Below are 57,671 nucleotides of genomic sequence, written 5' to 3'. Positions count from 1 at the left end.
GTTCTGCCAAAAATGATTTTGGGCACTAGATGCCACTAGTTATATTTCTTTTGACACATGGGAGAACTTTTCAACCAGATTCTTAGGTATTAAGCCACTTTATATTGATTTCTATCCCTGTTAGACTGAATCTGTTAAAAATATCCCTAGAGGTGATAAGAATGAAAAAGTTCTACCCACTATTCGTTTTATTACTGTTAGTCGGAACATTTGGACAAACTGTTGAGGCAAATTCACCAAAAGAGATTGCAACAGAAACGAAATTTAACGTTACGAAATTAGACGTCGATGAATATTTTCAGGATATCAATGGTACTTTTATTTTACGTGATGTCCAGAATGGAAAAACCTTTGTTTATAATAAAGAACGAGCCAACATGAAGCAAACCCCTGAATCCACATTTAAGGTCGCTAACGCACTAATTGGTTTGCAAACTGACGCCGTAAAGGATGAATATGATATTAAATACTGGGATGGTATTGATAGAGAGTTCGAATCTTGGAATCAAGACCACACCCTTGGTTCTGCAATGAGGGATTCAGTTATTTGGTATTACCAAGCAATGGCCCGTGATATCGGTGAACAACAAATGCAGGAGTGGCTAAAAAAAATATCATATGGCAATCAAAATATTAACGGAGGACTTGATCAATTTTGGCTAGACAGCTCCCTGAAAATCACGCCGATGGAACAAATGAGTTTTATGGAGAATTTATACATCGAAGACCTTCCTTTTGATAAACCAGTTATGAAAACAGTGAAGCGCATGATCATTCAGGAGGAAGGAGACTTTTATACCTTATACGGAAAGACTGGTACAAGACTTTCTGACTTAGGCTTAGGCTGGTTCGTAGGTTTTATTAAAACTGAGGATCGTGACTATGTATTTGTTACAAATCTAGAAGGTACTGGTTCTGAAGCGAAAACAATTACTTTAAATATTTTTAAAAAATATAACTTATTGACTGAATAAATAAAGCGGCACCAGAGGTTAATTTCTCTGGTGCCTAATAATTTGGAGGATTTTCACCTCTTTATGAACTTTTCTTCCAAGAAAGCTTTTGAATCGTACGGTAAGCTCTTCCATTAAAGTAAAAGAAGAAGGAAGTCGCTCCACCTAATTTAATTAAGCGTCTTGCTAGTTTATTAAGTTCTTTATGTGATGCTACCTTATCATCGGATAAATAAACACCCAATAAACCTCGATTGATGAGCTTATGGAAGTTTTCATGAGGAATACCTGTTAAGTGATGATCAGCCTTTTCAACAAAATGCTCTAACCTATTCATCATGACTGTCTCCGATGCATAATAGCTACAAAAATTCAGATCTCCACCAATTTTGTCTTCTTCTTGATCAATTAAATAATCAAGTAATATATGAAGGCCCTGTACGTATGGAAAATAGCTGTCCCTAATTTGAATAGCTTGTTTTTCCTCAAAACTTTCTTGAAAAGCATATGCTACTAAACAAAAAATCCCGAGAGTTGACCCAGTACACGCAGAAAACTCATACCACTCCATGTCAGGTAAGTTGGGCTTATGTCGTTCAAACCAATCCTCAAGCCTTGGTACGCGTTCTTCCTTTTTCACATGTTTATGAACCTGCAAATCACAATAATAACTAGACAGCTCTAGTAAATGACTTGAAATAATTGGGTAATTCTCTAAATCTGATAGCACATTTTGACACGTTTGAACAAGCCTATGTAAATAACCACCATCATCTTGATCTTCCCGAAATTGATAATATTCCTTACAGGGGGTCCCAACAGTAAGAGCATCCAACATTGATTGATGTAGCATGCGAAAATCTACTGGATCTAAAGAGGTACTTCGATCACATAAATTATCTAAATAATCACTTATTGTTTGATAAGCAACAATAAATTCGATACATTGTTGTTTATGTGGTCCAGAAATGATTGCTAAAATCCCGCCACCTTCACAATGAAACTCCTTTTTATTAATGCTGCTAACTGCTTGGCTTCTTAGCTCTTTATTAGGAATTTTTTCTGCTTGCTCTCTCCAGTGCTTTATATAAAAATGAACAATTGGAAAAACTTCTCTATATACTTTTGTCATTAACCTTATTGGATGCTGTGGAACTGTCAAAGGAGTTGTCACCTCTTGCATAAATTTTATATGTATAGTGGATGGCTGTTCAATTAAGTCTCTTCTAATTAACTATATCACTTTGCTTCAGAACAATGTGCGTCAAAAAAGCGCTGCGCTGCTTCAAATACTTGATCACGTTCTGGCTCACTAAAAATCTCGTGGTAAAAGCCTTTCCATTCCTTATATGATTTTTCCATCAAGTCAACCTTGTTAAACCATTCTTTAACAAGGGACTTATCAACGATTTTATCTTCTCCTCCTTGCATTAGCAACAAAGGAACGTCCTGAAATTTTTTCACTTGTTTTTGTGCTTCTTCCATTGCCTTTATTAATTCACGATACCATCTAACCGAAACCTTTGTCACATATAATGAATCATTCTCATCAGTATCTTGAACTGCTTTATTTCTAGTCGCCAATGCAACACTTAAGTTTGATTCAACTTTAAATGAAGGAGCAATGATATTTAGCCCCTTTGAGGCAAGTTCTAACGCTTTATTTGGTTTGTATACAATACCTAAACAAGGAGACGACAAGATCACAGCCTTTACATCATGATGTTTCTCTTGAAGTGCACGAATAACAATAAGCCCTCCCATGCTATGACCAAGTAAAAATAATGGCAATCCGAATTTTTTAGCTTCTTTGATCCAGGAATTAACCTCAATAATATATTCATCAAATGACTGAATATGTCCTCTTCTTCTTGTTGTTGTTCCTTGTCCCGGTAAATCCCCCATGACGACATGATATCCTGATAATTTCCACATTTCTACCAGCCATTTATACCTACCATGATGTTCTGCAGCTCCATGAACAATTACAATTACTCCCTTTGGCTGGTCAACCTCAGATTCCCATTTCCACATGATTGCTGCCTCTCCCTTCAAATACCATAAGGTCTAATAAATCTTTGATATAATAATAATGCTAAAATACATATTCTTTCCATAAGAAAGGGATGAAAAAAATGATTTATCCTTACAAAGACAAAATACCAAAAATAGCTGAATCAGCTTTTATTGCTGATTATGTAACCATTACTGGAGATGTGATAGTTGGTGATGAGACTAGTATCTGGTTTCAAACAGTTATCCGCGGAGATGTTGCGCCAACAATTATCGGGAACAAAGTTAATATTCAAGATCTTTGTTGCCTACACCAAAGTCCAAATAACCCACTAATACTAGAAGATGAAGTAACTGTTGGACATAGTGTGGTCCTACACAGTTCAATTATTCGTAAAAAGGCATTAATAGGTATGGGTTCAATTATTTTAGATCAAGCAGAAATTGGTGAGGGTGCATTTATTGGTGCAGGTAGTCTTGTTCCACCCGGAAAAAAAATCCCACCCAACTCCCTTGCCCTAGGTAGACCTGCAAAAGTGGTTAGAACCTTAAATTCTGATGATATAAAAGACATGGAACGTATTCGTCGTGAATATGTTGAAAAAGGGCAGTATTATAAATCATTACAACAAACAACATAGGCTAAGGTAAAAAAACTAAATAAAATGGAACATTAAGCCCAATGAAACGTAATTTATTAATAATTAGGAATCGGCATGCTGTCGATTCCCAAGCAATCCTATCTTATCTGGTATCATCCAGAAATATACTTCATTTGATCAATAATATTCCTCGAAAAAACTCACCTTATCAGTCTTACAATTATCTAATTCTTAACTAGTAGTAAAACCTCCACCATAATATTCGGGGAGAAGCAAAGAAGACAGATAAAAATACCTTCCCGTATAACAAGTCACGCTTTATATATACATTCTCTCTTTCCTCAACCGTACGAGCGATATTTTCTAGTTATAAACCGCTATGACACTATTCTATTTAATTTGTATAGAATACATTAAAAAATTGAAAACTTTGTGAAGGGAATTTTTACAATTTCTTATTATTAACTAAATATTTCTCACTTAAAATAATATAAAAGGAGTAAATAAAGGAGCGTTCTAAAAAATGAAAACAAAGCTTATAACTAACATGTATGATTTTGAATGCAAGTTGTTTCGAAGTGTGAATCGTCACTTCGATCAAAAGATCCTTAATTTTTATTTCCGTACTATTACACATCTTGGAGGGGCAATTGCAACAATTGTTATCAGTCTTATTCTTGTCATTTGCACAAGAGGTCTTATTCAAGCAACTAGCATAGCAAGTGCGTTTTCACTGCTCGTTAGTCATCTACCAGTAGCTCTTGTGAAAAGGCTGTATCCACGTAAGAGGCCGTACCTTGCTCTTTTAGAAACTAAGGTAGCTGCTAATCCTTTAGAGGATCATTCTTTTCCATCAGGTCATACTACAGCCATTTTTTCAGTCATCATTCCTTTTATTTTATTTATGCCACAGCTAGCACTCATCCTAATACCGCTTGCAATAAGTGTAGGATTTTCAAGAATGTATTTAGGTTTGCATTACCCATCAGATGTTTTAGCTGGATGCCTACTTGGAAGTTCTTCAGGATTTTTAAGCTATATCTTATTGAGTGAAGATTTTTACTCTAAGATAAGTATATTTTAAAAATATAGCACCTTTCATTTATTTGTAACTGGGGGGATTCGATGAGAATAGCTATTTTCACAGACACTTTTGCACCAGATGTTAACGGGGTAGCCCGTACATTAAAACGATTCACTGATCATCTTGAGTCAAACGGGTATGAATATAGAGTATTCGCACCTATAAGTACAAATGAAAATTTATTTTCCAGTCATATACATCGTTTTGCAAGTTTGCCATTTTTTTTATACCCTGAATGTAGATTAGCTTTACCAAACATGCTTCAAGTAAAGGCTGAGCTACAACGATTTAAGCCAGACCTTATTCATGTAGCAACACCTTTTAATATAGGACTATGCGGCTTGCATTATGCCAAGAAATTGAATATACCAATTGTAGGATCTTATCACACTGATTTTGATCAATACTTACAATATTATGATCTACAATTTCTCTCTAAGTTTTTATGGAAGTATATGCATTGGTTCCACAAACCACTTCGTAAAATATTTGTTCCTTCTAATGAAACGATGGAGCAATTAAAACGAAAGGGATTTTCAAATATACGTATTTGGGGAAGAGGCGTTGATTGTAGCCTATTTCATCCGAACTATTCAAATCAAAGAATACGTGAGCAGTATGGCATCAAAGAAAAATACATCCTCTCATACGTAGGGCGTCTTGCTCCTGAAAAGGATATTGAAACCCTTATGAAAATTTGTTTACATCTACCAGAAGAAATAAGAAATCAAATTCATTGGATAATCGTTGGTGATGGACCTTCTAAAGAAGAAATGGTAAAGGCAGCTCCTGAAAATATGACCTTTGCTGGTTTCTTAAATGGCGAAAGTCTTGCAGAAATTTATGCTAACTCTGACCTATTTATTTTCCCATCTCCTACAGAAACATTTGGAAATGTTGTTTTAGAGGCTTTAGCGACTGGTACACCTGTTATCGGAGCAAATTCGGGTGGAGTTAAAAATATTATTAACCAAGAAGTAACAGGCTATCTATGTGAGCCAAAAAATGTAGAGCAATTTAACCAAGCAATTATTCATCTATTAGAAAATCATGCATTACGTCAAAAAATGGGGGAAACTGCTCGTAAATATGCATTATCACAAACCTGGGATCAAATATTTGATGGTTTATTAAAGGAATATGAAGAATCACTCCTTGAGAATAATCATATTCGATATGCATAATGCAAGAATTCATTAGGTTTAACTGCTTTAGATGCAGCTAAACCTTTTTAATTGCTTGATTACATATCAAAAAGCAGTGAGATTTCAGTTAAGAAATCCACTGCTTAATTAGGATTTTTATTCTACCATATATTTTTTAAGTGAATTATTTAAGTTTTCACTTAATGCAATTAATTTTTCTGATGAATGATTAATGGTCACTACCGCATTCACTTGTTCATCAACAGACGCTGTTATCTCCTCAGTTGACGCTGCAGTTTCTTCTGCAACTGCAGATATATTTTGTATCGAATCTAAAATGATATAACTATGATCTGAAACAGTTTCAATTTCTTTATTTAGCTTTGATATTCCTTCAATAATTTTTGAGATAGATGAAGAAATTTCATTAAATTCATTTTCTGATGCTAAAACACTTTGATTTAAGCCACTTGAAATCTCTGTTGTTTGAGACATCACAAGCACGGTTGCTTCTGTTTCCTTTTCTATATTTTGAATCATCGTTTGGATTTGAGATGTAGCCTTATTTGTTTCTTCTGCAAGCTTTCTAACCTCTTCCGCTACGACGGCAAATCCTTTTCCATGTTCTCCAGCTCTTGCAGCTTCAATACTAGCATTTAAAGCCAATAGATTTGTCTGTTTTGAAATATTATCAATCGTTGTCACAATTCCGGAAATTTGATGGACACTTTGATAAAGGGTCGTTATTCCTAAACTGATTTGATCTAACATGTTAGCATTCTCTTTATTGGAAACTTGCAAGCCAATCATACTATCCTTACCTGCTTGAACAGCATTTACACAACCCTCTGTTAATTGGATTATAGCATTGCTTCCTTCTGTCATGTTGGTGAGATTTGCTTGTAAATCACTTGCTTTTTGGCTTGTGGATTCAATATCAGAAGCCTGTGAAACTGATCCTTTTGAAATTTCATTTAGGGCATTTCCAATTTCTTCACTAGTTGTTGTTGTTTGCTCTGATAAAGCTGAGAGCTCATATGATGAAGTGGAAATGGAATAACTTGTGTCCTTCAAATCATGAACTAAAGCTCGAAAGTCATCATTTATCTTATTTAATGATAGTGCAAGTAAACCGAATTCATCTTTTCCCTCTTTTAAAGGGTTTACAAACAAACGACCAGCTGAAATTTCAGATGAAGCAATCAGGATCTGATTTAATACTTTTAACTTTCTATGAATGAAAAAATAAAACACAGACAAGCAAACGATCGTAATAACAGCTGGTATTCCTAACAAACTCCAAAATAACCCTTGCGATTCTTGAATTTGTCCAAAAGTATTTTTCACAATAATATAGCTAAGAAGTCCAATCGTACTCGTAAGTACTACTGCTAAAATCGCAAGACAAATTTGAAATTTAACTGAAATCCTTTCATAAAACTTCATCTCTTTTTTCATTTTGTAGCCCCCACAGTTTTATGTCTTTACCTATTACATCGGATATGAGGGTACAAATGTTAACTTCTTTACTCATAAAAATCAAAATAAAATTAGTAAATGCAGAAAAATTAGTTAATAGGCCCTTTAGCCTTTTAACTAATTTTCGTTTATAGTTCAAATTCCCATTCTTCTTGCAAAAGCAAATAGAGAATAAATAACGTGTTTTCTACATTAAACACTTACCCAATATTTTACTAATGAGACAACAGGTGGATGTAAATTGTTTCAAACTATTTCAAATATCGATAAAATTCGTGTTTAATCTTACGACAAAAAGAGGTCCACCCCCTTATTGAACTTCAACTGAAGTCTCAATATGGTCATGAACCTCTCCTTTTTCAACATGAACTACTATCTTATATATACCAGTTTCTTCAAATTGATAGGAAGATGTGTACGTCCCTTTTGTCGATGCTTCTTCTGCATCAATATACTTATGTTGTTCTTCTCCATCCTTCCAAATTTCAAATCTCACCGTCGCATCTGGAAATGGTTGTTCACCCTCTTGAATTGTTGTTGATAACTGCTCCTCTTCATTTACCTTAAAATCAGATAATTCGTCTACAGTTATCGTTACACTACTATGATGGTGCCCCGCTTCTGTTTGTTCATGATGCTGGTGCTCATTCTCGCTTTCTTTTTCATCATTCTTTTCTGTAATCGTAGCTGTTGAGCCTTCTCCTACCTGAATATCTAATGATGGCATCGTATGATAACTTTCTACATTTGTATGTGCGGTTATTTTGAATGTACCATCTTCCTTAAATTGATAATTAATTCCATATGTACCTGTTTCAATAAGTTTTGCTTCAATTTTTTCTGAAACATCACCAAGTTTTATCTCAAACGTTACCTCTGCATCGTCCACTAGATCATCACCATAATATACTTTTGCAGAGATTGGTACTTCTTCGTTTTTATTAACATGTTTACTAGCAATTATTTCAACCTTTGGTGCTTTTACTTCCTCTTCAGAAGCGACTTGATGTTCTTGATGATTTGCTGATTCTTGACAGCCGCTTAAAACTAAAGAAAGGAAAATGAAGGAGCAAGTGATTATCCCTTGTTTCATATTGTATAACCTCCAAATCGTCACTCATACTATGATATAACATAACTATCATAATTAGATACGTTTTCTTTGATGCTTCAATATTTATTCACATATAGAAGAAAAAATATTCACTTATTAAGTCTTATACACTGATATAGAAAAGGGTCTGATGCAAAATACATCAGACCCTTTTCTTCTTTTATAAATTATTGATTTAACGCTTCTTTACTTAACGCTTCAGCTTTGTCTGTGCTTTCCCATGGAAGATCTAGATCATTACGACCGAAATGTCCATACGCAGCAGTTTGCTTATATATCGGACGACGTAGATTAAGCATTTTTATAATACCCGCTGGACGTAGATCAAAGTTGTTACGTACAACAGCTACTAAAACTTCTTCCGATACTTTTCCAGTTCCAAATGTATCAACTGAAATCGATACCGGTTGTGCAACACCAATTGCATATGCTAATTGAACTTCACATTTATCAGCTAATCCAGAAGCAACAATATTTTTCGCTACATAACGAGCAGCATAAGCGGCAGAACGGTCAACTTTTGTCGCATCCTTACCAGAGAATGCACCACCACCGTGACGTGCATAACCACCGTACGTATCAACGATAATTTTACGTCCAGTTAAACCAGCATCTCCTTGAGGTCCCCCAATGACGAAGCGACCTGTTGGATTAATGAAATACTTTGTATTTTCATCAATTAATTCTGCAGGGACAACTGGGTTAATAACATGCTCTTTTAGGTTACGCTGAATTTGTTCTAATGAAATTTCTGGGTGATGCTGAGTAGAAATAACGATCGTATCAATACGAACTGGTTTATCATTTTCATCATATTCTACCGTAACTTGTGTTTTACCGTCTGGACGTAAGTAAGGAAGTATATCCTCTTTACGTACTTCTGTTAAACGACGTGAAAGTTTGTGAGCTAATGAAATTGGAAGTGGCATTAATTCCTTTGTTTCATTACATGCAAATCCAAACATTAATCCTTGGTCTCCAGCACCGATTGCATCAATTTCTTCATCAGACATTAGGCCTTCACGAGCTTCAAGTGCTTGGTCAACACCCATAGCGATATCGGCTGATTGCTCATCAATTGAAGTAAGAACTGCACAAGTTTCTGCATCAAAGCCATATTTAGCTCGTGTATAGCCAATACCTTTAATTGTTTCACGAACAATTTTTGGGATATCAACGTATGTAGTTGTTGTAATTTCCCCAGCAACTAAAACTAATCCTGTCGTAACAGACGTTTCACACGCTACACGTGCATTTGGATCTTTTTCAATAATTGCATCAAGGATTGAATCTGAAATTTGGTCACAAATCTTATCTGGATGGCCTTCTGTTACAGACTCAGAAGTAAATAAACGTTTTTTAGTCATGTTAAAGTTTTCCTCCTCATACTCATGTTCAAATTGATCCGGAACTCTTCCTTTTACCTAAAAGAATCACGCTGGCATGTTTTGTGAACAGAATTATTATGTACCTCTACCACATGCTTGTCCTGGTAAAACTCTAATGAAGAAGATACGCTTATTTTCTGTTATCAAAAAAACCTTTCCCTAAATGAGGAAAGGTTTGTTATCGTTCATAGCCTTTCGCTCTTATCGATCAAGGGCTTTCGCCTTGCATCAGGTTAGCACCTTTGCGTCGGAAAATGTCATTTGGGCATAATCGCCGCTTTCCTTTGATAGCAGGTTGCTGGGTTTCATAGGGCCTGTCCCTCCACCAGCTCGGGATAAGAGAATCCGTTCAAGGACATATCATAGCGCACTGGGGTAATGGTGTCAACAAAAAACAGCAAGTTATCAGAGATTATTTCCTATTAATTTTCATGATTAATCTATTCATTAGTGTTACCCATTTTGTTGACATATTATTAAGTTTCTTTTTGAAGTATAAAAATTGCTTTCTAAACTTTTTTTCAAAAAACACACACGATTAGTATGTTCAATTAAATATAATGTGTTATACTATTTAAAACTAAGTCAGAATTTTGTAATATATCTTTCTACGTTAATTTTTCGAAAAGGATGGTAATGGGGATGAATATTGTGGAGATGACAAATGAATTAGCAGAGTTGTTAAAAGGGGATAATGCAAGACATAATTTATCAGTTGCTCAACTTGTGGAAAAAGTACTTAAACGCAAGGAAGGGATTTTAACCTCAACTGGTGCAATCCGAGCGACTACTGGAGCATATACTGGTAGGTCTCCACAAGATAAATTTATCGTGAAAGAAAGTTCTATCGAAAATAAAATTGATTGGGGCATTGTTAATCAACCTATTTTAGAGGCTGACTTTGATAAGCTTTATAGTAAAATGATCAACTACTTAAAGGAACGAGAAGAATTATACATTTTCAATGGTTTTGCCGGTGCAGATAAACGCTATCAGTTGCCTCTTCAAGTCATAAATGAATATGCTTGGCATAATTTATTCGCACAGCAGCTTTTTATAAAAGACAATGAAAAATCGATTACAAATGAGAAGCCTTTTACTATTCTTTGTGCACCACACTTTAAAGCTGATCCTGCTGTTGATGGTACAAATTCTGAAACATTTATCATTATTTCATTTGAGAAAAGAACAATTTTAATCGGTGGGACAGAATACGCTGGTGAAATGAAAAAATCTGTCTTTTCAGTTATGAACTTTTTGTTACCAGAAAACAATATTCTTTCAATGCATTGCTCAGCAAATGTTGGTTTTGAAGGTGATGTTGCTTTATTTTTCGGTTTATCTGGAACTGGAAAAACAACCTTGTCTGCTGATCCTAACAGACGATTAATCGGTGACGATGAGCATGGCTGGTCTACTTCTGGCATCTTTAATATTGAAGGCGGTTGCTATGCGAAATGTATTAATTTATCGGAAGAAAAAGAGCCCCAAATTTTCAATGCCATTCGCTATGGTGCCGTTTTAGAAAACGTTGTTGTTGATAATGAAACTCGTGAAGCTGATTATGATAATTCCTTTTTCACTGAGAATACAAGGGCTGCATATTCGTTAGATGCTATTGATAAGGTTATTACACCTAGTATAGCGGGACATCCACAAGCAATTGTTTTTTTAACTGCAGATGCATTTGGGGTTCTTCCTCCAATTAGCAAGTTAACTAGAGAACAAGCAATGTACCATTTTTTGAGCGGCTATACTAGTAAGCTTGCAGGAACTGAGCGAGGAATTACCGCTCCTGAGGCAACCTTTTCAACTTGCTTCGGTTCACCATTCCTACCATTACAAGCCACTCGCTATGCGAACATGCTTGGACAAAAAATTGATGAACATGAAGTTCAAGTATTTTTAGTTAATACAGGCTGGACCGGTGGTGAATATGGCGTAGGGAATCGAATAAAGTTACAATATACAAGAGCAATGGTTCAAGCTGCAATTGAAGGAGATCTTGATCATATTGAGACGGTAACTGATGAAGTATTTGGCCTCAACATTCCAATACACGTTCCAGGTGTTCCGGATGATAAACTTCAGCCACATCTTACTTGGAGCTCTAAGGAAGCTTATGAAAAGAAAGCAAAAGAGCTAGCATCACAGTTTAAGAAAAACTTTGAAAAATTTGCACATGTTTCCCCTGAAATCCAACAATTTGGTGGACCTATAGGTTAAAAGAATTGGAGGCTGACTCAAAAGCTAATGAGTCAGCCTCCCTTTTATTTAAAGAGATATTAAACTGATAATTGATAACTTAAGTTATATTTCAACATAATAATTTTATCCTAACCTGCAAACAAAAATTCATGATATTGTAATTTTTCAATTTCACTTCAGGATTAATTTAGGCTCTTTCCTAAAAATAGTAGTTTTTTAAATAAAAACTATTTCAGGTTGATTGGAACACTATAAAACAAATAAACCAGGTGAAAAAGCTAATTACTTTTTCACCTGGTTTATCTTTTGTTTTATTAATTCGTTGAATTAAGGGCAACTAACCGATATGTTACAACTGTTTTATTTTCATGAAGCTGAAGTTTTTCTACAATAGCCTCACCAGCAATTTCTCCATCCTTCGTTTTTCTAACCTCTAACGGAATATCGATCGGATATATTCTATATCCTTCTTTTGTTAAAAGAAATACATTTTCTTCCACTCGTTGTTCTTTACCTTTTGTTACAATCATTGTATTGAATTCAACAGGCATTCCCAAAAGAAAACCTCCTTATTGGTACATTTCATTTTATTTTATTTTACCACCTTGTCCTGACAAGAAAAACTAATTTATTGTTTTTTCATCCAGGAACATAGTCTATGTAGTGTTTCACGGTTTATTTTAGGAGGAAAATAATGAGTAAATCCCTTAAAGTACCAGCTTTCAACTTGTTTATTTAATTCCTTTAATCTTTTTTCAAGCCTGTATGCATGCTCAACTGAGACATTTTTATCCTTAACTCCGTGTATAATTAATACAGGTGGATTCATGTTTTCTAATTCGTACAAAGGTGTTCTCCACATATATCGATTCGGGAATTTTGTAGGTGTACCACCAATAACTCTTTTCATCATTCGACGTAAATCCTCACGCTCAACATATGTTAAAAACATATCAGAGACTCCACCCCATGTAACAACAGAACGCACATCTTCAGCTAAAATACCAGTTAATAATGCCATAACACCACCTCTTGAAAATCCAAAAACATGGATACGATGTGAATGCACATTTGGATGCCTTTTTAAAAGTTCGATTGCTGAGATGGCATCATAACGATCATCTCCAGCAAAGTCTTCATTCCCTTCACCACCTTGATTACCTCGGTAAAATGGTGCCATTACGATAAAACCTTCTGAGGCAAACTGAATTATTCGTCCTACCCTTACCGTACCAACATTTTTAATCCCACCTCGCAAATATAGAAATCCATCATAGCACCCAGGGGTATTAGGCTCTGCCAAAAGTCCTTTTACTTTTAAATGATTTGAAAGATAGGTCACCACCCAAAGTCGAATATTTGGATTTGGAGATGGATATTTTACCTTACTAAGTATTTCACCATTCATCTACTGTTCACTCTTTCTCTCGCAAATTCATCGATATTTAATAACATACCCTAATTCTGTACGTTACTAAAAGAATAATAGGCATTCACACATTTTTTTGAAATTCATAAATTATTATAAATTCACAACTTTGCCTTAGTTTATCAGCATCTATCGTCGATTTTGATTTAAGTTCCGGTGAAAATAAAAAATTTAAGATGCAGTGCATCCAGGAGGTTCACAACATGAAAAAATGGCTGCTATTGGTTATTCTTCCGCTTATTATTGTATTGCCACTTTCAGCATGTAATCAACAAAAGACAGAAAAAATTAAACTTGCAGAAGTTACACATTCCATTTTTTATGCGCCTTTATATGTCGCGATGGCAGAAGGTTTTTTTGAAGAGGAGGGCCTTGATGTCGAATTAACGACAACCTGGGGTGGAGATAAAACGATGACTGCACTTCTCTCAGATGGAGCAGATATCGCATTAGTTGGTTCAGAAACATCGATTTATGTTCATGCGCAAGGGTCGAGTGATTCTGTGATAAATTTTGCTCAACTTACACAAACAGATGGCACCTTCCTTGTAAGTCGTGAAAAAATAGACAATTTTAAATGGGATCAATTAAAAGATAGTACGTTTTTAGGACAAAGAAAAGGTGGAATGCCACAAATGGTTGGTGAATTTGTCTTAAAACAACACAATATTGATCCAAAAACTGATCTAGAACTTATTCAAAATATTGATTTTGCCAACATCCCAAGTGCCTTTGCCTCAGGAACTGGTGATTTTGTTCAATTATTTGAACCAACAGCTAGTATCTTTGAAAAAGAAGGAACTGGTCATATTGTTGCTTCCTTTGGAACAGAGTCCGGTAAAGTTCCTTATACAACATTTATGAGCAAGGAGAGCTTTTTAAAAGAAAATGAAAACTCAGCAAGAAAGTTTACAGCTGCAATATATAAAGCACAGCAATGGGTACAAGAAAAAAGTTCAGCAGAGATTGCTAAATCAATTGCCCCGCAATTTGAGGATACAGAGCTAGAGCTTATTGAAACGGTTGTGGAACGTTACAAGGAACAAGGCTCCTTTTCAACAGATCCTATCCTAGATGTAGATGAATGGGATAATCTACAAAATATTATGGATGAGGCTGGAGAGCTACCAACGCGAATTGACTATGACACACTAGTGAATACCATATATGCAGAAGAAGTGGTTGAAAAGTAAGGAGGATCATTACATGTCATTCTTATCAGTAGAGCATGTTCATCATGTTTATTTTTCCAAGGATTCAGCAACTGTTGCCCTTGAAGATGTAAAACTTAATGTAGAGGAAGGGGAGTTCATCTCCTTCCTTGGGCCAAGTGGTTGTGGAAAAACAACTCTTTTATCAATCATCGCTGGTCTTATTAAGCCAGTGGAAGGTACTGTAACAATTGCCAATAAAATCATTACAAAGCCTGATTCAATTATTGGCTATATGTTGCAGCAGGATTATCTATTCCCTTGGAAAACAATTGAAGAAAATGTCACTTTAGGGCTGAAAGTTATTGGTCAAAAAACAACTGAAAATAAACAAAAAACGTTAGCTCTTTTAAAAGAGATGGGCCTTGAAAATGTTGAAAATCAATATCCCAGTCAATTATCAGGTGGTATGAGACAAAGAGCGGCACTAGTTCGAACATTAGCAACAAATCCGAAAATACTTTTACTTGATGAGCCCTTTTCAGCATTGGATTATCAAACAAAACTAAGACTTGAAGACTTAGTTGTACAAACGTTAAAAGATTATAAGAAAACAGCCCTCCTCGTCACCCATGACATTGGCGAAGCAATCGCGATGAGTGATCGTATTTACGTATTTTCCGCCAAGCCAGGAAGGATCAACCGGACATATTTGATACCAACGGAACTGAGAGAACTAGCACCGTTTTATGCTAGACAACACCCTTCGTTTTCGAAGCTATTTCAGCAAATTTGGAAGGAGTTGGATCAGTTTGAAACAGAATGAAACCATTGATTTCCTTCACAAAAATTACAAACGTGGTCTTGATAAGGAAAAGAAATGGATACGATTTTATCAAATTCTCATTTTTATCTGTTTCTTTGGCTTATGGGAAATTGCCGGTCGTAGAGAATGGATCGATCCGTTATTATTTAGTTCACCCTCTAAGATATGGAATCTGTTAGTGACAAAACTAAATGACGGTACCCTTCTTTCACATTTAGGAATTACTCTATTTGAAACAATTTTAGGTTTTATTTTGGGCACATTACTTGGTGCATTACTTGCAGCGTTGTTATGGTGGTCTGCTCGGCTTTCAAAAATTTTAGATCCTTATCTCGTTATTCTAAATGCAATGCCTAAGGTAGCACTTGGTCCTATTCTGATTGTTGCTTTAGGACCAGGGTTTATTTCCATTATCGCAATGGGTACGATTATATCCGTTATTATCACAACAATTGTTGTGTTCACATCGTTTAAAGAGGTTGATTCTAATTATTTAAAGGTACTCAAAACATTTGACGCATCTAAAATGCAGCTATTTAAAGAGGCAGTACTTCCAGCATCATTTCCAACAATAGTATCAACCTTAAAAGTGAATGTTGGATTGTCTTGGGTAGGGGTTATTGTTGGAGAATTTCTTGTTTCTGCAAAAGGACTTGGCTATATGATTATATATGGTTTTCAAGTATTTAATTTTACGTTAGTTCTCTTAAGCCTTCTCATCATTGCTTTTTTTGCAACGATTATGTACCAAGGAGTGGAGCTTTTAGAAAGACGCTTTGTTAAGACCGAAAAAAAAGGCTGACATAGGGCAGTCCCTCATTTTCAATTTGAGGGTCAGTCGTAGGTCAGTCCTTATTTTTTCACATTTTTAATTTGTTAAACTTGGTTGTTGATTTCCACTGCTGGCATTCCCGCAATCAACAAAGTGTTAGATCCTACATTTTAAATCTCTTCTTAACTTCTTTAAGACTTCTTTTCAATACCTCATCCTTCATAATGAAGCTATACCTTCTGTCCTTTTTTACTCCTTCTGGAATCTCTTCCATTAGAACAGGACCATAAGTTTCATAATAACCCTCTTGCTCAATAAGCTCACTTATGGTTGCATAATAAATATTTTTCACAATAATCTTTTCTTTTCCCATAACCTTGTATTGACCTATATATTCAATGGTTTTGACAATACCGCCTGTTTCCTCTTTAACTTCTCTAATAGCAGCTTCATTTGCAGTTTCGTTTAGTTCTACCTTTCCGCCTGGAAACTCAAAACCTCGGTCTGAATGCTTTGTTAATAACCATTTATCTTCATACCGACAAACAACCCAGACATGCTTAGGGTTAGCTGCAAAAGGATGGTCTTCAAATGATAATTGTACTTCATTGTGATAATAATCGATAAACCGATACATAATATATCCCTCAATTTTTTCCTAATCTATTCAAATCTTATCACAATGTTTTATCTCTGTATAAGGTTTATTCTTGTTCTTCTATTCTTGAAATAAGTCCTTGTGTACGAATATGCTCTTTCGCTTCCTCATCTCCAAGCTCATAAATCATTTTGTAAATAAGCTTATTTGTATCATCTATCGCATCATTTTCACGATCATAATGATACTGAACATATGGTGTATGAGCACGAAAAAACCCTTTTATATCTGAGGAATAAACCTGATCGAAATATTGACGTAGTTTAATGACCTCATCGTCAGTTGCTTCAATTTTATAATCCCAAGGAGATACCGTGCTAAATTGAGAAATCTCTCCATTGGCAACTGTAATATAATATGGTTTCTTTGAATTTTCCATGATGACAACTCCTTATTTAATCCTTCGCTTATTTTTTGCTCTTAGTCATTTATTTATTCAAATTTAGTTAGCTGTGAATAGTTTAATGACTTCATGCAGAAAGTAAAAAGAACTTCTATAAGAAAGCATAAATAACGGAGGTTAATGAAAAAGATGAATCATGATTTTTTTAAACATCCAGATATAAGTAGATTTCGAGCAGATGATGAGGACGTAAATGCATATGTACAATCAATTATTAGAAATACAAATAAGCAGGAAATCCTCTCATGGATCAACCATTTATCAGATCATGATTTACATTCCTTAATCACTCCTTACATAACTGAAAAAATGACAGAGGAATTGGCTGAGGAAGAACTTTCATAAATTTTATCTATTAATAATTTGCAGATTTCTTTCTGTATCAATCAAAAAAGGTGAAATCACGAAGATTCCACCTTTTTTCATTATTTTCCTAGGAATGACTTCAGCATCCAATTATGTTTCTCTAAACTTTGATGGATGGCTAATAGCATATCTCCAGTTGTTTCATCGCCTACCTCAGCAGCAAGCTCCATACCTTCTTTTAATTCCTCGGCAAGCAGGGCGAAATCATCATGGACACTTTGCACCATTTGTTTTGCTGTTTCTTTTCCCTCTGCCTCTTTTATAGAGGAAAGTTCTAGACATTCTTTCATTGTTGCAACAGGAGCACCTTCTAGGGCTAATAATCTTTCAGCTAATTCATCAATATGAACGGCTGCTTCATTGTAAAACTCTTCAAACTTTTCATGAAGTGTAAAGAAATTCTCACCTTTTACAAACCAGTGGTAATTATGTAGTTTCACGTAAAGTACTGTCCAGTTTGCTACTTGTTTATTTACTGTACTTATCAATTTTTCTGACATTAAAACTCCTCCTTTTATCTTATACGTTCATTTCCCTATATAGCTTTCACCAAAACATTTTATTTTATCTGACTATCTTTTTCTTAAACGTTAATATTCTTCATGTTAAAATAAAAGTACACTAAAAACTGTTCGATTGTTCTTTTTAGAAGCACTGGAGGAGTATACATGAAAACAATCTTTATCATTTGTATTATTATTGTCATTGTTGTTCTTTTACTAAGTGTATTAACAACTAGTAAAGCTTATCAATATAAGCATACAGTTGATCCTATTAAAAAACCTGATGAACTACCAACAAACGAAAATGATACTGAAAAGAATACCTAATGAGATAAATAGAAAAAAGCACGTCTTCCGTGCTTTTTTCATTTAAACTATATTTCCTTTTAATAACTTTCATACACATAAGGCTCATCAGGCTGTTCAACTGTTTCAACTGTCGTTACCTTAACATAGGGTAGTGTCCAATCTTGATATTTGATTGTATCCAATGTCCCTTTTATTTTGATCCATTGATCATCACCATATTGTTTCGCTTCATGAAATGTTGCTAGTGTTCCATAAACTGATGCATCGGCTACACAACACGAAAGACCAAATCTTGCGATAACAAATTGATCTTCTTCGAAATTATCCTCTCGATAAACAAAGCCCATGATTTCTACTGTTTTACCAACAAATTTTTCTGGGTTTTCATCAAGAATTGACGTCATTGCAATATAATTTTCTTCAGTAAGTTTAATGGTATCCTTTTTTAGCATTTCACTTTCTAAATATTCATAATAATCCTCAGGTGGTGTTTGCAGCTCAAATCCTTCAGGGTGTTCAAGAGGTACATCTGGAAGATTTGAAGATTCTGCAACCTTGTCACCGACCCGCTCGTCCAATTCTTCCATATATGCTTCTGGATCATTTAAATAGGCTTCAGCTTTTTCAGTTGATCCACCCTTATTCTCTGCAGACTGCTCTTCGTCTGCAGTCATTGATTTAAACCCACGTTTTGCCGCAACTGAGCTATCTAATACAACCTCAGGGAACAAAAAACCAGTGATTATGGGTATAATAAATACTAAATATATGAAAAATGAGCGAAATGGAAATTGTGATGTTGAATGATTGCCCCCGCAATTACAAGCAAGTTCTGCTTCTTTTTTCGATCCACTTCTCCAGATTTGCATGACTCCTAGCAATAAGAAAACAACCATCGCAAAATAGATGAAAGGCAGCATTTTCGGAGCAATAAAGTTGGTCATGTTTCCTGTCAATATAAGTTTCAACATTAACATTGTAAAACCGACTAAAATAATCCCGCGTAAATAGAGATGAAAACGATTATGATCGTTATGCTTTTCCATGTCTTATCCCCCCTTCTACAGGAAAAACTGCTGGTAAACTAATATTGAAAGATAGACAACAACCGTCACGATTACGATAAATGCAGCGACAAACCTTGCTTTAAAAAACGCAAACAACATAATCGTATTCTTTAAATCAAGCATCGGCCCATATACTAAAAATGCTAAAAGTGATCCTGTTGTAAACGAACCACTGAAGGATGCTGCAACAAAAGCATCTGCTTCCGAGCATAAAGAGAGTATGTAACCAAATGCCATCATAATCGCAGGAGAAAGGATATCATTTGAGCCAATCTCTGTTAATAGGGTACGGTCAAGAAATGTTTGAAAAAGACTCGCAATAAAAGCACCTAAAATTAAAAACTTACCCATTTCAAAAAACTCATCACTGGCATGATATAACGTTGATTTTAACTTTCCAACACTCTCACTTCCATGAGAATGATTAACTATAATCTCTTGTTTTATCTTCAATTGGTCTTTATTTTTAAAGACAAGATAAATAATAAACCCGATCACAATGGAAAGAATGAATGCTAGTCCCATTCTCGCATATGCGATATGCTGTTCTGTCCCAAATGCATAAAAGGTAGAAGCAAACACGACAGGATTTAATATAGGAGCTCCAACCAAGAAAACAACGCCGAGATGTAGTGGCATCCCCTTTTTCATTAAGCGTCTCACAATTGGTACAATTGCACATTCACAAATCGGAAAAATAGCACCCAATAAAGCTGCAGGTAATAGAGCGACAATTGCATTCTTTGGTAACACACGTTTAATAAAATCTTCTGACACAAATGTTTGAATCAAGGCTGAAATAAATACACCTAATAAGATAAATGGAATTGCCTCTAATAATATGCTTAAGAACATTGTATTCACTGTCAATAATTCAGAAGGTACGTTGAAAGATATGTCATGGAAATCTACAAACAAAAATAAATAGAAAAACAATCCTATTAACCCTAAAGCAAAAACCTCTCGAAATAAAGGTAATACGGGTTTATTCATCTTTTAAACTCCTATCCTTTTATTCATTATGTACTATAGTATACTAGTTTATTTAAGAGATTATGACAGCTTTTAATATTTTCGTGCGATAAACTTCTTTCACCTATTGTTTTACACATTGTTTTGTAGGAAAAACTAGGTTTAACCACTCACTATGCCAAGATACTGGTATACTTTTGAGGTTTTTGCTTAATTGACATGAAAACGGATATACATGAATTAATATATTATTCTTCCTTGTAATTAAGATAGATTGGGAAATAGATTAATTAATAAATCTGTCTGTTTCTATTAAGAAAAATCGATTTGCCTCTTTCAAATTAATAGTTTATCAAAGAGGCAAGTCTTATTAAATTCAATGGATTGGTAAAATAATAAAAATTCTTACAAGCTTCGACAATTTACAAGATATAATCATTGATGTAACCTATCTTCATACAGTATACTCTCAATATCGAGTAAGTGAGAGGAGATCATGATGACAAGAAAGATAAACTTGCCACCGAAAAAGGAACGCCATAAGCTATTTGGCTCTGTTGAACCAGGTTTAAAACTTAAACCTACTGAAAAGGAACATATGCCAGATTTACAAAATGCTAAAATGGACTTCCTTTTTACTATAGACTCAGTAGGAATTAGCAATGTAAAACATCCAATTATGTTAAAATCAGACCTAAACCCAAAACAGCAAACGACGATTGCTAGTTTTAAAATGACGAGTAAAATCTCCCATGATTCAAAAGGAACGAATATGAGTCGATTTACGGAACAACTTGAAAAATATCGTCAAAATGGAGGGTTCACCCCTTCTATTAAAAGTTTGTTTGATTTCACAAAAGAACTTGCTGAACGTCTTAAACAAAAAGATGCAAGCATTGAAATTAAATTCCCATGGTTTTACGAAAGAAAAGGACCAAGCTCTGAATTAATTGGTTTAAATCATGCAGAGGCAACAATTACCGTTTCCTATGTTAAAGATGTTGGATTTACTAGTTCTGCGTCGTTAACGTGTGCTGTTACAACCCTTTGTCCATGTTCTAAAGAAATAAGTGAATATAGTGCACATAATCAACGTGGTTATGTAACCATGAATGTGGAGTTCACCGAAGATTACAATGAGGAAAAAGACTGGAAAGCAGTGTTATTAAACGCTGCAGAATCAAATGCAAGTGCGATGATTCATCCTGTACTAAAACGTCCTGATGAAAAGATGGTAACAGAGACAGCCTATGAAAACCCACGATTTGTTGAAGATATGGTAAGGCTAGTCGCTGCTGATTTATATGAATTGGATTTTGTCCAAGCATTTACAGTTGAATGCCGCAACGAAGAATCTATTCATTTACATGATGCCATCGCTAGTTTAAGTTATCGTAAAGATTAAAAAATCGATGTCCCCAAAAAAGGGACACCGATTTTTTTTATTATCCAAATACCTTTGCTAATTCTTCTTTATCTTGCTCAAGCCAAAAACGCATTAAACGTTTAGCTCCTTCTAAGTCATGAAGCTTTGCTTGGCCACATTGTGTTTCATTAGCAGCAGGAATCTCTGTTATTTCAACAGCTGATTTAAGCGTATCTTCTAATAAATCAATAATTTCAGTTACTTCTGGATTCCCACTTACAACTAAATAATAACCAGTTTGACAACCCATTGGAGAAATATCAATAATATCAAAATGATTATACTTTTCAGCATGCTCACGGATATTAAATGCTAATAAATGCTCAAGTGTATGAATCGTATCAGGTTTCATCGCTTGTTTATTTGGCTGGCAAAAACGAATATCGAACTTATTTACTTCTCCATCACTACCAACCTTATGAACACCACAATGACGAACATATGGTGCTTTTACTGCATTATGATCTAATTCAAAGCTTTCAACTGAAGGCATTCTCTTCACTCCTAAAGTAAAATTCTTTTATCATTGTAACATATTAATTTAAAATTCGTATTCATTTTAATCAAGGTAGTTTTTCTTAATCAAGGATACTACTAGGGTTAAATTCATTAAAGCTCAAGTTTTTAGATCAAAAACTTGGCATTCACACAAAAAAACGTATACTAAAAGAAAAGAAGGATTAGGAGACTATGAAGCTAAGATGAAGCATTTATTTATAGCAATAATACGTTTTTATCAGAAATTTATTTCACCAATTACACCTCCAACATGTCGTTTTTATCCAACCTGCTCACATTATGGGTTAGAAGCATATCGCCGTTTCGGTGTGATCAAAGGAAGTTATTTAACGGTAAAACGGATTTTAAAATGCCATCCTTTTCATCCTGGTGGTGTTGATCCTGTTCCGGAAAAAAGCGAGAAATAGAAAAAACATCTGTACTCCTTCCTTTATCTAGAAATATTATATACTGTTTGCCGTTTAAAAAATCAGAAAAAAAGCAGTGTGATTTCTATTATGAAATCCACTGCTTTATGATCGTTAACACTTATACTACCAAAGAAATATAGAAAACATTTTAGTCTTCATACCCATTAACAACCACATCTAATTTTCCTGTTGCAGGGTCAATAACTAAACCGTGAACTGGTATATTTTCTGCTAGAAGTGGATGATTTTTAATGCGCTCTACACTATCTCGAACACTATCCTCTACTTTATCAAAACCTTTTAGCCAGCGATCTAAATCAATTCCTGAATATTTCAGTGTCTCTATTGTTTCTTCTGAAATTCCTCTTTCAACTGCATGTCCTAGAAAAGAATCAGCATTTAATTTACTCATCCCACAATCATGGTGGCCAATAACACAAATTTCATCAGCATTTAATTCATATACAGCAACCAAAATACTTCTCATAATACTCCCAAATGGATGGGCAACAATCGCTCCAGCGCTTTTAACATGTTTCACATCACCATTTCTAATGTTCATTGCCTTTGGTAAAAGCTCAACTAATCTAGTATCCATACAGGATAGGATTACCAGTTTCTTCTCTGGAAATTTTGTTGTCTCAAACTGTTCAAATTCTTTGTTAGCCACAAACTTTTCATTGTGAACTAAAATTTCATCAACGATTCTCATAAATAGCCCTCCACTTTTTTTGATTTATCTAAATATATCATAATTCTTGTTTTTTCACTATTTATATACTATTATATAAATCGTAACAATTACTATTTATTAACTTACTAAATGCGCATTAAACCATAACAAAAAATGATGTAATCCAAATCAACATCTGGCTAATACTATGTATGTTTCTTGAACAACATATTAAAAAACATGTTCTCAAAACGGAATGATTAAGATATAATAAAAAAGGCTTAATCGTAATCATGCTGATTTATTGAAAGGAGCAAGAAAATGAAAAAACAATCATTACTTATAAGTATTATTTTATTAATAGCTGTATCACTAGTAGCCTGTAATGGTGGCGATGCTTCCACACCATCCACAAACGATGAATCAAATGATTCTAACAAGTTGAAAATCTACACAACAATCTATCCTTTAGAGGATTTCACAAAGAAAATTGGCGGAGATTTAGTAGAAGTGGAAGGCATTTTACCACCAGGAGCGGATGCCCATACATACGAACCTACGTCTAAATTAATGGTTGATATCGCTAAATCTGATGGCTTTATTTATTCAGGTGTTGGAATTGAGAGCTTTACAGAACAAATTGAAGAATCATTAGCACAAGAAAATGTTGCCTTTATAAATGCTGGAGAGGGAATTGATCTTTTAGCTCATACAGAAGAAGAAGCTACTCACGAACATGAAGAGGAAGAACATGCTCATGAAGAAGAACATGTTCATGGTGATAATGATCCTCACGTTTGGATTGATCCGATTCTATCTATTACATTAGCTGAAAATATTAAAAATGCACTCGTTGAATTACATCCTGAAGGTAAAGAAACATTTGAAGAAAATTTCCAACAATTAAAATCACAATTAGAAGACTTAGATAAGTCATTTACTGATGTAGTTAATCAATCAGATAAAAAGGAAATCCTCGTTTCACATGCTGCATATGGCTACTGGGAAAAGAGATATGGCATTAAACAAATTAGTGTACTAGGACTTTCTCCAACTGAGGAGCCTTCACAAAAAGAATTACAAAGTATTATTGAGACAGCGACAGAGCATGACATCAACTATGTTATCTTTGAATCAAATGTTAGCAGTAATGTTACAGATATTGTTCAAGCGCAAATCGGTGCCGAAGCGTTAACATTAAGCAACCTAGAGACAGTGACAGATGAAGATATTAAAAATAATGAAGATTATTTTAGTATCATGAAGAAAAACCTAGAAACATTGAAAAAGGCACTCTCAAGTAAATAATGAAAACTGGTGAGCGAAATTCGCTCACTTTTTTTATTACCCTCACATTCCTACCTTTCCCAAAATAGGAAGAAAGAATATTATATAGAAAATAGTGGACACTAAGTGTGTCAACATAGGTAAGGAATAGAAAGGCGGATCTTGATGGATGATTTAGTATTGGCACGTTCACTATTTGGGACCACTATGGGCTTTCACATCATTTTTGCCACATTAGGTGTTGGCCTACCGTTAATGATCTTGTGTGCAGAGCTTCTTTATCAAAAAACAAAAGATCATGACTATGCAATAATGGCGAAGCGATGGACTAAGGGTCAAGCGGTTTTACTCGGTGTAGCTATACCTACTGGAACAATTGCTGGTGTTCAACTTGCATTATTATGGCCTGGCTTTATGGAAGTTATCGGGAAAGTAATGGCTTTACCCTTTCAAATCGAAATCTATGCGTTTTTTATAGAAGCCTTGTTTATGTCGATTTATGTGTATGCTGCTGATCGAATTTCTCCAAAGATGAGGATTTTAAGTGTATCACTTGTGTTATTAGGTGCTAGTGCGTCAGCTGTATTAATTACGAATGTCCATGCCTTTGAAGGTACTCCCGCTGGTTTTCGGATTGAAAATGGTGAAATTATTGATGTTGATCCTTGGGCTGCATTCTTTAACCCCAGCTTCTTTATTTCTGCTGCACATGTTGCCGTCTCAGCATATATGACTGGTGCCTTTATCATCTGTACAATTTCAGCGTTTAAAATGCTAAAAAACAGAAAAAATCAACGAGTATTCAGCTTCCACCGTAAAGCTCTTATGCTAAGCCTTGCTATCGGAGGGATTTTTTCACTTTTAACTGCATTAAATGGACATGAATCTGCACAAATGCTACATGAATATCAGCCTGAGAAGCTTGCAGCTGCAGAAGGATTATTCGAAACACAAGATTATGCACCACTTGCAATCGGTGGCTTTACTGATAAAGAAACGCAGGAAATTAAATACGCAATTGAAATACCCTGGGCCCTTAGCTTTTTAGCAGGTAATAGCTTCGAAACAAAAGTAATCGGATTGAATGATTTCCCTGAAGAATATTGGCCTCCCTTATTTGTCCACACCCTTTTCAATGGAATGGTATTAATCGGAAGCTTTTTAATCTTTTTATCAATGGTTGGATTTTTTTGGAATAAACTTTTGAAAAAACCCCATTTTCCAAAGCCTATTATGTTTGCCTTTGTAATCGCAGGACCACTATCACTTCTTTCAATTGAGTTTGGCTGGATTTTTGCATGTACTGGGAGACAGCCATGGGTTATTTACCGAATTTTAAAAACAGCCGATGTTGTTACAGGATCTACCCAAATTGGCGTTTTATTTATTCTATTCACCTTGATTTATGTTATTTTAGGGGTCGCCGTTTTACTTGTCCTTAAATATTACTTTAAAAGACATCCTGTTGAAAACGAACTTGATGGTGATTTACCTCCTAATGGAAGTATGAGTATTTATTAATCTAAAGTGAAGGTGTGAATCAATATGACAACAGATTCATTACTGGCCATTACGGTATTATGGGGCTTTGTGTTTATTTATGCCGTAATGGCAACAATGGATTTTGGTGCGGGTTTCTGGTCAATGATTTATATTAATAAAGAAAAAACAAATGCAACAAATATCGCAAATCGTTATCTCTCACCTACTTGGGAGGTAACCAATGTTTTTATCGTAGCAATCGTCATTGCGCTCGTTAGTTTTTTCCCTGGAGCAACATTTATTCTTGGGACGGTCTTACTTTTGCCGGGAAGCTTCATTTTAATTTTACTTGCATTACGAAGCGGATTTTTAGTATTCTCCCATGTAGCAAAGGATTATGAAAAAGCTTTAACATATGTTTCTGGAATTTCAGGCTTTATTATACCCGCTTTATTGATGCTCGTTCTTCCAATTACTCACGGTGGTTATATTGAAGTTATCAACGATGTTCATCAATTAAAATTTGATGCCTTGTTAACTAGTCCGAATACATATGCCTTTATCGGATTTGCAGTAAGTAGCACCCTTTTCTTATCCTCTTTATTACTTGCAGATTATTCAAATGTTGCCGATGAATTAGAAGCATACCGAGTTTATCGACGTGATGCACTCATTCTAGGTCCAATTTCTTTGATCATGGCACTATTCATTATGCTAACATTAAAAAATGAAGCGAATTGGCTTTATACAAATATGTTAGAGTATATGCCTTATCTTATTGGTTCAGTTGTTTCATTTTTTATTGCAGGAGCAGCATTATTTTTACCATCTGCTAAACATAACCACCGTATTGGTCGACCAAGGTTAGCTGTTATTGCAGTGACAATCCAATACTTACTTGCAAGCTTTGCTTATGGCAGAGCACATTTACCCTACATGATTTATCCGGATGTAACAATTCAATCTGGATTTACTCATCCAAATACATTTAGAGCATTATTTATTACTTACATTGTCGGATTCCTCATTCTATTTCCAGGGTTTGTTTACTTTTGGAAGCTGTTTATGAAGGATAAACGTTATATGAAGCAAAATGAATCTTAAATTCAACGTCGCATATCGCGACGTTTTTCATCTTGCTTTCAACACATAAAAGGGTATGAAACACGTAGAAAATGGCAGACTAATGATGTAACTCATTTTTTTACTAAGGAGGTTTTAAATATGGCACAAGATGTATTATGCGAAGTAAATAACTGTAATTATTGGGGAAAAGGCAACAAGTGTAAAGCTGATGCAATCTATGTTGTTAGTCATACAGGGGAGCAAGCTAGCAGCAGCAAAGAAACTGATTGCAAAACGTTCGAACCAACTGATGCTTAAGCTCAACCTTGAACGAGTAGCTGCAACTACTCGTTCATCCCTTTTTATTATTGATAATGATTTTCATTTTTATTCAAAAAGTTACATATTTTTTCTTGTTTTTCACAAACTATCTATAGAAATCCTAAGGGGGTAATCATGTTGAAGGAAAGCTTACTTAATTCGTTTCGTAGCGATGTGAAAAATTCGAGTGCTGACTCATTTCCAATGTACGTCAATTCCTTTACAAACTTATGGGATTACGAATTTGGATCATTAGATGACCTTCCCCATGATGTGGATGGACTTGTGGCTGATAGTGCCATTGAGTATGGTTTGATGGAGTAACTTCAAATAGGCTGACATTTTTATTATGTCAGCCTTAAATTTAACTATTTAAGCCTTGGCCACTACTTATTTTAGAAAGCTTTTGCTGTGCTCGTTTTTTTGCAAGTAAACCATGCTTTGGTGAGAATAAAAATGTAAATCCAAACAATATTCCTGTAGATGTTGCCATTGCACCAGCTATTGAAACATTTAATAAAGTAGCCATGTAATAACCACTTATTGCAGAAACCACGCCGATCCCAGCACTTATAAATAACATATTAAGCAGCTTATCGGTTAACAAATATGCAGTTGATGCAGGAACAATTAACATAGCAACAACCAATATCGCGCCTACACTGTCAAATGAAGCAACTGTAGTAATTGATAGCATCCCCATTTGTAAATAATGAATGAATAAAACAGGGATTCCAATTGCCACAGCCATCTCCGGGTCAAAGGAGCTTATCTTAAATTCTTTATAAAAGAGAACAATGATTAGTAAATTCACTAGAAAAACAAAGGATAAAAGCCAAACTGCTTTTGGTCCTAACTCCATCCCATTCCACTCTAACGTATCCCAAGGAATAAACGTAATTTCTCCCATTAAAGCATGATCAACATCTAAATGGATGTTGCCTGCAAACACCGATAAGAGGATAACACCAACTGCAAAAAGTGACGTAAAAACAACACCTATTGCTGCATCTGCTTGAACTCCCTTACCACTTAGCACTTGCACAAGTAATGCTGTTAAAAGTCCAACTACAACTGCACCAATTAATAATGAAGGTCCCTCTAAACTACGAGTAATTAAAAAACCACCGACAATTCCTAACAATACTGTATGAGAAATCGCATCCGCTAACATTGCCATTTTACGTAACACTAAAAAACATCCAATCATCGCACAAGTAATGGCAACTAATGATCCTGTTACAATGATCCAAGCATCATATGTCATTAATCATCACCCTCCTATCCTCAGCACTAGATGATTTTGGCATTAATAATGGTATTCGATCGTGTATTGTTAATAAAGTTATGAGCTGATTCTTTGCTTCTATAGAAATAGAACTTAAATTTAAGTCATCCTTCGTTTTAAGCTTTAAGTAAGCAAACTCCATCTCATGCATTAAATACATTTCGAATAATCGTTGTTTCAAAACAAGCTCATAGCCAGCTTCAATCCCTTTATCTGTTAACAACCATTTCCCATCAAAAAATTTAGTAATATACTCTTTCTTTTGTAAGACATCACGCGCGTATAAATAAAGCCTATTTGACACTTTTCTCTTTTGAAGAAGCTGTTTATCCGTTATTCCTTGACAATTCCCACTTTCAGTAAGATCATAAAAGCTCAATAACAATTGTTCAACTGCTGTTTTCTTTCGTAAGGAAAGTTGTTTCAGTGCCTTTGCAAGTAATCCTCGTCTCGGAGCAAAAACGAGCGACAATAGGAACATTAAGGTTGCTGAAATGATAATAAGTGGGCCTGTTGCCATACCCTCTGTGACCGTACTAAGCAAAGTCCCTGTAACACCAGAAAGCCCTCCAATGAAACCTGAAATAATAATCATGTAGCTAAGCTTATTTGTCCAATACCTCGCACTAATTGCAGGTGTGATAAGCATAGCAGCCATTAAAACAACCCCAACAGTTTGTAGTCCTATGACGACTGAGCAAACAATTAGTAAAAGCAACAAACTATTAAAAAATTTTGCAGGAATTCCAATCCCTTTTGCAAACTGAGGATCAAAGGTTAATAATTTAAACTCTTTATAAAATACGGCAGTAATTATAATCAAAACAAAGGCAATGATCGAAATTAACCGAACATCAGCAGCTACCATGGAGGCTGCCTGCCCAAAAATAAAGTCATCCAATCCACTTTGATTTCCCGCTCCATTGTGCTGAATATATGTTAAAAGAACAATCCCAAAACCAAAGAAAACGGAAATAATGATTCCTAAAGCTGAATCCTCTTTTATTCGAGAGTGATTAATAATCAATTGTATGAAAAAGGATGAAACTAAACTCGCAATTGCAGCTCCAATTAAAAACCAAATTAATGATTTCGATCCATACAAAAGAAATGCTATACAAACCCCTGGTAATGCTGAATGTGCCATCGCATCACCGATTAAGCTTTGCTTTCTTAACAAGGTAAAGCTTCCAACTACACCACTTGCAATTCCAAGAAGCATTGTACCAATTAATACCCATTGTGTATTTGGATTTTGAAGTTGTAAAAGAATGGCTTCAAGCATATTTACTTCACCCCTATCATGTCTCCTCTATCAACACAGATTGATCTTGTAAAAACGTAAGTTTCCCGCCGTACGTTTTTTGTAAATTCTCGATCGTAAAAATCTCTTTCGTTGGTCCGAAGGCAATCTTTCTCATATTTAAAAGCAAAACCCAATCAAAATACTCCTTAACGGTTTGTAAATCATGATGAACGACTAGAACTGTCTTACCTTTTGCCTTCAGCTCGTTTAGCAAAGCAATAATCGCTTTCTCCGTCGCAGCATCAACCCCAACAAATGGTTCATCCATAAAATACACATCTGCATCTTGTGCAAGAGCTCTTGCTAAGAAAACACGCTGCTGTTGCCCACCTGATAACTCACTAATTTGGCGATTTCCATACTCCAGCATTCCTACCTTATCAAGACATTCCTTCGCAAACACTAGATCTTTTTTACGAGGTCGTTTAAACCAACCTATATGACCATATCTCCCCATTAACACAACATCTAAAGCATTTGTTGGGAAGTCCCAATCAACAGAACCACGTTGGGGAACATAGCCTACAAGTTTACGTTGCTTATTATATGTTTTTCCATATATCGAAACTTCACCTGAGGCAGTTGGGATTAATCCTAATACACCCTTGATTAAGGTTGATTTCCCTGCACCATTGGGTCCAATAATACCAATCAACTTACCCTCAGGAACTTCAAAACTTACCTCCTGCAAGACAGGCTTGTGGTGATAAGCGATCGTTAAATTCTCTACTTGAACAGGAATCATTCTAGAACACCACCCTTAATTTTTCTTTCTCATTTCCTTATTTTAAAGATGAAACAATTGTATCAACATTGTGCTTAAACATACCGATATATGTTCCCTCATCAGTTCCTTCGTCACCCATTGCATCTGAGAATAGCTCCCCACCGATGACAACTTGATGGTTTTGCTTCATAGCACCTTCGACAACTGCATTAATTGACCTTTCAGAAATACTACTCTCAATAAATACAGCCTTAATGTTGCGTTTTACTAATGTGTTAACTAGTTCTTGAACATCTTTTAATCCATATTCTGAATCTGTACTTAATCCCTGTAACCCCATAACTTCAAGTCCATATGCATGACCAAAATATTTAAAAGCATCATGAGCAGTGACAAGTACTCGACTTTCTTCTGGAATCATTTCAATTTGTTCTTTTGCATATTGATCCATTTCTTCTAGCTCTTTTTTGTAAGCTGATGCATTTTCTTTAAACAATTTTTCATTCTCTGGTGAAAGTTTTGTAAGCTCTTGTTCTATTGAATCAACGACATAGAGCCAAGCTTGAATATCGAACCATACATGTGGATCATGTGATGTTGAACCATCTGCACTTAACAACTTACTTTCTGGTATGGAATCTGCAACTGCCACAGTTGGTTTATCATCATCCATCTTTTCAAAAATTTCACCCATTTTACCTTCTAAATGAAGCCCACTATAAAAAATGATGTCTGCTTTATTTAACTTTTGAATGTCCCCCTGGGAAGCTTGATAAAGATGAGGATCAACACCAGGGCCCATTAAAGAAACAACCTCTACTTTATCAGCACCGATGCTCTTCACAGCATCAGCAACTTGACCTGTTGTAGTTGTCACTTGAACTTTGTCTTTAGTTTCACCATTTGTTTTGTCATTACCGCATGCTGCTAATAAGCAAATAGCTGCTAATGCTACTATACTTACAAACCACTTTTTCATCCTTTTCTCCTCCATTCTGTTTTGAAGATGTTTCCCTAAGGCAACTTTTATAGTAAAAAATTTTTTCAACTATTGTAATTGAAATAATTTATGTACCTATTTTAGTATATGTGCCATTATTTTAGTTTATTGCATATTTTGTTTATATAACTAAAAAAGTTTCCTTAGTACAAAATTAATGTATATATTCATCATTGTCAACATCTTTATATCGACAAAAAAAAAGATCCAGCCTAAACGGCTGGATTACATACTGAGCAGAAAGTGAAACTTGTTCTTCATATTGAAAGTTTTCCTTTCAGTAAAAGTATACTGTTATATATGACTTTTAACCACCTGAAGAAATTGCATTTTAATCTTTCGTTTGAACTAATATATAAATTTTCACAGTTGAAAATAGACTTTTAATTTAATCAATTTTTCAAACTAAATATAAGAATTTTTAATAACCGTTACTGAGTTCCGATATTTTTTCACGATATCCATTTGCATATGAAAGCCTATTCCTTCAGCCCTAGGTACTGTTATTTTCCCATTTACAGCTTTAATTTCTGGGTAAACGAGATCCTCCTCCCAGTACCTTGAAGATGAAGAGATATCCCCAGGGATTGAAAAGTTTGCAAGTGAGGCAAGTGCAATATTATGCGCACGAGATATGCTAGTTTCAAGCATACCGCCGCACCATACCGGAATATCGTTTGCTTTACAAAGATCATGTATTTTTTTTGATTCTGTCAAGCCACCGACACGCCCTGGCTTAATATTTATGACTCTACAGCTCCCAAGTTCGATTGCTTTTCGAGCATCCTCACTTGTCACAATGCTCTCATCCAAACATATACGGGTTGTTAGCTTTTGTTGGAGCTTCGCATGATCGATAATATCATCTGCAGCAAGTGGCTGTTCAATCATAAGTAACCCGAATTGATCTAGCTCTTTTAGTCTGTCGGTATCATTTAATGAATAGGAAGAATTCGCATCAGCCATTAAAGGCAACTTCGGAAATTTTTTCCTAATTCCCTCAATTAACTCAATATCCTGATCAGGAGAAATCTTCACTTTAAAACGCTTATACCCTTCCTCTACATACTGGCTAATTTGCTCAGTCATTTTAGAAATCGAGGATATGCCCACAACCACTCCACATTCAATTTCAGACTTTTCACCGCCCAATACAAAGGCTAAAGATACACCTTGTTTTTTCGCATATAAATCCCAGATCGCACCTTCAAGTGAAGCTTTTGCCATATAATTACGCTTTACATTGTGAAATATGTGATTAAGTTGATCTGGATGTGAAATGGGTTGATTCATTAGTAACGGTACTAATATATCTTTTAAAAGATGAAAAGCTGTAGAGATTGTTTCTTCCGTATACCAAGGAGTAGAGAATGCTACAACTTCTCCCCATCCACTTATCCCCTCAAGATCTGTCACTTCAACTAGAATACTCTCTCGATCGGTAACATGGCCAATGCTAGAGGTAAAAGGAGTTTTTAAAGTTTGAGTGATATGATGTAACGTGACTGTTTTAATTTTTATCATTTAATCGCTTCATCCCTTATTTAGCCAATCTTTTAATTCTCTACGGAGTAGTTTATTTGACGCATTCCTTGGAAGTTCTTCAATTACCTTAAAATCTTTTGGTACTTTATAAGCTGCTAAACGCTCTTTGCAGTATTCTACAAGCTCAATTTTAGATAGCTCTTCATGTAAAACAACAAATGCATATGGGGTCTGTCCCCATTTTTCATCTTCAACACCGACTATCCCTGCATCCCTAATCTTAGGATGTGAAAGCAAGGTTGCTTCAATTTCTGCAGGATAGACATTTTCTCCACCAGAGATGATTAAATCTGAACGACGGTCAAGTACAAATAAAAAGCCATCATCATCTTTGTATCCTTGATCTCCAGTATGTAGCCAGCCATCCTGAATAGCTTCTTCAGTTGCTTTTGTTCTCTTCCAATAGCCTTTTGTTATGTTGGGACCTTTAACTAGGATTTCTCCCTCTTCATTTGCTAGGCATTCTTTTCCGTCCTTCACAATTTTTATCTGACACGAAAATAACGGCTTACCAGCCGATCCCAACTTTTTCATACTATGCTCAGGAGTCAAAGTGACCACTTGTGAAGAGGTTTCTGTCATTCCATATGTTTGATAAACCGGAATTTTCCGGGTTTGGCATTCCTCAAGTAAGCTTTTTGGGACCGGACCACCACCTGCAAGCATACAACGAAATGAATCAGGATATTGCTGTTTGTCTAGTTTTTCAAGCATCTGTTGGAGCATCGTAGTAACAACTGAAACAATTGTAACTTTATCCTGAAAAATGGCATCATTCATTTTATTAGCGTCAAAACGTTCAAGTAAGATAATCCCCATTCCATAAATCACACTACGCATTAAAATTGATAAGCCACTAATATGAAAAAGTGGAACTGCCAACAGCCAGCGATCATTAGACTGCAATCCTAAATTTAAAGCAGAACCGATTGCACTTGACCAGTGATTTCCGAATGTTTGCATGACGCCTTTCGGATTTCCTGTAGTTCCAGAAGTATACATAATTGTGGCAACTTGGTCAGGAGTATACTCTCCATCAACATTTATGAAACTTTGAACTTCATCATTTACTTGATGAATCTGTTCGCTTACAATGATATTTTTCTTGTCCTTAAGACCATTTATTTTACCCAGATATTCCTGGTTACTAATGATATGAACTGCCTCTACATCGAGAACCTGCCATTCTAATTCATGATCTGAAAGACGAGTGTTTAACATAACAGCCACTGCACCTATAGACATTACCGCATAGATTGTTTCAACCATTTCAATACTATTTTTCATTAAGATTGCAGTATGATGACCTGACTCAACACCAGATAATGATAATAGATGTGCACGTTGTTTTACCCTAGTATGAAGTTGCTGAAAAGAAAGCATTTCTTTGTCTGTTTTTATTGCGAGTCGATCAGGTGTCAGCTCTGCACGTTGTTTTAACCAATTAGGCATGAATAGATTCATTTTCCCACCACCAAATATAAGTAATGCGTAAAGTCACTGTTTAATCATTGATAAAAAAGAAGGTTTCTTCATAATAATTTTAAGACTTAAAGGTCTAGACGTCTTGCCTTAATAAAAACAGCTTGATGAGCTAATAATCATCAAGCTGTCAAACACATTATTTAGCTTATTAAGGGAAACGCGGGAATTGCTTAAAGTCTGGTGTACGCTTTTCTTTAAATGCGTCACGACCTTCTTTTGCCTCATCTGTCGTATAGTAGAGTAATGTCGCATCACCAGCAAATTGTTGAATTCCAGCAAGTCCATCAGTATCAGCGTTGAATGCTGCTTTTAAGAAACGGATCGCTGTTGGACTCTTCTCTAAAATTTCTTCACACCATTGCACTGTTTCCGCTTCTAATTGATCAAGAGGAACTACAGTGTTAACTAATCCCATATCCAACGCTTCTTGTGCATTGTATTGTCTGCATAGGAACCAAATTTCTCGAGCTTTCTTGTGACCAACGATTCTTGCAAGATAGCCTGAACCATAACCCGCATCAAAGCTTCCTACTTTCGGACCTGTTTGTCCAAATACTGCATTGTCTGCTGCAATTGTTAAGTCACAAACAATATGTAATACATGGCCTCCACCGATCGCATATCCCGCTACCATTGCAATAACAGGCTTTGGAATTACTCGGATTAAGCGTTGTAAATCGAGAACATTTAGACGTGGAATTTGATCATCTCCAACATATCCACCATGTCCTCTAACTTTCTGGTCTCCACCTGAACAAAATGCTTTTCCACCTTCACCCGTTAAGATAATCACTCCAACGTTTTCATCATCACGGGCATATGCAAATGCATCAATTAATTCCATAACTGTTTTTGGCGTAAAAGCATTATGTACGTGTGGACGATTAATTGAGATTTTTGCAATACCATTATATGTTTGATAGATAATCTCTTCATACTTACGTTCGCTAACCCATTCAATTGCCATTTTTAATCCTCCTAGTTAACAGACAGATCTGTATTTAAAAACTCATTTACTATTTTACCAAAAATTCGCGGTTGTTCCACATGTATTGCATGACCAGCGTCGTTTATTTGTTTTACGACTGAAATAGAAAGATGCTCGTCCATATTTTTAGCTATATCACAAAACTTCTTATCTAATTCCCCACACAAGAGGAGAACTGGAATCTTTATATTCGGAAGCTCTTCCCACAAAGAAACTTGAGCACCTGTTCCCATTCCAATTAAGCTATTTGCCAAGCCAAGATTTGAGTTTTGTAATCTTTGCTGCCTAATCGAATTCCTTTGCTGTATCGGTAACCGTTTCTGCGTAGCAAATAGCGGAATGTTTTCCCATCTTTCAACAAACTTGACAATCCCATCTCTAACAATTTCACCTGCTAACTTTTCATCTTCATGTTTACGCTTTTCTCGCTCTTCCACAAATTTTAAACCAGGTGAACTACTCTCTAAAATTAATTTATTTACTCTGTTAGGAAAAGTTGCTGCAAAAGCTAAAGCCAACCTTCCACCCATTGAATAACCGAGAAAATTTGCTTTCTCGATCTTTATTTCGTCTAAAATACTTGCAAGGTCCTTTACAACTTCCTCCATTCTATATCTAGAGGGAGCTTCAGGACTTTCTGTATTCCCATGGCCAATAATGTCGATCAATATGAAGGTGCAATTCCTTAAATCATTCATAACTGACTTCCAGTTATGAGAAGATCCTGTAAAACCATGAAGTAAGACAAGTGGTTCCCCTTCAGAATAAACATCTACATGATAATGTATGCCTCTAATTTTCATCATTTCAACACTTTTCTTATTTCCTGGGAAACATGATCTAACAATTCCCGATGAACTTTGACACGAGTTTTTCGATCAGTTGGGATTTCAATGACCTTTAGACCCTTCCTGGACTTGGTTGAATGAAGAGATGTATGTAATTCTTTCCAGCTTTCGACTTTTTGATATGAACCATTATACATGTCAACAACTTTTGAAAAGTCTAAACCAATTGCTGTTCCATACAATGTTTCAAAATGCTTTTCTTCATTAGACTGTGGTAAAAAGGAGAAAATCCCGCCACCATCATTATTAACTAAAAGAATCGTTAGATCGAGATTGTTCATTTTCGCAGCTAAAAGCCCGTTTAAATCATGATAAAAAGATAAATCACCAATTAATAAAAACGTTGGTTGTTCAGCATTTACACTAGCTCCGAGTGCTGTCGACACGATCCCATCAATGCCACTCGCTCCCCGATTTGCCATGATTTTAATTTCCTTGTTAGTATGTCCAAAAAATGTATCAACATCGCGAATTGGCATGCTATTTCCTACAAAAAGTGTGCAGCGATCTGGTAAAAACTGCTGTAGCTCTCGAACAATTTTCCCTTCAAACATCTCAGTCATTTGTTCTAATGATTGGTTTATCATTTCCCAGTATAACTTATCACATTGGATCCAGGATTGATAAAACTGAGTAGCCTGTTTTTTATTTACTTTCCTGATCATACTTTGACAAAAAGCAGTTTCATCACATGTTACCAAGTGTGAAGCGTTAAGCGTTGGATCTCGGTAGGTACCACCCTGGTCAACAACTATTTGTATAATATCAGGATTATTTTTCAGCATTAGCATGAGTGGTTTTGACACAGGCATTGCACCAAAGCGTATGACAACTTCAGGCTTTAGCTCTTCTACTAATTCTTTGTCCTTCAAGATTGAGTCATAGCTATCCACAATCCCCTGCTTATTATGCACACCAGCTCTCAATTGTGATAAAGGATCCGCTAAAACAGGAAACTTCAAATACTCTGATAGGCTTTGAACATTCTCAACAAACCCCTGATCATAATGTTCACCACAAATTATTAAGCCATTGGTTTTATCTTCAAAAAGATTCGCGATTTTATCCATTTCATCCTCTGGTAAAAATGAATTTGTCGGTGATATATGTAAATATGTACTTTTTGTATCTAGTTTACTCCACAAGTTAGGTATGTTGATATTAGGAATTAATGGCTCACGAAATGGAAAGTTTAAATGAACGACTCCAGCAGGACTTGTTTTTGATGTTCCAACTGCTCTCGCTGCCACTGTTCTTACATACCGGAGCATATTAGGTTGTTCTTCTGGTAATGCAAGGTCAACAAACCATTTCGGATAGTTACCATACATATGTATTTGGTCGATTGCTTGAGGTGCACCAACATCTCTTAATTCATGAGGTCTGTCTGCAGTTAATATTAGTAATGGAACCCTAGCATAATGTGCTTCTACAATTGCTGGATAGTAATTGGCAGCAGCAGTACCAGATGTACAAAGCAAGGCAACAGGCTTTTTTTGCGACTTGGCGATCCCAAGTGCAAAAAAGCCTGCTGATCTCTCATCAATATTAATGTAACACGTAAGCTTAGGATGCTCTGCCATTAAGATAGCTAAGGGTGTAGAGCGTGACCCCGGACTAATAACAACCTTATCAACACCAGAGCTTACTAATTCATCAACAAAGCTTGCTACATACTGTGTAAATGAATCAAGTTCATTCATTTTCTACCCCTCCTAACGCTGACAACATTGGCTTTAATTTCATTTTTGTTTCGAAGTATTCCGATTCTGGATCAGATTCCTCTACAATACCACACCCTGCAAACAAGGCTGCTCGGTTGCCTTCTATCAATCCCGAACGTATTGCAACAACAAATTCACCATTGTCTTCATGATCAATCCATCCAACTGGTGCAGCATACCATCCTCTATGCATCGGTTCTAGCTCTCGGATTTTTTCGATCGCTTTTTCCTTTGGAAATCCTCCTAATGCTGGAGTGGGATGCAATCTTTCAACCATCGAAAGCAAAGTATGACCATTCTTTGCAAAGCCTTTAACAGGTGTATATAAATGTTGGATATTATTTGTTTTTAATAAAGCAGGAGCTTCAGGAGCACTTACTTCAAAGCAACAATGTTCAAACGCATCTTTAATCATTTTCACAACAATATCGTGTTCGATTAAATTCTTATCATCATGTAATAGCTCATTGCCAAGCAATTTATCTTCACTTTTTGTTTTCCCTCTTTTAATTGATCCAGCAAGACATGTCGAAAGAACCTGATTTTCTTCCTTTTTAATTAACCTCTCAGGTGTAGCACCTACAAAATGCTGAAGACCATTCTCGAATTCAAAAATGAAGCTTGTAGGTTGTTCTTTTTGTAGACGACCTACTACTTGATATGGATCGATCTTTTCCGTAAATTCTAAATGAACTTCTCTTGCTAACACTACCTTGTCTATTTCACTGGCTCGAATATCTGCCGTTGCTCGTTGAACTGCTTCTACCCATTCAGTTGTTTTTAATTCGATCGAGGCGAATTCGTTACCTTTTTCACAATCTATTTGATAAGGAAACAAGGTAAATTCCTGTTCACCAACCTGCTCGAAATGTTTGATACAAGTGTCCAAGTTATCCATTGGTGTAATTAATTTATTTATTGTGATATATGTTTTGTCTTTAAAAACAGTTAACATATTCGTTGGCAATACAAATTTCGCTTCAGCAAATGCATCCCAAAGCACATCCTTTTCTTTCATTGGATCAAAAGAAAAACCACCAAATAAAAGAGGGCCTGTCCCAACTTGTTTCTTATGGTCTGCAATTACCTTCTTATTAAAACGCTTCCATTCTTTTTCAATTTTCTGAAACCGTTCAGGTGTGCGATTTTCATTTTCAAGTACAAGCTCGTTTCCTAAACCTACCATTGTAAAATCTGCAGTTGGCGTAGACCAAAAGAAACGTTCTCCTAAATATATTTCTTCACCTGAGGCAAAAAAATGGAGGGGGTCAATTGCATCCACTTCTTTAATACGGCTAACGATCACCGATTGATTCGTTTGCTTTGCCTCTTCCAATGCATGTTGTATATATTCTTTTATTGTATGATCCAAAGTTGTTATCAAGCTTATCCCCCCGACACCAAAAATGCTTATATTAAGATACACCTACAGAATAGGTGTGTCAATAGAATGGATTCGTCTTATAAAATATCGTAATATATCCTTATTATATATCTTGTCGTTCAGGATTAAAATGAAAACGTATTGAAATGAACAATCATTTTATAGGTATTACTGGTAATAATAAGCTAGGATTGTTGTAACGAAAAGGATTGACACCCCTATGTTATTTTTCTAAACTATTGTTTGGGAGTCGTTACTTTTAATTTAAGACAAACTTAGAACATGCGAAGTCTCCTAGCACTAAAATGAACTATTAGTGTAAAAACTTATACTTTTTTATTTTTCAAAAAAGGAGTAATCATATGCAACCTCAGACAACGCCGCAAGTTCCTTCTATAAATCAGGACAAAGGCTTTAGAATATGGTGGAAGCTTCTTCGCCCACATACATTATCTGCTGCATTTATCCCGGTTACAATTGGAACCGTGTTAGCCTTGAACGATGGATCAATAAAGCTCTCAATATTCATTGCAATGTTAATAGCTTCAATTCTAATTCAAGCTGCAACAAATATGTTTAATGAATACTTTGACTATAAACGTGGTTTAGATAATGAATCATCTGTTGGAATTGGTGGTGCCATCGTTCGAAATGGGATCAAGGCGCAAACAGTTCTAAATTTAGCTATTATTTTCCTTTCGATCGCAACAGTTATTGGCATTTATATTTGCATAATGTCTACATGGTGGATTGCTTTAATAGGTATCATATGTATGGCAGCAGGATACTTTTATACAGGAGGACCTATTCCTATTGCCTACACACCTTTTGGCGAACTTGTAGCTGGTTTCTTTATGGGTACTGTTATCATATTAATTGCCTATTTTATTCAAACAGAAACCTTATCATTTACTATCTTTTTATTTTCTGTTCCAATTGCGATTTTAGTCGGTGCAATTTTAACTGCTAACAATATTCGCGATTTAGATGGTGATAAAGAAAATGGACGAAAAACACTAGCTATATTATTAGGAAGAAAAAACTCAATTTGCTTTCTTGCACTCTTGTTTATTGCTTCCTATATCATCACCTTAATCCTAGTCTTTAGCGGTGTGGCTACTTCTTGGTCATTAATTGTATTTTTAAGCATTCCAAAAGCTATATCAGCTGTGAAGCAATTTATTGGGAAAGTTCGTCCAATAGAAATGATGCCCGCAATGAAGGCTACAGCACAAACAAATGTACAATTTGGATTTTTGTTAGCACTTGGCTTATTTATAGGTCATTATATGTAATGCATGAAAAACACGGATAAAAGCCGTGTTTTTTTGTGTAATTATTTACAATCATGATTTCATGTTAACTGCTCATAATAGGTAGTAGAAATATATTTAAGGAAGGAGCGTGGATGGCATGCTAAGTTCACAACAAGTAGAGACCTTCCGTTCACAGCTATTAAAAATGAAGGATGAGATTGAACAACGCTTTGAAATGAATGGACATTATGGTTTAGAAGAAGGACATGCTCATGAATCAGTTGGTGAGCTCTCAAGCTATGACAACCACCCAGCAGATGAAGCAACCGAATTATATGAGCGTGAAAAAGATATTGCACTAAATGAACATACTGAAGAGGAATTAACTGATATAGACCGTGCTCTCCAAGCTGTTGATAACGGAACTTATGGCAAATGTGAAGTATGCGGAATGGAAATCCCGTTAGATCGACTTGATGCAATACCAACAGCTACAACGTGTAAGGAGCATGCACCAGAACAGGTTGTCTCTCATAATCGACCGATTGAAGAAGGTGTCCTTATGCCTCCATTCGGAAAATTTAACTATGATGACCAAGATGAAAATGTCGCTTTTGATGCCGAAGATGCCTATCAAATCGTCAATAGCTTTGGTTCATCTGAAACGCCATCCGATTTAACATATCCAAAAGATCACTACAACGATATGTATATGGAATCAGAAGAACCCGATGGCTATGTTGAGGACTACGAGAATTTTGTAGGTACTGATATTGAGGGAAAAGAAATCACTGTCTACCCTTCTAATCAGCATGAGCAGTATGAAGATATGCTTGATGAAGAAGGATTGATGACCATTTTTGGTGATTTACCTGGTTATGAAAAAGATCCCTATACGGAAGAAGAAGTGTGATTATAGGCTCCTCAATCTGAGGGGTCTTTTTAATTTGCAGGATGGGTGACCAAATACAAATAATGTGACTTTTCTACTTTTACGGAATATCCTCGAATTTGACGGGACTTAAGCTAAATTTAGCGAGATAAATCCGATCTTAGACGAGAAGATCACTGAATTTAACGAGACACTGACTAGATCTGCGTTACTTCTCTGTTTTACAAACCTTTCATAAAACCTGTAACAACCCCTTACAAATTACTTGCAATAATTCCCTCTTTATAAATAAATATTGAAATTTCAGAATACTAATATATAATTCTACAAAGGAGGTTGAGATTACATGAATTTTTTAGAGAAGGTAAGTAAAAAAGCTGGCGACACATTTGCTGTATGGGTTATTGTTTTTGCCATCTTAGCGTTTTTTATCCCAGGAGGCTTTACGTGGATTGCCCCTCATATTGCACTTTTATTAGGCATTATTATGTTTGGTATGGGTTTAACTTTATCTTTGCAGGATTTTAAAGCAGTGTTTCAAGCACCAAAAAGTGTTATTGTTGGAGTGTTAGCACAATATACGATCATGCCATTGTTGGCATTTGGTCTTGCTACGTTATTTCAATTAGAACCAGAAGTAGCTGTAGGTGTCATTTTGGTAGGTTGTTGCCCAGGTGGTACTGCTTCAAACGTTATGACATTTTTAGCGAAAGGTAACACAGCATTGTCTGTTGCTGTTACTTCTGTTTCGACATTATTAGCTCCAATTTTAACACCTGCACTTACATTGTTGTTCGCAAGTAAATGGTTACCGGTTTCTGCTGGTTCGTTATTTTTATCAATCGTGCAGATTGTGTTAGTACCAATTATTTTAGGAATTGTTGTCAAATTATTATTCCGTAAACAGGTTGAAAAAAGTGTTGCTGTATTACCACTAATTTCAGTTGTGGGGATTGTAGCAGTGGCTGCAGCTGTTGTTGCTGTTAATTCAGGTAAAATTGCTGAAACTGGACTTTTAATTTTTTCAATTGTTGTTTTACACAATGTTTTAGGACTTCTTTTAGGGTACGTTTTAGCGAAATTGTTAAAGCTGAATTTTGCAGATCAAAAAGCAATCTCGATTGAGGTAGGAATGCAGAACTCGGGTTTAGGTGCAGCTTTAGCTGTTGCCCATTTTTCCCCATTGTCGGCAGTACCAAGTGCAATCTTCAGTGTTTGGCATAATATTTCCGGACCGCTTCTTGCTACATGGTGGGGGAAAAAGGCTGATTCTCAAACTAGTACTGACAACGCTAGTGACAAATCTCATAAAGGTTAAAATAAAAGAGAGCTTTGATGCTCTCTTTTGTTTTAAATAGATTTCTATATTGTATTTCGCAATTTACTAGCGATTGAAGGTAAAAACATTCGTTAAAGAAACCAAAAGAGACTTCTATGAAATGTAAAAAACCTGTAAAATAGAAACTGATACAGTTACTTTTGAAACTGTTATTTACATATTGGGGGGATCCTGTTGAACGCACATGAAATTGATTATTTACTGCATGGCGACGATATGCAGTGTGTTGAAATCGAATTAGATCCAAAAGAGAGTGTTGTTGCTGAAGCTGGTGGTATGATGATGATGGAAGATGGCATTGATATGGAAACAATCTTCGGTGACGGAGATAATAACCAAAAGGGCTTTCTAGGTAAACTTGTCGGCGCGGGCAAGCGTGTGATAACTGGTGAAAGCTTATTCATGACCGTATTCACAAATAAAGGATCAGGTAAGAAACGTGTATCCTTTGCTGCTCCATATCCAGGTAAAATCATACCAGTTGACTTAAGTGAACTTGGAGGCAAAGTAATCTGTCAGAAGGACTCCTTCCTATGTGCAGCTAAAGGTGTTTCGATTGGAATTGACTTCCAGAAGAAACTAGGGACTGGATTTTTCGGTGGCGAAGGCTTTATTATGCAAAAACTTGAAGGTGACGGGTTAGCATTTTTACATGCTGGTGGGACAATTATTAGAAGAGATTTGCAGCCTGGAGAAAAGCTTCGCATTGATACTGGATGTCTTGTCGCTTTAACAAAAGATGTAGATTATAATATTGAATTTGTTGGTAAAGTAAAAACAGCATTCTTCGGTGGCGAGGGTTTATTCTTTGCAACTGTTCAAGGACCAGGTACTGTATGGATCCAAACACTTCCATTTAGCCGTTTGGCAGATCGTGTTATAGCTAGTGCACCATCCTCTGGCGGAGAAGGTCGTGGAGAAGGAAGCTTACTTGGTGGCTTAGGTAGATTATTAGATGGTGATTGATTAAAACTAATGCGCAATCTCCTTGACTAGCCTCAGGCAAATAAGCCACTCATGGATAGAAGGTGTGTTTTTACTTTCAATTTATGAGTGGCTGTAGACCCAAGAGGGGATAGGCGCTGGATGTCAAAGCGCATATTTACTATACAAGAACTTTTTCATTTCCTAAAACGAACCAAAAATGGTGCACCCCAATCGTGGGCACACCATTTTTTTCTTTACATTTTTAAAGCAACAGGTCCAATTCCCCATATATCATCGGCATATTGTTGGATGGTTCTATCACTCGAAAAGAAACCTGAGTGTGAAATATTGATTAAGGCTTGTTCAAGCCATTTATCAGTATTTTGATAGGCAACTCCAACTTTTTCTTGCACTTCTATATATGAAGCAAAATCACGTAAAACGAAGTACTGATCGTTTTGAACTAATAGTGAATCTTTAATTGATTCGAATTCCCCTTCATCTTCTGAGAAAAAGCCATTTGTTAATTGATCGACAACTTGGCGGATTCTTAAATCATGGTGATAATATTCCATCGATCGATAACGACCGTTTTCTTCATATTTTAGAACCTCGCTGGCGGTTAATCCAAAAGTGAAGATATTATCACGTCCAACTTCCTCCATGATTTCAATGTTTGCTCCATCTAAAGTTCCTACCGTTAGAGCTCCATTCATCATAAACTTCATGTTCCCTGTTCCAGATGCCTCTTTGCTTGCCGTTGAAATTTGCTCACTCACATCTGCCGCCGGAAAAATATCTTCGGCAAGTGAAACACGATAATTTTCCATGAAGACTACTTTAATAACCTTCGAGACTCTTGGATCGTTATTAACTTTATCTGCTAAAGAGTGAATTAATTTGATCACTTTTTTTGCATAATAATACGTTGGTGACGCTTTGGCACCAAAAATAAATGTACGAGGTGTGATCGTATAATTCGCGTCCTCTTTTATGCGATTATATAAATACAAAATGTGTAAAACATTTAATAATTGCCGTTTATATGCATGTAATCTCTTAACTTGAACGTCAAAAATTGAATCAATATCTACGATAATCCCATTCTTTTCAGCTATCTTTTTTGCAAGAATCTCTTTTCTTTTCCTCTTAACAGCTGCAAAACTCTCTTTTAAAGCAGGATGATAAATATGTCTCTTTAAATCTATCAACTTTTCTGGTTGCTTTATCCATTCATCACCAATAACATCTTTTATTATTGCTGTTAGCTCTGGATTTGCTTTTAATAACCACCTGCGATGAGTAATGCCATTCGTTTTGTTATTAAATTTCCAAGGGTATAACTCATAAAATGGCTTCATTTCGCGGTTTTTCAATATATCTGAATGAATTTTTGCAACTCCATTAATGCTACAACTTCCAACGATAGAGAGGTGAGCCATTTTCACTAATCCATGTGCTATAATGGCCATATGTTCTATACGTTGCCACTCTCCTGGATAACGATCCCAAAGCTCTGCACAGAAGCGCTCGTTGATCTCCTCAATAATCATATAAATTCTTGGTAAAAGTGGTTTAAATAAATAAATTGGCCACTTTTCTAACGCTTCAGATAGAATGGTATGATTTGTATAAGATACTGTATGACTTGTAATTTCCCATGCTTCATCCCATGTTAATCCTTCAACATCCATTAAGATCCTCATCAATTCAGGAATAGCTAAAGCTGGGTGTGTATCATTAATGTGGATCGCAACAGAATGATGGAGCTCTCTCACATTTGAGTTTTCCTTTTTATAGGAAGCTAAAATGCTTTGAATACTTGAAGAAACAAGAAAATATTGCTGTTTTAATCTTAATATTTTCCCTTCATCATGTGTATCATCAGGATATAAAAAGTCAGTGATCGCTTCAGTTTCACGCTTATACGACAAGATATCGTGATTTGGACCAAAGGATGATGGTTCAGCATTCCATAGTCTTAGCGTATTAACTGTATTGACATGAAAACCAACAACAGGCATATCATAAGGAACAGCTAAAACCTTTTGATCACCAACTTGTTTAAAGGAGAGAACATTGTTATCACAACTTGTTTCAACTCTTCCCCAAAATGAAACCTCAACTGCTTCGTCAGGTTTTCGAACCTCCCAAACATTACCGTGTCTAAGCCATTGCTCAGGAAGCTCTACCTGATAACCATCCACTATTTTTTGGTCAAACAATCCATGTTTATAGCGGATTCCATATCCATGTCCAGGTAAGTTTAACGTCGCAAGGGAATCTAAGAAGCATGCTGCAAGTCGTCCAAGACCACCATTACCTAAAGCTGGATCAGACTCACAATCTTCAATTTCACTTAATGTGATATTTAGCTCACTCAGTCCTTCCTCGACAATCTCTTTAATACCTAGATTTAGTAAATTCTGACCAAGCAGACGTCCAAGTAAAAATTCAATTGATAAATAATAAACTTGTTTTTTATTTTCCGACCTGTATAGCTCGTTGGTTTCAATCCATTTCGAACTAATATATTCCCTTACCATATTGCCTAAAGTATGATATTGATCACGCTTTGTAGACTCTTCAAATCCTTTGCCACACATGCTTTCTAATCTTTTTAGAAAGCTTTCCTTAAACCGATCCTTGTTGGAGAACATGCTCTTCACTCCTAGTCATTAAATCAGCATATAGCTGGTTATATTTCAAAGCAGATTGTGTCCAACTATAATCTTGTTTCATGGCATTTTCTACAATTCCCTGCCATACATCCTTCTGTTGATACATATCCACAGCACGATAAATGGTATTTAACATGTCATGAGCATTGAAATTTCTGAATGAAAATCCGTTCCCCTCCTCTGTATCCTCTTGATAAGACAAAACTGTATCGTTCAATCCACCGGTTTCTCTCACTATCGGAAGGGTACCATACCTTAATGCTATGAGCTGTCCTAATCCACATGGTTCAAATTTTGAAGGCATTAAGAAAAGATCAGAGCCCGCGTAGATGCGATGTGCTAATCTTTCATCAAATCCTATGTATGCTTTAAATTTAGTAGGATAAAGCCATTCCATATGTTTAAAGAAATCTTCAAATTCTTTTTCTCCAGTTCCAAGGACGATCATTTGAACATCTTTGCTTAATACTTCATCAAGAACTCGTTTCACTAAATCAAAGCCCTTTTGCTTTGTTAACCTTGTCACCATCGATATTAGTGGAATATCATCTTCTACTGGAAGTCCAAATGATGACTGCAAGGCAGCTTTATTCAAAGCTTTTCTGCTAAGAGTGTCAACAGTATAAGGTTCATCTATAACTGGATCAGTTTCTGGATTATATAATTCATCATCTATCCCATTTAGGATACCTACTAAAGATGCCTGCCTTGATCGTAATAAACCATCTAATCTTTCTCCATAATAAGCTGTTTGAATCTCTTCCATATATGTAGGACTAACCGTTGTAATGGTATCAGCAGAATTAATTGCACCCTTCATAAAGCTCACATGTCCATGGAATTCCAATCCAAAGAACTTTTCTGCTTCCATGTTCAGGAGATCTTCTAAAACAGAAAAAGGAAAAATCCCTTGGAATTGTAGATTATGAATGGTAAACACACTCTTGATATGTTTATAGAATGGTTGCTGTTGATATTCCTCTTTCAGCAAGAAATTAATCATTCCCGTATGCCAATCATGTGAGTGAATAAGATCAGGTTGAAAGTCAATTGCTTCCAATGAATCTAGAACCCCTCTGCAGAAAAAAGAGAATCTTTCTGCATCATCATAATGTCCATAAAGTGAGTCTCGATAAAAATAGTACTCATTATCAAGAAAGTAGTATGTGATCCCATCATATTCTAAAGATTCGATTCCACAAAATTGCTGCCTCCAACCTACAGGCACGGTAATCTCCTCTATTTTTTCCATTTTAACTCTAAACTTTTCTGCTATTAAACTATATTTAGGCAGAATAACACGAACATCCATTCCAAGTTTCTTTAATTCCTTTGGTAAGGCACCTGCTACATCGGCTAACCCACCTGATTTCACAAATGGTACACATTCTGAAACTGCAAATAAGACTTTCACGAGTTCATCAACGCCCCTTGAATCGTTCTTTTTCTTAATATATATGGTAATAATGCAGCCCCTTTAATTATAGCCGCTTTTTCTACCTTGACATCTTTATCCGCGATTACATTGTCTAATAAACAGTCATCTCCAATTTGTGACTTTTGCATAATTACACTATTTTTAATGACTGTATCTTTTCCAATATGGACCCCTCTAAAAATGATACTATTTTCTACATGCCCCTCGATTTTACAACCATTTGCAATTAATGAATTTTTAACTAGAGCAGTTTTTCCATATTTCGTAGGAGGCTCATCTTTTGCCTTTGTTAAAATTGGACGATTATTCAAGAAAATTTCATTCCAGATCGTCGGGTTAAGCATATCCATACTATGCTTATAATAACTACTAATCGAATCGATAACTGCAGCATAGCCTTTATATTCATAATGACAGATTGTTAAATTATTTCGATTTTCAATTATCACATCTGCTAAAGTCTTAGAACCAGTCTGTTCTTTATCATCAATAAGATTTATAAGAAGCTTTGTAGACATGATATACATTTGCAATGACTTGCCATCTTTTCTTACTTCTGTAATATCGCAGCCATTTTCCAAATGATATGACAATACTTTTTTATAATCAATATTACAAACAGTATAGCTATTTGTAATAACAGCATATTCTTGTGTGCTTCTTAAAAAGTAATCGATATGATCTGAAAACTGACGGAATGATCCAAACTCATCGTACTCGTTATGCAAGTGAGGAGACGGAAAAAAGAATAATCCATCCTTTTTACGGTTTAGATCCCATTGTTTTCCTGACCCAATATGGTCCATTAATGAACGATACTGGTATTTAGGAAAAATCGCAACACTTTCAATTTCAGAATTAACCATATTTGAAAGGACAAAATCAATTAATCGATAACGGCTAGCAAAAGGAACCGCTGCTAATGAACGATGTACCGTTAAATCTTCAATTTCCGGTTTATAGGCTGTTGCATCAATAACACCAAGCATTTTCTGATTCAATTCCATTCTCCCCTTTTTTGGAAAAGAGGCCGGAGCAAGCAAACAAGCTTACACATTTAGGATCCTATTGATTTTATCCAGTATCCCTATTGGTAAGACAAGCTAATACCCCAACCAACCTTGTTCCATACTATGTTAGTAATTTTATAACTTCGAAACTCTGATCCTAAATATTTCTATATTAAATATTTTTGCTATCTACAAGTGTGTTAAGTTCTTCAATAATCTCTTCTGTTACAAGGAGAATTTCCTCTGAATTTGCATCAGGGCAAATAACTGTACCATTTGGAATTTCAATTCCACTAGGGATAATCGCATTCTCTATATAAACATTTTCACCAATTACAGCATCTGGCATTAAGACAGAATTTTTAATAACCGTATTCTTTCCAACTGTTACACCTTGAAATAATACAGAATGATTCACATTGCCCAAAATGACACAGCCATCATTTACAAATGAATCTGTTACTTGTGCATCATCAGAGATAAACTGAGGAGGGTGATTGGAATTAACAGTATAGATCTTCCAATCACGATCAAATAAATTCAGTTTTGATTCATCGTTTAAAAGATCCATATTCGCTTCCCAAAGACTTTTAACCGTACCTACATCCTTCCAATATCCCTGGAACGGATATGCTACAACATTGCGTTTTTCATCTAGTAATAAAGGAATAATATCTTTTCCAAAGTCATGACTTGAATATGGATTTCTCTCATCCATTTCAAGATATTCTTTCAATATTGACCATTTAAAAATATAGATACCCATAGAAGCTAAATTATTTTTCGGTTTAGCAGGTTTTTCATCAAATTCGACAACTTGCATCTGTTCATTTGTATTCATAATGCCAAAACGACTTGCTTCATCCCAAGGCACTTCAATAACTGAAATAGATGCATCAGCATTTTTTTCAATATGGTAATCTAGCATCTTCGAATAATCCATTTTGTAAATATGATCTCCTGATAAGATTAGTACATATTCAGGATCATATTGCTTGATGTAATTAATATTTTGATAGATTGCACTTGCTGTCCCTTTATACCATTTCATCTCAGAAGATTCTGTATAAGGAGGAAGAACTGTTACGCCGCCATTTTTACGATCTAAGTCCCATACACTGCCTATACCAATATATGAGTTTAAGACAAGAGGTTGATACTGTGTAAGTACCCCTACTGTATCTATACTAGAATTCGTACAATTACTTAATGTAAAATCAATGATTCGATATTTGCCCCCAAAGGGAACAGCAGGTTTCGCTAGATTTTTTGTAAGGGAGCTTAATCTGCTACCCTTACCCCCTGCTAATAACATTGCGACGCACTTTTTTCTTCCCATTTTTATTCTCCCCTCTTTTTTTAACTGTTCGTAAAATAACAACTCCATATGGTGGGATCGTCATCGAAAGGTGATATGGTCTGCCATGATATTCACCCTCTAATGCCTTCAAATTCTTTTTATTCAGTTGATCTGATCCACCATATTCACCTGCATCACTATTTAAAATCTCTACATATTCTGTATCGATTGGAACCCCAACTTTGTAGTCGTGATAAACAATTGGTTTAAAATTACAAATTACTACTAAAAGATCATTTTCTTTTTGACTTTTACGTATAAAAGAGAAAATACTTTGATCCCTGTTGTTAACATCTATCCATTCAAAACCTTCTTCTGCATGATCTAATTCATACAATGGCTTTTGCTTTTGATAGACTTGTTGCAATTCTTTAAAAAAGACACGCATTTTATTATGCATCTCATAATCTTCTAAAAACCAATCAAGCTGTTCTAAATCCTTCCATTCATCAAACTGGCCAAACTCACCACCCATAAAAAGTAGTTTCTTTCCAGGGTGTGCAATCATATATCCATAAAGCAGCCTTAATTGAGCAAACTTCTGCCAATAATCACCTGGCATTTTATTTAACAGTGATTTTTTCCCATGCACAACCTCATCATGAGAAAACGGTAAAATGAAGTTTTCTGAAAAAGCATATAATAGGGAGAATGTTACTTTATGGTGGAGTTCATTCCTATGTTCTGGAGAAGCCTCCATATAGGTAAGAATGTCATTCATCCAACCCATATTCCATTTGTAGTTAAAGCCTAGACCACCTGACGAGGTAGGAGCAGTTACCATTGGCCAATCAGTTGAATCTTCAGCAATCATTAAGATATCTGGATCTTTTGCAAAGACAGCTTCATTCAGTTTTCTTAAAAAGCTTGCTGCAAATGGGTTCTCTACTAGCTCATTAGAATTTGGCCAGTAAAGCATATTTGCAACAGCATCAACACGGAAACCATCTACATGGAAATGCTCAATCCAAAAGATCGCATTTGAAATCAAAAAGCTTTGAACCTCAGGTTTACCTAAATCGAAGTTCGCTGTTCCCCAATCCAAGTTTTCACGATCATTATAATTGTTGTATTCGTAAGTTGGTTGACCATCAAACATATATAGCCCATGTTCATCCTTACAAAAATGACCTGGAACCCAATCAATAATGACACCGATATTTTCTTGATGGCATGTATCAATAAATTCCATTAGATCTTGTGGTTTACCAAAACGACTTGTTGCAGAAAAATAACCCGTTCCTTGATATCCCCAAGAACGGTCATATGGATGTTCAATAATAGGAAGTAATTCAATATGGGTAAAACCATGATCTAATACATAAGGTATTAGTTCTTCTGCTAATTCCTTGTAGCTATACAACTCTTCATCATCTTTTACTTTCCAAGTTCCTAAATGCACTTCATAAATAGACATTGGTCGATCATATGGTGGCCTCTGTCGCTTTTTTCTCTTCCACTTTTGATCGTTCCACACATACCCTGATAAATCATGAACAATGGATGCAGTGTTCGGCCTTACCTCTGAAAAGAAGGCATATGGATCTGCTTTCAATAAAGTCTCTCCAGAAGCTGTAATGATTTCATACTTGTATATCTCTCCAGCTACTAAATGAGGAATAAATATGTTCCAAATCCCCTCCTCATTGATCTTCTCCATTTGATGATTTTGACCAAACCAACCATTAAAATCACCAACAACATTAACTCCTTTTGCTTTTGGTGCCCATACACAGAAATTTGTACCAATTAATCCATCTTGCTCCTGTATATGAGCTCCTAAAAACCCATAGCTTTCAAATGACTGTCCTTCATGAAATAAATGAATATCATAGTCTGTTGGACAAATGAGAGTCACATAGGTCACCCTTTCTCTTATTATCTCTATGCTAAACATTCAATACTTACTCGTAGATCCCTTTTATGTAAACGCTTCTTTTTTCCGACATAAACCTACATTGAAATGAAATTAATATTTAAATGTTATACTTTTAAAATATAGAAAAAAATAAAGGGAATTTTAATAAATCGGCGAAAAAGACTCTAAAACACTAGTAGTATGAAGTATGTTTGATGAAATCGGAATAATTTAATTTAAGGTAAGAAAAGCGTTCAAATTAGTAGAATTGTGGACAAGCTGAGATACCGAACATTATATCAGAAAAATATTTTATTCGACTTTTTGTTGGTTTTTGTTGAAAGTTCTTTGAAGAAAAAAAAGAAGGAATTTCGAATTAAATTGTATATGGGTTACTTTGAAGCAATCTTAATCTTAAGATTGAAATAAACAAATCAAGAAAGTGCGTATCATTCAAATTTTTGCATACAAAAAAGTAGATGAATTTTCCGTTTCAGACCCTATTGTATTTACATAGAAAAGTAGATTTAATTTTTATAGAGCACCTACAATTGAATATAATAGTTTATCAAATGATAAGTCAACATTTAAGCTTGTTTCTTTTATTCATACCCTAATTTGATCAAGCTTAAACCACTACCTAATAGAATAGAAAATACAAAGCAAAGGTTTTTTGGTTCTACGTCAAATGTTGGGGTGAAGTGAAATTTCTCTTCACCTTTACCCAACGTGTACACCCACTTTTTTATACTTATGTGTCAGTAAAATCTTTGCACGAAAACGTTTGAAACTTCTAAACCCAAATGCGTTTCGTTTCATTACTTTGGTTAAGTTATTTATTCCTTCTAAAAATCCATTGGAATAGTTGTAGGCAAAGCTATTTAATATTTCAACTTGCCAGTTTTTCAGGGTTTTTATTGTCTTTAAAAACTCTGGAATATTTGACTCTTCTACTTGTTTGTAAAAATTATCTAATAACTCTTTGGTCTGGAGGATTAACTCTGGACCATTTTCTTTCGCCTTAATAAACCAGGCTGCAAATGATTCTTTTAGTTCATAGGCATGTTTTAATTCATCTGAAAAACCTAAATAACGCTCTAAATACCAATAATCTTCTTTCGTTAATTTCGCTGAATTTCGATGGAAAACATATCGCATTTTTTTACACTTTTTTCGGTCGTAGTCGTGCCATGAAGATTGCACTCTTCTTCTTACACCGTCCAATGCCCAATATATATAACGAACAAAATGAAAGCGATCTGCGACAATGACTGGCTTATCAAGTGCCTGTTGAACTGCTGCTTTAAATGAAGGGCTCATATCCATAATAACTATTTCTACTTTTGTACCGTATTTACGTAAGTACTGTTTTATAGTCTTCTTGTATCGATTCGGTAAAATATCAATGGGTTCTTTTGTTACCCCATCAGCTATGATAAGCTGATATTTCCCAGCCTCCGTATCCCCTTTATATTCATCAATGGCTATTACCTTCGGTAACTCTTCTTTTGTCTCTTCGTTTATTATGCTTTCAGCTAATTCGTCAAAGCGTCTTACTACAGTTGAAGCAGAAATTCCGTATACCTCAGCTGTTTCTTTAAACGTTTTTCCTTTTATACTACGAATCTTTATTGCTTGATTAAACTCATTAGATAAACGTTGATAACGTTCTATAAACGTGTTGTATTCGGCAAACTTTTTCCCACAAGTACATGCATATCGACGTTTTCTATAAAAGATTAACGTATGTCGTTCAAACACTTTTAAATGCTTTAGTTTTTGGATTCTATAATCATGAACTTTCTGAGTTACTACCCCACATTCAGGGTATAAATGCTCTTTATTGGCATTTCTACATGAAAACAAAGTTTATCATCTACTGTATTCATCTTCTTAATTATCACTTCTTCTAATCCTGGTAAAAATATGTTAGAATTCATTATGCACGCTTCTCCACTCTATACTTGTTTCTCGACAATTCAAGTATAAAAGAATGGATGATGTCGTGCATTTTTTTTGAAATTGTGTAAGAACCCCAACATTTATTATAGAACCGGTTTTTTACACTCTACTTGGAATAAGATCTTTTTGGAGCGGTTTTAAAAAAATTCCAACAAAAAAACACTGCGAATTTGCAGTGTTTTTTTGTTGATGACCCGTACGGGATTCGAACCCGTGTTACCGCCGTGAAAGGGCGGTGTCTTAACCGCTTGACCAACGGGCCTTAAACTATATTTATAAACTGGCGGAGAAGGAGGGATTTGAACCCTCGCGCCGCTCGCGCGACCTACACCCTTAGCAGGGGCGCCTCTTCAGCCACTTGAGTACTTCCCCATATATATGGCTCCGCAGGTAGGACTCGAACCTACGACCGATCGGTTAACAGCCGATAGCTCTACCACTGAGCTACTGCGGAATAAAAATATGAAATGGTGGGCCTAAATGGACTCGAACCATCGACCTCACGCTTATCAGGCGTGCGCTCTAACCAGCTGAGCTATAGGCCCATTTAAAATTTTGGAGCGGGTGAAGGGAATCGAACCCTCATCATCAGCTTGGAAGGCTGAGGTTTTACCACTAAACTACACCCGCAAGATAAATGGGGCGACTGATGGGAATCGAACCCACGAATGCCTGAACCACAATCAGGTGCGTTAACCACTTCGCCACAATCGCCACATGAGCTAAGTCTAATCTTAAAAATGGTGGCTCGGGACGGAATCGAACCGCCGACACATGGATTTTCAGTCCATTGCTCTACCAACTGAGCTACCGAGCCATATAGTTTACGGCTTCCACTAAGCTTCGAATCTCTTCGTCAGCTCCATCACTCACATCCTCACGTATTTACATACGCTCCGGTGTTCGCTCAGTCGCTTCCTCGACCTTCTCGCTTATTGAAACCCTTTTCCTTGAGACAAGGGATTTTTAAAAATGGCGGTCCGGACGGGACTCGAACCCGCGACCTCCTGCGTGACAGGCAGGCATTCTAACCAACTGAACTACCGGACCATTTGGTTGCACTAAAGCACTCCTATGTTTCCTCGCTAAGAAGTAAGAGCAACGTAGTATCGTCAACTGAAATTGGTTGCGGGGACAGGATTTGAACCTGCGACCTTCGGGTTATGAGCCCGACGAGCTACCAGACTGCTCCACCCCGCGATAATAGAAATATAAAATTTAAAAAATATGGAGGAGGAAGGGGGATTCGAACCCCCGCGGGTTTTGACACCCCTGTCGGTTTTCAAGACCGATCCCTTCAGCCGGACTTGGGTATTCCTCCGTGTATGATGAAAAATGGTGGACCTTGTAGGACTCGAACCTACGACCGGACGGTTATGAGCCGTCTGCTCTAACCAGCTGAGCTAAAGGTCCAAATTGGTAGCGGCGGAGGGAGTCGAACCCACGACCTCACGGGTATGAACCGTACGCTCTAGCCAGCTGAGCTACACCGCCAAAATGGAAATTTATTATTTAACTAAATGGTGGAGCCTAGCGGGATCGAACCGCTGACCTCCTGCGTGCAAAGCAGGCGCTCTCCCAGCTGAGCTAAGGCCCCAAAGAAAGTTTTAGTATGGTCGGGAAGACAGGATTCGAACCTGCGACCCCTTGGTCCCAAACCAAGTGCTCTACCAAGCTGAGCTACTTCCCGATATATGGCGCGCCCGAGAGGAGTCGAACCCCTAACCTTTTGATCCGTAGTCAAACGCTCTATCCAATTGAGCTACGGGCGCATAATGTAAGTGGTGCCGAGGACCGGAATCGAACCGGTACGGTAGTCACCTACCGCAGGATTTTAAGTCCTGTGCGTCTGCCAGTTCCGCCACCCCGGCACTTACTAAGAGCGGAAGACGGGATTCGAACCCGCGACCCCCACCTTGGCAAGGTGGTGTTCTACCACTGAACTACTTCCGCAATATTTTATTGATGCGGGTGAAGGGACTTGAACCCCCACGTCACAAGGACACTAGATCCTAAGTCTAGCGCGTCTGCCAATTCCGCCACACCCGCAAGGTGTGTAAATGGTGAGCCATGAAGGACTCGAACCTTCGACCCTCTGATTAAAAGTCAGATGCTCTACCAACTGAGCTAATGGCTCATTTTTCAATGAGTAGTATTAAGTGTAAGTGGTGCCGGCAAGAGGACTTGAACCCCCAACCTACTGATTACAAGTCAGTTGCTCTACCAGTTGAGCTACACCGGCACAATAAGTTTATAATGGTGGAGGATGACGGGATCGAACCGCCGACCCTCTGCTTGTAAGGCAGATGCTCTCCCAGCTGAGCTAATCCTCCGTTGTAAGATCTATATAATTCTTGAAACAGCCTGGCAACGTCCTACTCTCACAGGGGGAAACCCCCAACTACCATCGGCGCTGAAGAGCTTAACTTCCGTGTTCGGCATGGGAACGGGTGTGACCTCTTCGCTATCGCCACCAGACAATTACGACAAGAATTATTATACTATTTTGAAAGAATATTTCAAGTGTTTTTTACAAAAAAAATATATTCCTTCAAAACTAGATAACGATACACAATTCAATTCACTTCATTTAACGCTTTTATTAGGTTAAGTCCTCGATCGATTAGTATCTGTCAGCTCCACACGTCACCGTGCTTCCACCTCAGACCTATCAACCTGATCATCTTTCAGGGATCTTACTAGCTTACGCTATGGGAAATCTCATCTTGAGGGGGGCTTCATGCTTAGATGCTTTCAGCACTTATCCCTTCCGCACATAGCTACCCAGCTATGCCTTTGGCAAGACAACTGGTACACCAGCGGTGCGTCCATCCCGGTCCTCTCGTACTAAGGACAGCTCCTCTCAAATTTCCTACGCCCACGACGGATAGGGACCGAACTGTCTCACGACGTTCTGAACCCAGCTCGCGTACCGCTTTAATGGGCGAACAGCCCAACCCTTGGGACCGACTACAGCCCCAGGATGCGATGAGCCGACATCGAGGTGCCAAACCTCCCCGTCGATGTG

50 protein-coding genes, 21 tRNA genes, 2 rRNA genes, 1 pseudogene and 1 riboswitch (1 of these 75 running past the window's edge) are annotated in these 57,671 nt (G+C 36.1%); of the genes and pseudogenes, 21 read left to right on the top strand and 53 right to left on the bottom strand.

Annotated features, from left to right (window positions below):
* The first annotated feature begins 161 nt into the window (after positions 1 to 161).
* Positions 162 to 974: a class D beta-lactamase gene (gene blaOXA / locus WCV66_RS10145; RefSeq protein ID WP_338788883.1), complete on the top strand. Its 813-nt coding sequence runs from the start codon at positions 162 to 164 to the stop codon at positions 972 to 974.
* A 61-nt stretch (positions 975 to 1,035) separates the two neighbouring features.
* On the opposite strand, the gene WCV66_RS10140 is transcribed toward blaOXA, so the two are convergent.
* Together WCV66_RS10140 and WCV66_RS10135 are read right to left on the bottom strand one after the other, a co-directional pair.
* A complete protein-coding gene (locus WCV66_RS10140; RefSeq protein WP_066326423.1) occupies positions 1,036 to 2,115 on the bottom strand; it encodes a tetraprenyl-beta-curcumene synthase family protein in 1,080 nt (359 codons plus the stop codon).
* A gap of 77 nt (positions 2,116 to 2,192) precedes the next feature.
* Positions 2,193 to 2,987, bottom strand: coding sequence for an alpha/beta hydrolase (locus WCV66_RS10135; protein ID WP_066326421.1), 795 nt, complete (start codon positions 2,985 to 2,987; stop codon positions 2,193 to 2,195).
* A gap of 101 nt (positions 2,988 to 3,088) precedes the next feature.
* Here WCV66_RS10135 and WCV66_RS10130 point away from each other — a divergent pair, with 101 nt between their 5' ends.
* The 3 genes from WCV66_RS10130 to WCV66_RS10120 all read left to right on the top strand — a co-directional run bounded on the left by WCV66_RS10130 (position 3,089) and on the right by WCV66_RS10120 (position 5,836).
* The gene (locus WCV66_RS10130; protein ID WP_066326416.1) at positions 3,089 to 3,607 is read left to right on the top strand and encodes a gamma carbonic anhydrase family protein; all 519 of its coding nucleotides are present in this window, start codon (positions 3,089 to 3,091) and stop codon (positions 3,605 to 3,607) included.
* Positions 3,608 to 4,091: 484 nt separating this feature from the next.
* A complete protein-coding gene (locus WCV66_RS10125) occupies positions 4,092 to 4,652 on the top strand; it encodes a phosphatase PAP2 family protein (protein ID WP_338788882.1) in 561 nt (186 codons plus the stop codon).
* A 41-nt stretch (positions 4,653 to 4,693) separates the two neighbouring features.
* Positions 4,694 to 5,836 carry a glycosyltransferase family 1 protein gene (locus WCV66_RS10120; RefSeq protein WP_338788881.1) on the top strand — a complete coding sequence of 381 codons (1,143 nt, stop codon included), beginning with the start codon at positions 4,694 to 4,696 and terminating at the stop codon, positions 5,834 to 5,836.
* A gap of 117 nt (positions 5,837 to 5,953) precedes the next feature.
* On the opposite strand, the gene WCV66_RS10115 is transcribed toward WCV66_RS10120, so the two are convergent.
* The 3 genes from WCV66_RS10115 to metK form a co-directional block, all read right to left on the bottom strand.
* Complete coding sequence (locus WCV66_RS10115) at positions 5,954 to 7,255, bottom strand: methyl-accepting chemotaxis protein (RefSeq protein ID WP_338788880.1); 1,302 nt, start codon at positions 7,253 to 7,255, stop codon at positions 5,954 to 5,956.
* 331 nt (positions 7,256 to 7,586) lie between these two features.
* The gene (locus WCV66_RS10110; RefSeq protein ID WP_338788878.1) at positions 7,587 to 8,369 is read right to left on the bottom strand and encodes a FixH family protein; all 783 of its coding nucleotides are present in this window, start codon (positions 8,367 to 8,369) and stop codon (positions 7,587 to 7,589) included.
* A 188-nt stretch (positions 8,370 to 8,557) separates the two neighbouring features.
* Positions 8,558 to 9,757 carry a methionine adenosyltransferase gene (gene metK / locus WCV66_RS10105; RefSeq protein ID WP_066326389.1) on the bottom strand — a complete coding sequence of 400 codons (1,200 nt, stop codon included), beginning with the start codon at positions 9,755 to 9,757 and terminating at the stop codon, positions 8,558 to 8,560.
* Positions 9,758 to 9,976: 219 nt separating this feature from the next.
* A riboswitch (SAM riboswitch) is annotated at positions 9,977 to 10,120 on the bottom strand.
* A gap of 300 nt (positions 10,121 to 10,420) precedes the next feature.
* Between metK and pckA the strand changes: the two genes are divergently transcribed.
* On the top strand, positions 10,421 to 12,004 hold the full coding sequence (gene pckA, locus WCV66_RS10100) for a phosphoenolpyruvate carboxykinase (ATP) (protein ID WP_066326388.1): 1,584 nt from the start codon (positions 10,421 to 10,423) through the stop codon (positions 12,002 to 12,004).
* A 296-nt stretch (positions 12,005 to 12,300) separates the two neighbouring features.
* On the opposite strand, the gene WCV66_RS10095 is transcribed toward pckA, so the two are convergent.
* Both WCV66_RS10095 and WCV66_RS10090 read right to left on the bottom strand, forming a co-directional pair.
* Positions 12,301 to 12,543 (bottom strand): DUF2584 domain-containing protein, encoded by a 243-nt coding sequence (locus WCV66_RS10095; RefSeq protein WP_338788877.1) that lies wholly within the window; start codon positions 12,541 to 12,543, stop codon positions 12,301 to 12,303.
* 71 nt (positions 12,544 to 12,614) lie between these two features.
* Positions 12,615 to 13,394 (bottom strand): alpha/beta hydrolase family protein, encoded by a 780-nt coding sequence (locus tag WCV66_RS10090; RefSeq protein WP_338788876.1) that lies wholly within the window; start codon positions 13,392 to 13,394, stop codon positions 12,615 to 12,617.
* Between the two features lie 224 nt (positions 13,395 to 13,618).
* Here WCV66_RS10090 and WCV66_RS10085 point away from each other — a divergent pair, with 224 nt between their 5' ends.
* The 3 genes from WCV66_RS10085 to WCV66_RS10075 are packed head-to-tail and all read left to right on the top strand — an operon-like array spanning position 13,619 to position 16,194.
* Positions 13,619 to 14,608 carry an ABC transporter substrate-binding protein gene (locus WCV66_RS10085; RefSeq protein WP_066326383.1) on the top strand — a complete coding sequence of 330 codons (990 nt, stop codon included), beginning with the start codon at positions 13,619 to 13,621 and terminating at the stop codon, positions 14,606 to 14,608.
* Between the two features lie 13 nt (positions 14,609 to 14,621).
* The gene (locus WCV66_RS10080; protein WP_338788875.1) at positions 14,622 to 15,392 is read left to right on the top strand and encodes an ABC transporter ATP-binding protein; all 771 of its coding nucleotides are present in this window, start codon (positions 14,622 to 14,624) and stop codon (positions 15,390 to 15,392) included.
* A complete protein-coding gene (locus WCV66_RS10075) occupies positions 15,379 to 16,194 on the top strand; it encodes an ABC transporter permease (protein WP_338788874.1) in 816 nt (271 codons plus the stop codon). The genes WCV66_RS10080 and WCV66_RS10075 overlap by 14 nt, the downstream gene beginning before the upstream one ends.
* Positions 16,195 to 16,327: 133 nt before the next feature.
* Here WCV66_RS10075 and ytkD read toward each other — a convergent pair whose 3' ends face one another.
* Positions 16,328 to 16,801 (bottom strand): RNA deprotection pyrophosphohydrolase, encoded by a 474-nt coding sequence (ytkD, locus tag WCV66_RS10070; protein ID WP_338788873.1) that lies wholly within the window; start codon positions 16,799 to 16,801, stop codon positions 16,328 to 16,330.
* 67 nt (positions 16,802 to 16,868) lie between these two features.
* The gene (locus WCV66_RS10065) at positions 16,869 to 17,201 is read right to left on the bottom strand and encodes a hydrolase (RefSeq protein ID WP_338788872.1); all 333 of its coding nucleotides are present in this window, start codon (positions 17,199 to 17,201) and stop codon (positions 16,869 to 16,871) included.
* 153 nt (positions 17,202 to 17,354) lie between these two features.
* Here WCV66_RS10065 and WCV66_RS10060 point away from each other — a divergent pair, with 153 nt between their 5' ends.
* The gene (locus WCV66_RS10060; RefSeq protein ID WP_157094289.1) at positions 17,355 to 17,570 is read left to right on the top strand and encodes a hypothetical protein; all 216 of its coding nucleotides are present in this window, start codon (positions 17,355 to 17,357) and stop codon (positions 17,568 to 17,570) included.
* A gap of 80 nt (positions 17,571 to 17,650) precedes the next feature.
* Here WCV66_RS10060 and WCV66_RS10055 read toward each other — a convergent pair whose 3' ends face one another.
* The gene (locus WCV66_RS10055) at positions 17,651 to 18,091 is read right to left on the bottom strand and encodes a Dps family protein (RefSeq protein WP_066326370.1); all 441 of its coding nucleotides are present in this window, start codon (positions 18,089 to 18,091) and stop codon (positions 17,651 to 17,653) included.
* A gap of 168 nt (positions 18,092 to 18,259) precedes the next feature.
* On the opposite strand from WCV66_RS10055, the gene ytzI reads away from it, so the two are divergent.
* Positions 18,260 to 18,421, top strand: a complete 162-nt coding sequence (gene ytzI / locus WCV66_RS10050; RefSeq protein WP_083964450.1) for a YtzI protein — start codon at positions 18,260 to 18,262, stop codon at positions 18,419 to 18,421.
* 59 nt (positions 18,422 to 18,480) lie between these two features.
* Here ytzI and WCV66_RS10045 read toward each other — a convergent pair whose 3' ends face one another.
* Positions 18,481 to 19,449, bottom strand: coding sequence for a TIGR03943 family putative permease subunit (locus tag WCV66_RS10045; RefSeq protein WP_338788871.1), 969 nt, complete (start codon positions 19,447 to 19,449; stop codon positions 18,481 to 18,483).
* A gap of 15 nt (positions 19,450 to 19,464) precedes the next feature.
* Positions 19,465 to 20,463 carry a permease gene (locus tag WCV66_RS10040; RefSeq protein WP_338788870.1) on the bottom strand — a complete coding sequence of 333 codons (999 nt, stop codon included), beginning with the start codon at positions 20,461 to 20,463 and terminating at the stop codon, positions 19,465 to 19,467.
* Positions 20,464 to 20,941: 478 nt separating this feature from the next.
* Between WCV66_RS10040 and folE2 the strand changes: the two genes are divergently transcribed.
* The gene (gene folE2, locus WCV66_RS10035) at positions 20,942 to 21,847 is read left to right on the top strand and encodes a GTP cyclohydrolase FolE2 (protein WP_413789640.1); all 906 of its coding nucleotides are present in this window, start codon (positions 20,942 to 20,944) and stop codon (positions 21,845 to 21,847) included.
* A gap of 40 nt (positions 21,848 to 21,887) precedes the next feature.
* Here the strand turns inward: folE2 and WCV66_RS10030 are convergent, their stop codons facing one another.
* A complete protein-coding gene (locus WCV66_RS10030; RefSeq protein ID WP_066326366.1) occupies positions 21,888 to 22,361 on the bottom strand; it encodes an S-ribosylhomocysteine lyase in 474 nt (157 codons plus the stop codon).
* A gap of 208 nt (positions 22,362 to 22,569) precedes the next feature.
* On the opposite strand from WCV66_RS10030, the gene yidD reads away from it, so the two are divergent.
* Positions 22,570 to 22,794 (top strand): membrane protein insertion efficiency factor YidD, encoded by a 225-nt coding sequence (gene yidD / locus WCV66_RS10025; protein WP_066326365.1) that lies wholly within the window; start codon positions 22,570 to 22,572, stop codon positions 22,792 to 22,794.
* A gap of 151 nt (positions 22,795 to 22,945) precedes the next feature.
* Here the strand turns inward: yidD and WCV66_RS10020 are convergent, their stop codons facing one another.
* Positions 22,946 to 23,509, bottom strand: a complete 564-nt coding sequence (locus WCV66_RS10020) for a carbonic anhydrase (RefSeq protein ID WP_338788868.1) — start codon at positions 23,507 to 23,509, stop codon at positions 22,946 to 22,948.
* A gap of 282 nt (positions 23,510 to 23,791) precedes the next feature.
* Between WCV66_RS10020 and WCV66_RS10015 the strand changes: the two genes are divergently transcribed.
* The 5 genes from WCV66_RS10015 to WCV66_RS09995 all read left to right on the top strand — a co-directional run bounded on the left by WCV66_RS10015 (position 23,792) and on the right by WCV66_RS09995 (position 27,949).
* Positions 23,792 to 24,778, top strand: coding sequence for a metal ABC transporter solute-binding protein, Zn/Mn family (locus tag WCV66_RS10015; protein ID WP_338788867.1), 987 nt, complete (start codon positions 23,792 to 23,794; stop codon positions 24,776 to 24,778).
* A 144-nt stretch (positions 24,779 to 24,922) separates the two neighbouring features.
* Positions 24,923 to 26,278 (top strand): cytochrome ubiquinol oxidase subunit I, encoded by a 1,356-nt coding sequence (locus tag WCV66_RS10010; protein WP_338788865.1) that lies wholly within the window; start codon positions 24,923 to 24,925, stop codon positions 26,276 to 26,278.
* A gap of 24 nt (positions 26,279 to 26,302) precedes the next feature.
* A complete protein-coding gene (locus WCV66_RS10005; RefSeq protein ID WP_066326361.1) occupies positions 26,303 to 27,343 on the top strand; it encodes a cytochrome d ubiquinol oxidase subunit II in 1,041 nt (346 codons plus the stop codon).
* A gap of 120 nt (positions 27,344 to 27,463) precedes the next feature.
* On the top strand, positions 27,464 to 27,622 hold the full coding sequence (locus WCV66_RS10000) for a DUF1540 domain-containing protein (protein ID WP_066326360.1): 159 nt from the start codon (positions 27,464 to 27,466) through the stop codon (positions 27,620 to 27,622).
* A 138-nt stretch (positions 27,623 to 27,760) separates the two neighbouring features.
* A complete protein-coding gene (locus WCV66_RS09995) occupies positions 27,761 to 27,949 on the top strand; it encodes a hypothetical protein (RefSeq protein WP_066326359.1) in 189 nt (62 codons plus the stop codon).
* Positions 27,950 to 27,989: 40 nt separating this feature from the next.
* On the opposite strand, the gene WCV66_RS09990 is transcribed toward WCV66_RS09995, so the two are convergent.
* The 10 genes from WCV66_RS09990 to WCV66_RS09945 form a co-directional block, all read right to left on the bottom strand.
* Positions 27,990 to 28,892, bottom strand: coding sequence for a metal ABC transporter permease (locus tag WCV66_RS09990; RefSeq protein WP_338788863.1), 903 nt, complete (start codon positions 28,890 to 28,892; stop codon positions 27,990 to 27,992).
* Complete coding sequence (locus WCV66_RS09985) at positions 28,882 to 30,198, bottom strand: metal ABC transporter permease (protein WP_338788862.1); 1,317 nt, start codon at positions 30,196 to 30,198, stop codon at positions 28,882 to 28,884. The genes WCV66_RS09990 and WCV66_RS09985 overlap by 11 nt, the downstream gene beginning before the upstream one ends.
* Before the next feature lie 16 nt (positions 30,199 to 30,214).
* On the bottom strand, positions 30,215 to 30,964 hold the full coding sequence (locus WCV66_RS09980; RefSeq protein ID WP_066326350.1) for a metal ABC transporter ATP-binding protein: 750 nt from the start codon (positions 30,962 to 30,964) through the stop codon (positions 30,215 to 30,217).
* A 37-nt stretch (positions 30,965 to 31,001) separates the two neighbouring features.
* Positions 31,002 to 31,925 carry a metal ABC transporter solute-binding protein, Zn/Mn family gene (locus WCV66_RS09975; RefSeq protein ID WP_338788860.1) on the bottom strand — a complete coding sequence of 308 codons (924 nt, stop codon included), beginning with the start codon at positions 31,923 to 31,925 and terminating at the stop codon, positions 31,002 to 31,004.
* A gap of 426 nt (positions 31,926 to 32,351) precedes the next feature.
* Positions 32,352 to 33,470 (bottom strand): o-succinylbenzoate synthase, encoded by a 1,119-nt coding sequence (menC, locus tag WCV66_RS09970; RefSeq protein ID WP_338788859.1) that lies wholly within the window; start codon positions 33,468 to 33,470, stop codon positions 32,352 to 32,354.
* A 9-nt stretch (positions 33,471 to 33,479) separates the two neighbouring features.
* Positions 33,480 to 34,955 (bottom strand): o-succinylbenzoate--CoA ligase, encoded by a 1,476-nt coding sequence (locus tag WCV66_RS09965; RefSeq protein ID WP_338788858.1) that lies wholly within the window; start codon positions 34,953 to 34,955, stop codon positions 33,480 to 33,482.
* A gap of 169 nt (positions 34,956 to 35,124) precedes the next feature.
* On the bottom strand, positions 35,125 to 35,943 hold the full coding sequence (menB, locus tag WCV66_RS09960) for a 1,4-dihydroxy-2-naphthoyl-CoA synthase (protein ID WP_066326327.1): 819 nt from the start codon (positions 35,941 to 35,943) through the stop codon (positions 35,125 to 35,127).
* A gap of 11 nt (positions 35,944 to 35,954) precedes the next feature.
* The gene (menH, locus tag WCV66_RS09955) at positions 35,955 to 36,767 is read right to left on the bottom strand and encodes a 2-succinyl-6-hydroxy-2,4-cyclohexadiene-1-carboxylate synthase (protein WP_338789431.1); all 813 of its coding nucleotides are present in this window, start codon (positions 36,765 to 36,767) and stop codon (positions 35,955 to 35,957) included.
* Positions 36,767 to 38,515 (bottom strand): 2-succinyl-5-enolpyruvyl-6-hydroxy-3-cyclohexene-1-carboxylic-acid synthase, encoded by a 1,749-nt coding sequence (gene menD / locus WCV66_RS09950; protein ID WP_338788857.1) that lies wholly within the window; start codon positions 38,513 to 38,515, stop codon positions 36,767 to 36,769. Before menD ends, menH begins: the two co-directional genes overlap by 1 nt.
* A complete protein-coding gene (locus WCV66_RS09945) occupies positions 38,508 to 39,920 on the bottom strand; it encodes an isochorismate synthase (protein WP_338788855.1) in 1,413 nt (470 codons plus the stop codon). Before WCV66_RS09945 ends, menD begins: the two co-directional genes overlap by 8 nt.
* Before the next feature lie 362 nt (positions 39,921 to 40,282).
* On the opposite strand from WCV66_RS09945, the gene WCV66_RS09940 reads away from it, so the two are divergent.
* From WCV66_RS09940 to WCV66_RS09925, 4 genes are all read left to right on the top strand, one after another.
* Positions 40,283 to 41,215 carry a 1,4-dihydroxy-2-naphthoate polyprenyltransferase gene (locus WCV66_RS09940; protein ID WP_338788854.1) on the top strand — a complete coding sequence of 311 codons (933 nt, stop codon included), beginning with the start codon at positions 40,283 to 40,285 and terminating at the stop codon, positions 41,213 to 41,215.
* A gap of 118 nt (positions 41,216 to 41,333) precedes the next feature.
* A complete protein-coding gene (locus WCV66_RS09935) occupies positions 41,334 to 42,089 on the top strand; it encodes a yteA family sporulation protein (RefSeq protein ID WP_066326305.1) in 756 nt (251 codons plus the stop codon).
* Positions 42,090 to 42,414: 325 nt separating this feature from the next.
* Positions 42,415 to 43,386: a bile acid:sodium symporter family protein gene (locus tag WCV66_RS09930; RefSeq protein WP_338788853.1), complete on the top strand. Its 972-nt coding sequence runs from the start codon at positions 42,415 to 42,417 to the stop codon at positions 43,384 to 43,386.
* A gap of 195 nt (positions 43,387 to 43,581) precedes the next feature.
* On the top strand, positions 43,582 to 44,373 hold the full coding sequence (locus tag WCV66_RS09925; protein ID WP_338788852.1) for a TIGR00266 family protein: 792 nt from the start codon (positions 43,582 to 43,584) through the stop codon (positions 44,371 to 44,373).
* Positions 44,374 to 44,588: 215 nt separating this feature from the next.
* On the opposite strand, the gene WCV66_RS09920 is transcribed toward WCV66_RS09925, so the two are convergent.
* The 29 genes and pseudogenes from WCV66_RS09920 to WCV66_RS09780 all read right to left on the bottom strand — a co-directional run.
* Positions 44,589 to 46,994, bottom strand: coding sequence for a glycogen/starch/alpha-glucan phosphorylase (locus tag WCV66_RS09920; protein WP_338788851.1), 2,406 nt, complete (start codon positions 46,992 to 46,994; stop codon positions 44,589 to 44,591).
* On the bottom strand, positions 46,969 to 48,429 hold the full coding sequence (gene glgA / locus WCV66_RS09915) for a glycogen synthase GlgA (RefSeq protein ID WP_338788850.1): 1,461 nt from the start codon (positions 48,427 to 48,429) through the stop codon (positions 46,969 to 46,971). Before glgA ends, WCV66_RS09920 begins: the two co-directional genes overlap by 26 nt.
* Entirely contained in the window at positions 48,426 to 49,460 is a 1,035-nt protein-coding gene (locus WCV66_RS09910) for a sugar phosphate nucleotidyltransferase (protein ID WP_338788849.1), read from the bottom strand. The genes glgA and WCV66_RS09910 overlap by 4 nt, the downstream gene beginning before the upstream one ends.
* 175 nt (positions 49,461 to 49,635) lie before the next feature.
* Complete coding sequence (locus tag WCV66_RS09905) at positions 49,636 to 50,802, bottom strand: glucose-1-phosphate adenylyltransferase (protein WP_066326289.1); 1,167 nt, start codon at positions 50,800 to 50,802, stop codon at positions 49,636 to 49,638.
* Positions 50,759 to 52,720: a 1,4-alpha-glucan branching enzyme gene (gene glgB, locus WCV66_RS09900; RefSeq protein ID WP_338788848.1), complete on the bottom strand. Its 1,962-nt coding sequence runs from the start codon at positions 52,718 to 52,720 to the stop codon at positions 50,759 to 50,761. The genes WCV66_RS09905 and glgB overlap by 44 nt, the downstream gene beginning before the upstream one ends.
* 681 nt (positions 52,721 to 53,401) lie before the next feature.
* Positions 53,402 to 54,621, bottom strand: a pseudogene (locus WCV66_RS09895) (ISL3 family transposase).
* A 212-nt stretch (positions 54,622 to 54,833) separates the two neighbouring features.
* A tRNA-Glu gene (locus WCV66_RS09890) sits at positions 54,834 to 54,905 on the bottom strand.
* Positions 54,906 to 54,924: 19 nt separating this feature from the next.
* Positions 54,925 to 55,015, bottom strand: a tRNA-Ser gene (locus WCV66_RS09885).
* 7 nt (positions 55,016 to 55,022) lie between these two features.
* A tRNA-Asn gene (locus tag WCV66_RS09880) sits at positions 55,023 to 55,097 on the bottom strand.
* A gap of 14 nt (positions 55,098 to 55,111) precedes the next feature.
* Positions 55,112 to 55,188: transfer RNA gene (locus tag WCV66_RS09875), tRNA-Ile, on the bottom strand.
* 11 nt (positions 55,189 to 55,199) lie between these two features.
* A tRNA-Gly gene (locus WCV66_RS09870) sits at positions 55,200 to 55,273 on the bottom strand.
* An 8-nt stretch (positions 55,274 to 55,281) separates the two neighbouring features.
* Positions 55,282 to 55,357, bottom strand: a tRNA-His gene (locus WCV66_RS09865).
* Between the two features lie 27 nt (positions 55,358 to 55,384).
* Positions 55,385 to 55,460, bottom strand: a tRNA-Phe gene (locus WCV66_RS09860).
* A 156-nt stretch (positions 55,461 to 55,616) separates the two neighbouring features.
* Positions 55,617 to 55,693 (bottom strand) — tRNA-Asp (locus WCV66_RS09855).
* A 73-nt stretch (positions 55,694 to 55,766) separates the two neighbouring features.
* A tRNA-Met gene (locus WCV66_RS09850) sits at positions 55,767 to 55,843 on the bottom strand.
* A gap of 28 nt (positions 55,844 to 55,871) precedes the next feature.
* Positions 55,872 to 55,964, bottom strand: a tRNA-Ser gene (locus WCV66_RS09845).
* A gap of 15 nt (positions 55,965 to 55,979) precedes the next feature.
* A tRNA-Ile gene (locus WCV66_RS09840) sits at positions 55,980 to 56,056 on the bottom strand.
* 4 nt (positions 56,057 to 56,060) lie between these two features.
* A tRNA-Met gene (locus WCV66_RS09835) sits at positions 56,061 to 56,137 on the bottom strand.
* Between the two features lie 27 nt (positions 56,138 to 56,164).
* Positions 56,165 to 56,240: transfer RNA gene (locus tag WCV66_RS09830), tRNA-Ala, on the bottom strand.
* 16 nt (positions 56,241 to 56,256) lie between these two features.
* Positions 56,257 to 56,333, bottom strand: a tRNA-Pro gene (locus WCV66_RS09825).
* 5 nt (positions 56,334 to 56,338) lie between these two features.
* Positions 56,339 to 56,415: transfer RNA gene (locus WCV66_RS09820), tRNA-Arg, on the bottom strand.
* A gap of 10 nt (positions 56,416 to 56,425) precedes the next feature.
* Positions 56,426 to 56,514: transfer RNA gene (locus WCV66_RS09815), tRNA-Leu, on the bottom strand.
* Positions 56,515 to 56,524: 10 nt separating this feature from the next.
* Positions 56,525 to 56,596: transfer RNA gene (locus WCV66_RS09810), tRNA-Gly, on the bottom strand.
* Between the two features lie 13 nt (positions 56,597 to 56,609).
* A tRNA-Leu gene (locus WCV66_RS09805) sits at positions 56,610 to 56,692 on the bottom strand.
* A gap of 12 nt (positions 56,693 to 56,704) precedes the next feature.
* Positions 56,705 to 56,780, bottom strand: a tRNA-Lys gene (locus WCV66_RS09800).
* Positions 56,781 to 56,809: 29 nt separating this feature from the next.
* Positions 56,810 to 56,885, bottom strand: a tRNA-Thr gene (locus tag WCV66_RS09795).
* Between the two features lie 15 nt (positions 56,886 to 56,900).
* Positions 56,901 to 56,976 (bottom strand) — tRNA-Val (locus WCV66_RS09790).
* A gap of 29 nt (positions 56,977 to 57,005) precedes the next feature.
* A 5S ribosomal RNA gene (gene rrf / locus WCV66_RS09785) occupies positions 57,006 to 57,121 on the bottom strand.
* Positions 57,122 to 57,246: 125 nt separating this feature from the next.
* Positions 57,247 to 57,671: ribosomal RNA gene (locus WCV66_RS09780) — 23S ribosomal RNA — on the bottom strand (it continues 2,506 nt past the right edge of the window).

The sequence above is a fragment of the Metabacillus rhizosphaerae genome, assembly GCF_037201795.1.
GTDB classification, from domain to species: Bacteria; Bacillota; Bacilli; order Bacillales; family Bacillaceae; genus Metabacillus; species Metabacillus rhizosphaerae.
The sequence above is the reverse complement of the archived record's forward strand: the minus strand, read 5'-3'. Positions and strand labels throughout refer to the sequence as shown.

Excerpts from the sequence above, each read along its gene's own strand:
- WCV66_RS10040 (WP_338788870.1), bottom strand. The coding sequence starts at position 20,463 with ATGAATAAACCCGTATTACCTTTATTTCGAGAGGTTTTTGCTTTAGGG.
- ytkD (WP_338788873.1), bottom strand. The coding sequence starts at position 16,801 with ATGTATCGGTTTATCGATTATTATCACAATGAAGTACAATTATCATTT.
- menD (WP_338788857.1), bottom strand. The coding sequence starts at position 38,515 with ATGAATGAACTTGATTCATTTACACAGTATGTAGCAAGCTTTGTTGAT.
- WCV66_RS10125 (WP_338788882.1), top strand. The coding sequence starts at position 4,092 with ATGAAAACAAAGCTTATAACTAACATGTATGATTTTGAATGCAAGTTG.
- WCV66_RS10010 (WP_338788865.1), top strand. The coding sequence starts at position 24,923 with ATGGATGATTTAGTATTGGCACGTTCACTATTTGGGACCACTATGGGC.
- WCV66_RS09980 (WP_066326350.1), bottom strand. The coding sequence starts at position 30,964 with ATGATTCCTGTTCAAGTAGAGAATTTAACGATCGCTTATCACCACAAG.
- WCV66_RS09985 (WP_338788862.1), bottom strand. The coding sequence starts at position 30,198 with ATGCTTGAAGCCATTCTTTTACAACTTCAAAATCCAAATACACAATGG.
- WCV66_RS10090 (WP_338788876.1), bottom strand. The coding sequence starts at position 13,394 with ATGAATGGTGAAATACTTAGTAAGGTAAAATATCCATCTCCAAATCCA.
- WCV66_RS09995 (WP_066326359.1), top strand. The coding sequence starts at position 27,761 with ATGTTGAAGGAAAGCTTACTTAATTCGTTTCGTAGCGATGTGAAAAAT.
- WCV66_RS10020 (WP_338788868.1), bottom strand. The coding sequence starts at position 23,509 with ATGAGAATCGTTGATGAAATTTTAGTTCACAATGAAAAGTTTGTGGCT.
- WCV66_RS10115 (WP_338788880.1), bottom strand. The coding sequence starts at position 7,255 with ATGAAAAAAGAGATGAAGTTTTATGAAAGGATTTCAGTTAAATTTCAA.
- WCV66_RS10055 (WP_066326370.1), bottom strand. The coding sequence starts at position 18,091 with ATGTCAGAAAAATTGATAAGTACAGTAAATAAACAAGTAGCAAACTGG.
- WCV66_RS09910 (WP_338788849.1), bottom strand. The coding sequence starts at position 49,460 with ATGGAATTGAATCAGAAAATGCTTGGTGTTATTGATGCAACAGCCTAT.
- WCV66_RS10000 (WP_066326360.1), top strand. The coding sequence starts at position 27,464 with ATGGCACAAGATGTATTATGCGAAGTAAATAACTGTAATTATTGGGGA.
- WCV66_RS09930 (WP_338788853.1), top strand. The coding sequence starts at position 42,415 with ATGAATTTTTTAGAGAAGGTAAGTAAAAAAGCTGGCGACACATTTGCT.
- menC (WP_338788859.1), bottom strand. The coding sequence starts at position 33,470 with ATGATAAAAATTAAAACAGTCACGTTACATCATATCACTCAAACTTTA.
- yidD (WP_066326365.1), top strand. The coding sequence starts at position 22,570 with ATGAAGCATTTATTTATAGCAATAATACGTTTTTATCAGAAATTTATT.
- metK (WP_066326389.1), bottom strand. The coding sequence starts at position 9,757 with ATGACTAAAAAACGTTTATTTACTTCTGAGTCTGTAACAGAAGGCCAT.
- WCV66_RS10110 (WP_338788878.1), bottom strand. The coding sequence starts at position 8,369 with ATGAAACAAGGGATAATCACTTGCTCCTTCATTTTCCTTTCTTTAGTT.
- WCV66_RS10005 (WP_066326361.1), top strand. The coding sequence starts at position 26,303 with ATGACAACAGATTCATTACTGGCCATTACGGTATTATGGGGCTTTGTG.
- folE2 (WP_413789640.1), top strand. The coding sequence starts at position 20,942 with ATGACAAGAAAGATAAACTTGCCACCGAAAAAGGAACGCCATAAGCTA.
- WCV66_RS09965 (WP_338788858.1), bottom strand. The coding sequence starts at position 34,955 with ATGAATCTATTCATGCCTAATTGGTTAAAACAACGTGCAGAGCTGACA.
- WCV66_RS09975 (WP_338788860.1), bottom strand. The coding sequence starts at position 31,925 with ATGAAAAAGTGGTTTGTAAGTATAGTAGCATTAGCAGCTATTTGCTTA.
- WCV66_RS09990 (WP_338788863.1), bottom strand. The coding sequence starts at position 28,892 with ATGACATATGATGCTTGGATCATTGTAACAGGATCATTAGTTGCCATT.
- WCV66_RS10080 (WP_338788875.1), top strand. The coding sequence starts at position 14,622 with ATGTCATTCTTATCAGTAGAGCATGTTCATCATGTTTATTTTTCCAAG.
- WCV66_RS10065 (WP_338788872.1), bottom strand. The coding sequence starts at position 17,201 with ATGGAAAATTCAAAGAAACCATATTATATTACAGTTGCCAATGGAGAG.
- WCV66_RS10120 (WP_338788881.1), top strand. The coding sequence starts at position 4,694 with ATGAGAATAGCTATTTTCACAGACACTTTTGCACCAGATGTTAACGGG.
- WCV66_RS10130 (WP_066326416.1), top strand. The coding sequence starts at position 3,089 with ATGATTTATCCTTACAAAGACAAAATACCAAAAATAGCTGAATCAGCT.
- WCV66_RS10135 (WP_066326421.1), bottom strand. The coding sequence starts at position 2,987 with ATGTGGAAATGGGAATCTGAGGTTGACCAGCCAAAGGGAGTAATTGTA.
- glgB (WP_338788848.1), bottom strand. The coding sequence starts at position 52,720 with ATGTTTAGCATAGAGATAATAAGAGAAAGGGTGACCTATGTGACTCTC.
- pckA (WP_066326388.1), top strand. The coding sequence starts at position 10,421 with ATGAATATTGTGGAGATGACAAATGAATTAGCAGAGTTGTTAAAAGGG.
- ytzI (WP_083964450.1), top strand. The coding sequence starts at position 18,260 with ATGAAAACAATCTTTATCATTTGTATTATTATTGTCATTGTTGTTCTT.
- menB (WP_066326327.1), bottom strand. The coding sequence starts at position 35,943 with ATGGCAATTGAATGGGTTAGCGAACGTAAGTATGAAGAGATTATCTAT.
- WCV66_RS09920 (WP_338788851.1), bottom strand. The coding sequence starts at position 46,994 with ATGTTCTCCAACAAGGATCGGTTTAAGGAAAGCTTTCTAAAAAGATTA.
- WCV66_RS09905 (WP_066326289.1), bottom strand. The coding sequence starts at position 50,802 with ATGGGAAGAAAAAAGTGCGTCGCAATGTTATTAGCAGGGGGTAAGGGT.
- WCV66_RS10015 (WP_338788867.1), top strand. The coding sequence starts at position 23,792 with ATGAAAAAACAATCATTACTTATAAGTATTATTTTATTAATAGCTGTA.
- WCV66_RS10085 (WP_066326383.1), top strand. The coding sequence starts at position 13,619 with ATGAAAAAATGGCTGCTATTGGTTATTCTTCCGCTTATTATTGTATTG.
- menH (WP_338789431.1), bottom strand. The coding sequence starts at position 36,767 with ATGAAAATTAGAGGCATACATTATCATGTAGATGTTTATTCTGAAGGG.
- blaOXA (WP_338788883.1), top strand. The coding sequence starts at position 162 with ATGAAAAAGTTCTACCCACTATTCGTTTTATTACTGTTAGTCGGAACA.
- WCV66_RS10030 (WP_066326366.1), bottom strand. The coding sequence starts at position 22,361 with ATGCCTTCAGTTGAAAGCTTTGAATTAGATCATAATGCAGTAAAAGCA.
- WCV66_RS10060 (WP_157094289.1), top strand. The coding sequence starts at position 17,355 with ATGAATCATGATTTTTTTAAACATCCAGATATAAGTAGATTTCGAGCA.
- WCV66_RS09935 (WP_066326305.1), top strand. The coding sequence starts at position 41,334 with ATGCTAAGTTCACAACAAGTAGAGACCTTCCGTTCACAGCTATTAAAA.
- WCV66_RS10045 (WP_338788871.1), bottom strand. The coding sequence starts at position 19,449 with ATGGAAAAGCATAACGATCATAATCGTTTTCATCTCTATTTACGCGGG.
- WCV66_RS09940 (WP_338788854.1), top strand. The coding sequence starts at position 40,283 with ATGCAACCTCAGACAACGCCGCAAGTTCCTTCTATAAATCAGGACAAA.